The following is a 57,671-nucleotide window of genomic DNA, read 5'->3' on the forward strand; positions in this document are numbered from 1 at the left end:
CTCTCAAGTTTGATGTTCCACCACATAGCCGCCGGAATGTGCGACCATGCAGCAGCTCATTTCTAGGAGCCGTTCCTGCACATCTTTAAGAAACCATCCGGTCAGGCGAACCCAACCAAACAGCTTCCACGTATGGAAACGTGTAAGGACATGTATGAAACGGCTTGGCTTTTACCGAGCACCTTGCACCTAGAAGCTGCAAGACCCGGAGCCGCCGCCCACATGTCCCTTCATCTAAACCAACAATGTCAAAGAGCGACAAAAATCGACGCTGCGCCTTTCCCCTTTTTCCGGGGCGGCCGCTGCGCCTGAATTTCGGTGACCGCCGCTGCCTCAGTGAAGAGCACCGCGTCGGTGGAGTGGCTTCTATGCGCCGTTCCCAACACCGTCAACGAGAAAATGAAACTTTCTGTCGTTTTCGTGACAGGCGTGCTCGAAACCCGCAGAAATCTGCGGTTTACGGCTTCTCAATGGAGGCGTGCGATATGCCGCTGGTGACCGAATCAACGCTCGAATCGCCGACTCAGGCCCCGGAATCGCTCCGGAATCAGGTGCGAAAGGCCGTGATCTGGCGTTCGGGCACGCAGATTCTGGGGCAGCTGATCACCTGGTCGTCGACCTTCCTCGTCATCCGGATCCTCGCGCCCGCCGATTACGGGCTGTTCGCGATGACCCAGGTGGTGCTGGTGCTGCTCAACATGCTCAACGGCTATGGGCTGGCGAGCGCGCTGATCCAGCGTGCGGATGCCGGGCACCGCGCGCAGCGGCAGCTATTCGGAATGCTGCTGCTGCTCAATGGCGGGCTGGCGCTGCTCCAGGTTACGGCCGCGCCGCTTGCCGCTGCCTATTATCGCCAGCCGATGGTCGCCGAGCTGCTGCGGGTGCAGGCGCTGCTCTATCTCTGCACGCCCTTTATCGCGCTCCCCTATGCGCTGCTTGCGCGCAGCATGGATTTCGCCAAGCAGGCGCAGGTGAATTTCGTCTCGGCGCTCGCCGGGGCGATCACGGCGCTGACCGGCGCCTATGCCGGGTGGGGCGTGTGGACGCTGGTCGCCGCCCCGATCGTGCTGTTCGCCACCCGCGCGATCGGGATGACGGTGGCGGCCCGCGCGATGGTCTGGCCGAGCTTCGACTTTCGCGGCGCAGGCGACATGGCGCGCTATGGCGGGGTGATGGCGGCGGGGCAGGTCTTCTGGTTCCTGCAGAGCCAGGCCGACGTGTTCATCGCCGGGCGCATGTTCGACCCGCATCTGCTCGGCATCTATACGACCAGCCTGTTCCTCACCCAGATCTTCGTCGCGAAGTTCGTGCCGCCGCTCAACGAGGTCGCCTTCTCCGCCTATGCACGAATGCGCGACGATCCGGAGGCCGTGGCGGCGGCGTTCGTGCGTGGCGCGCAGTTGATCCTGCTCGCCGCCATGCCCTTCTATATCGGGCTGGCTGCGACCGCCGAGCCGCTGGTCGCCGTGGTGCTCGGGCCGAAATGGGCCGAAGCCGCGCCGGTGGTCCATGGCCTGGCGCTGGTGATGCCGCTGATGACGCTGCAGATATTGTTCGCGCCCGCCAGCGATGCGCGCGGGCGACCCGGCATCAGCGCGCGCAACGGGGCGACCGGTGCGCTGTGCCTGCCGATCGCCTTTCTGGTCGGCGTGCATTGGGGGATCCTGGGCCTCGTCGCCGCCTGGTACGTCGCCTACCCGCTGTACCTGGCCTTCTCGGCACACCGGACGCTGCCGGCGATCGGCGTTTCCTATGCGCGTCTCGGACGGGCGATCGCGCCGCCGGTGTTCGCGGCGCTGGCAATGGGGCTGATCGTCACGCTGGTCGACCGCGAACTGCCGCCGCTCGCCCCCCTGCCTCGGCTGGCGCTGCTCACGAGCATCGGCGCCGCGAGCTATGCCGCGCTGCTGTTCGCCTTTGCGCGGGAGACGCTCGCCGGGGCGATCGCGCTGGTGCGCAACCGCGCCGGCTGAGCCGCGTCAGGCCGCCTGGATATAGGCGCGCATCGCCTCGGCTTCGGACTCGATCCGATCGATCCGATACTTCACCAGGTCGCCGATCGAGATGAACCCCACCACCGCCTGGCCGTCGAGCACCGGCAGATGGCGGATGCGCCGCCGCGTCATCAGCGCCAGCGCGCCGAGCACCGTCTCTTCCGGACCGACGGTGATCGCCGGCGCGGTCATCACCCGGCTGACCGGCAGCTCGAGCCCGATCGCGCCTTCGCGTTCGATGCAATGGATCACGTCGCGCTCGGAAAAGATGCCGACGACTTGCCCGTTTTCGAGGACCGGCACCGCGCCGATCCGGCGTGCCGCGAGTAGTGCCACCGCCTCCGCGACGGTGCTGGTGGAGGCGATGGACACGATGTCTCGCCCCTTGCCTTCGAGGATTGCCGCGATGGTCATCGCCTTCTCTCCTTGGCTTTCATTTTTTAGGCGTTGTGTATCCCACGAATCGGCCCAACTTGCAAAGCGATGGAACAGCCCGACGGACTCGATGATCCAGGTTATGCCGCCTTTGCCTGGGGGCGGTTCCGCCGCATCCTGTGGGGGATGGCGGCGGTGGCGGTGCTGGCCGCAGGCGTGGCCGAATATTGGCTTTGGGCGACGATGGGCGAGCTCCATATCGTCACCGCGATCGCCACCTTTCTGGGGGTGTTCTTCACCATCATGATGGCGGCGGCGCTGATGGGGCTGATGTTCCTCAGCTCGGGCAGCGGCCATGACGCGCAGGTGGAAGACCCGCTCAAGGGCGAAGTCGACCTCGACTGACGACTCAGCGCGCGCGCTTGAGGGTGAGGTCGAGGCGCGCGGTGCCGTTGGCCGGCACGGTCACCCGCCAGGTGGGCACACCCTTGTGCGAGACGAGCGGCGCGCCGGCCTTGGCGTCGCGATAGGGAATCGGCAGCTCGAAGATAACGGGGGTGGCAAGTGCGTTGGTCACTTCGACCCGGTAGTTCGCGCGCCGCTTCGAGCCCGGCTCGCCGACGATGGTGTAGCGGACTTCGCTGCTGTCCCCCGGCCTCAGCTCGATCTCGTCGCCGATCGCGCGGTCCTGGAGCGCCGACTCGCCCAGCAGCACCGGCTGGTCGCCCCGCGCCGCGAACAGGGCGACCGATCCGGCCGGCAGCGGGAGCCCGAGCCCGGCGCTCGCCCGATTCTCGGCGCGCAGGAGGATCTGCGCCGGCTCGCTCTCGGCGTCGCGGTCCGGATCATAGGCGAAAGGCCGGAACGTCCCTGCATAGAGGCGCGCCATCTGCACGCGCTCGCGGTGGAGCAGCGCGACCTGCTTGGTGGCGTTCGCGGCGACACTCACCGGCTCGGGGACGCGGTAGAGCTTGAGGTCGCCCAACTCCTCCTGCTCGGCCATCATCACCGGCGCGGGGGCCATGCGCGATCCGGTGACGATGATTTCCGTCGAAGGCGCTGGCGGCGGCGGCGGTGGGGGCGCTGACGGTGCGCCCGGCGCGTTCAGAAACCGATATTGGGGATCGCCATCGCTGGTCGTCCCCATCGGCCAGCATTCCAGCCGCAACGCCGTCGCGGCGCCGCGCGGCAGCCGTGCCGCCTTCTCCTTGTTGGGCTGGCCCGCCACCGCGCTGGTGCGGGCGTCGGCAAAGCCCTGGCTGCCGCCGTTCACCACCGTCATCCAGCCGAACAGGTCGAGCGTGTCGCCCTCGCCCAGCTGCGCGACATAATTGGCCGACCAGTCCAGCCCCTGCGCCAGATAGGAAAGCTGCACCGTCACCGTCTGCGCGCGCGGGCTGTCGGTCGCCACCAAGAGCGTCGGCTTGGCGGCGAGATCGGCGGGCACGCCCGGATAGACCAGCGTCTCCGGCAGGCCCGAACAGCCCAGCGCCTCCACGCCCTGATCGGTGGTGAGCAGCACGCCGCCTTCGGGGCCCGCCTGGATCACCGCCTCGCTTTCGCGGACCTTGCCGGTCGCGCGATCGGTGCGCCGGACGGTGACGCGGCGCTTGAGATAGGCGTCGACCAGCGTCGCCGGGCCGAGCAGCCGGGCGTCGCGATTCTTCTCCCCTACCCCGCGCGGCAGGCCGGTGACGATCGCGGTCTCGGGCATCATTCCTTCGGACACGCCGACGAAGCGGATCACCGACGCGCCGGCGGGGAGCTGCAGCGTCCGCGTCTCGGTGACCAGCGCATAGCCGCCGGGCCAGCTCCGCCGGATCGCGCCTTCGCTGCGGTTCGGATCGCGATAGACGGTCACCGCGACCGCATCGGGCTTGTCCGAGACGACGAGCGTCTGCGCCGCCGCCGGCAGCGCGGCGAGCAGTGCGAGAAGGGCAAAGGCGATGCGCGCGAGCATCGGATCAGTAGCGGCTGTCGAACACCATGGTCACCGATGCCTTGCCATTGGCGGGCACCGGCACCTTCCACTCCATCCGATCGGCGGAGACGCGCTCGCCGGCGAGGGTCTGGTCGGTGACGCGAACGTCGCCCCACAGCCCGGTCTGGGCGAGGTCGACGGTGACGGGCTCGGCGCGGGCATTGGTAAAGTCGTAGCGCATCGTCGTTTTCCAGCGCCGCGCCGAGAGCTTCTTGCGCTCGACCACCACCGCCGCGCCCTTCACGTCGAACGCCTCGCCGGTGCGGATCGACATCGCCGAGCCCATCGGCGCGGCATCCACCCGGCTCTCGCCGATGAACTGCGGCTCGCCCTTGCGGTCGCGCATATAGACGCGGATCGTGCCGCTCGGCAGCTGGTCGCCCAGGCCGCCGGTCTTCGACGTCGAGAATTTGAGCACCGAAGAGGCGCTGCGCGGATCGGTGTCGGCGCCGAGCCAGCCATTGACCCACTCATAGGTCTTGCGGGCGGGCGCGGCCTTCACGTCGAGGAAGCTGACCTGCTTCTGCTGGGCGTTGGCGATCGTGGTGCGCTGGGCGAGCGGATAGAAGATATAGTCGCCCAGCCGCTCGCGCGGGCCGGTTTCGGTGCCGGGCGTGTCGATCGTCGTGTCGTCGCCCGCAAGCCGGCCGAAGGCGCGCGCGCCGCTGGGCGCACCGGCGACGAGGGTCACCTCGGCATTCTGGTAGGACGTGCCGGTATCGTTGGTCAGCGTGATCCACCCCTGCACGTCGATCGCGCTCTTCGCCTCGTCGAACAGCATCACATAGTCGCTGGTCCAGCCGAGGCCGGGCGTGAGATAGCTGAGCGTCGCCGGCACCCGGCCGCCGCTCGCCACCTGCAGCGCGACCGAGAGCGTCGGCCGGGCGCGGAGGTTCTCGGGTACCTTGTCGAAGATGACGCGGACCGGCAGGCCGTCGTCGCGCAGCACTTCGATACGCGGGCCGATCTGGAGCACGATGCCGCCATTGGCCGAGAGGACCCGCGCCTGCTCGCGCGTCTCCGCGCCGGTCGCGGGGTTGGTGCGCACGATGGTGACGACCGAGCCGACCGCCTTTTCCATCAGCTTGTACGGCGTGAGCAGGTCGTAATCGAAATTCTGCTCGACAATGCCGATGCCGGGGCCGGCGAGCGTCACCGTCTCCGGCCGGATCTTGGCGGAGACGTCCGCGAATTCCTGGCGGGTGCGGCCGGCGGCGAGGTCCAGCGTGCGGGCATCCTGCACCAGCGCCTGACCGTTTTGGTAGATGGTGATGGCGAGATCGCCCTGCGCGGTCTTGTCCGGTGCGGGGAGCTGCTGGGCCTGCGCGAGCGCCGGCCATGCCGCCGCCAAGAGCCACACCACACGCCGCATCCTCGTCCCCCCCCCTTGCTTGTAAGGATCGTAGCAGATGGCGCGACTTCGGCTAGTGTTTCCTCCCCCGCCAGGGGGAGGTGGCAGGCGCAGCCTGACGGAGGGGGAGGAAGCACGCAGGCGTGAGAGGGTCTGGCATCCTCCCCCTCCGTCGCCTTCGGCGCCACCTCCCCCTGGCGGGGGAGGATACGCTTTCTCTACAGGGTCACCACCACGCGCCGCCCGTCATACACCAGCTCGCGCCCGGCCGCCTCGGCGAGGCCGGTGCCGACGCCGGGCGCCACCGTCACCACCCGGAATCGGCGCGTCTTCGGCATGCCCGGATAGCGGCCAGCGCGCGCGCCGATCGTCAGCGTGCCCGCCTTGTCGTCCAGCGCCAGCTCGATCGTCGCGCGCTCGCCGCGGCGCCAGCCCTGGCCGTCGCCGGCATCGTCATAGAGGGTGAAGCGGCCATCGGCGCCGCGATAGACGCGCAGTTCGATCGGGCGGTCGGGCGACTGGTCGGCATATTGCACCGGCGAACCCAGCGGCAGGATCGTGCCCGCCGCGACGTGGACCGGGATCTGCCCGATCGGCGCGGCGACCTGGAGCTTCGCGCCGCCCTTGTGCCGCGCGCCCGTCCAGAAATCGGTCCACTCGGTACCGGCCGGGAGATACACCGACCGCGAGGTGGCGCCGGGCTCGATCACCGGACTGATCAGCAGGTTGCGCCCGAACAGATATTGGTCGCGCAGATCCTGGGCGGCGCGATCCTCCGGGAACACCATGCCCACCGGATAGAGGAACGAGGCGCCGCGATCGGCCACCTGCCAGCTCTGCGCATAGATAAAGGGCAGCAGCCGGTAGCGCAGCGCCACCGCATCGAGCAGCGGCTGGCGGACGTTCTCGGGGAAGCTGTAGACTTCCTTGCCCTCGCCGGTGCCGTGGATGCGGAACATCGGGTTGAACACCGCGAACTGCAGCCAGCGGGTGAACAGCTCCTGATAGGCCGGATCCTTGGGGCTGCCGCCGAAGAAGCCGCCGATATCCGCCGACCAGAAGGGATTGCCGGTCATCGAGAAATTGACGCCCGCGGGAATCTGCCTGGCGAACACGTCCCACCGCCCGCTGACGTCGCCCGACCAGGTGAAGGCGCCGTTGCGCTGCTGCCCCGCCCAGGCCGAGCGGGTGAGCAGCAGCGGGCGCTTGGCGGCATAGTCCGCAGCCATGCCGTCGTGCACCGCAGTGGTGTGCATCAAGGGATAGGCGTTGAAGACCTGCGCGCCGGGGCCGGCGGCGGTGTTCACCTCGGCCATCTCGCCCCAATGGCCGCCCAGCTCGGCCTCGCTGCCGTCGAGCCAGTAGCCGTCGAACCCAGCCTTGCCGAGCCGGCCGGAGATCTGCTTCCAGTAGAGCGCCCGCGCCTTGGGCGAAAAGGCATCGTACCAGCGACCTTCACCGGCCGGATACACGTTGGGATAGGTCTTGGGGTAGAGGCCGCCGATCGCATCGAGCGCCTTGGTGTTCTCCAGCTGCACATCGAGGCGCGGCCATACCGAGACGATGCTGTGGACATTCTCCCGGTGCAGCGTGTCGAGCATGGCCTTGGGATCGGGGTAGCGCGTCGGGTCCATCTCATGGCTGCCCCAGCGTCCGGCGGGCCAGTACTGCCAGTCCTGCACCACCGCATCGAGCGGGATTCCGAGCCGGCGATATTCGGCGGCGACGCCCAGCAGCTCGGCCTGCGAGCCATAGCGCTCCTTCGACTGCCACAGGCCCCAGGCCCAGCGCGGCAGCAGCGAGGCCGCGCCGGTGAGCTGGCGATAGGCGCCGATCACCTGGTCGACATCGGGCCCGGCGAACAGGAAATAGTCGACGCCCTCGCCGGCCGCCGAGCGGAACACGATCCGGTTGCCCGCCTGCGGCGTATCCACCGCCACTTCGGTGACCGAGGCATTGTTCCAGAACAGCCCGAAGCCGGCCGGCGACACCAGCACCGGCACGCCGACATCGGTGTTCGCCTGCTGCAGCCGGACGATATGACCCCGATAATCGAGCAGACCTGCCTGGTGCTGGCCCAGGCCATAGACCGCGCGGCCCTCGGGCGCGGTGAAGGCGGTGCGCACGGCGCCGTCCGCATCGGGCGTGCCGCCCAGCTTGCGGCGATAGAGATCGGTCTCGCCGACCAGCGGCTTGTCGTCGGCGCCGAGCAATGCCAGCGCGCCGGTCTTGCGGTCGACGCTCACGCGCATCGCCGGGGTGGCGAGCAGATAGCGATCGGGCTGCTGGTCCAGCGTCCAGGCGGTCTTGGCCGGCTGGCCGACCAAGGCGAGGTCGGGCGTCCGCTCGGCGCCGTCGCGCAGCAGCGAAACCCGGATGATCCGGTCGCCCCAGATGGTGAGCGCCAGCACCCCCTGCGCGGTACGGAAGGTGGCGCCGGTCTCGCTCTTCGCGAGCAGCGTCGCGCCCTCGCTGGCTGCCGCCTGGATCGGCACCGCCTGGGCGGCAAAACTCGGCGCAATGGTCGCAGCGAGCGCTGCCCCCAGCAGCAGAAGCGACTTGGCTTTCACGGACATTCCCTCCCCTGACGCGACGGTCTTGCCGCATTCTTGTCAGACTAGATCGGGAGCGACTAGTCCTTTTTGCGGGCCTTGCGCGGCGGCGCCCGGCGCCCGGCGCCGATCGCCAGAACCGACCATTCGCGCAGCGTGTCGGCATCGTCATAGGCGTCGGCGGGCGCGCGGCGATAGTTCATCACTATCGTGCGGCCCTTGGCGTCATAGGTGAAGCGGTCGGCGCCGGCCGCGTCCCAGGCGGCGTCGCTTTCCGCATCGGCCTTGAACCAGAGTTCGTCGAAGGCAAGGATCGCGAAGACTGTGCCGTCGCAATAGAGCGTCGCTCCGCCCATCATCCTGCGCATCGTCACCGTGCCGATCGGGGCGAGCGCCTCGCGCACCCACTCGACTAGGCCGGTGTCCAGCGCCATCAGTGGCCGCCGCCCGCCAGCCGCAGCCCGGCGATGCAGGCGACCAGGCCAAAAATGAGCAGGATGCGCACCGTGCTCACGGGCTCGCCAAACCACAGCATGCCGACGATCACCGTGCCCAGCGCGCCGATCCCGCCCCAGACCGCATAGGCGGTGCCCAGCGGCACGGTACGCGAGGCCATCTCCAGCAGTGCCATCGACACCGCGATGAAGGCGAGAAAGGCCAGCGTCCAGGGGATGTTCCGGAAGCCGTCGGTGAAGCGCATGCAGGTGGTGAAGCCGACTTCGCACAGTCCGCCGAGCAGCAAATAAATCCAGCCCATCAGCGTCCGGCCAGCGCGAGCAGTGCGTCGCCGGTCACCCGCTGCACCGTCCATTCGTCCATGCCCATAGCCCCCATCGCGCGGTAGAAATCGATCGCCGGTTGGTTCCAGTCGAGCACCGACCATTCGAACCTGGCATAGCCGCGCGTGACGGCGATATCGGCCAAATGGCGCAGAAGCGCCTTGCCGACGCCTGCGCCCCGGGCAGCGGGGGTGACGTAGAGGTCCTCCAGATACAAGCCGGGCAGCCCGGTCCAGGTCGAGAAGTTCTGGAAGAACAATGCGAAGCCGAGCGGCGTGCCGTCCGCGCTCTCGGCGATCACCGCCTCGGCCGCCGGGCGCGGGCCGAACAGCGCGGCCTCCAGCATCGGCTCGGTCGCGAGCACGGCGTCGGGCTCGCGCTCGAATTCCGCCAGTTCGCGGACGAAGGCGAGGATCTGGGGGACATCGGCGGGGGTGGCGAAACGGATCTGGGTCATGCGGCGGCCTCGGTCTGGGGAGCGGGGGCGACGCGACCGCGGATCGCGGCCAGGCACCCGAGGATGATGAGCAGCGCGCCCGCGACCGTCCAGGCCGAGACGCGCTCGTCGAACACGACATAGCCGAGCAATGCCGCCCACACGAAGGCGGTATATTCCACCGGCGCCAGCACCTGCGCCTCGGCATGGCCATAGGCCCAGGCGAGCAGCACGGCCGAGATCGACCCGACCAGCGCCGCGCCGAGGATCCACGGCCATAGCGCGAGCGACGGCATGGCCGAGAACCACGGCGCGCCCGGCAGCATCACCAATGCGAGGACAAGGCTGGTGAACAGCGCGACTTCGATCGGATCGGCGATCTGCGCCTGCTGGCGCAGCAGGATCAGGCTGCCGGCATAGAGGATCGAGGCGGCGAACACCGCGATCGAGCCGAGGACCACCTCGGTCGAGGCATGCGCCTGCGCCTGGCCGGCCGCGATGGTGAGCACGCCAAGGCTGGCGACGAGCGAGCCGCCGATCGCCGCACGGCGGATCCGCTCACCGAGGAACGCGGCTGCGAGGAACATCGCGATCAGCGGCGCGAGGAAGGTCAGCGCGATTCCCTGCGCCATGGTGACGCGAGCGAGCCCCCAGAAGAACAGCACCACCGAACTGCCGGCGAGCACACCGCGGGCGAAATGCAGCTTGAGCGCGCGAGGGCCCGGCCAGGGCGTCCGCCGCAGCAGGAAGATCGGCCCGAGCAGCACGATCGCGCCGACCGAGCGCCACAGCACCGCGCTATAGGCGCCGTGCGCGATCGACATGCCCTTCATCACCGCGTCCATCACCGAATAATTGGCGATGCCAAGCGCAGCGACGAAAAAGGCAAGGCGGGGCGAGCGGGACATGGGGGTGCGGGTAGCGGGAGCGATCGGGATTGGCGAGCCTAAACCCCTTGCAGCTCTTCACCTTCCGCGATGGTGCTCGTCCAGAACCAATACTTCGTCATCCCCGCGAAGGCGGGGATCCATTGGCGCTGATGCCGCAGTTCCTGCCCCAAGCGTCCTGGCAAATGGATTCCCGCCTTCGCGGGAATGACGATGGCGGGTGGAAACGGAAGTCCTGCCGACCAAGCGTTCCCCGCCCGTCAGCCCTTCCCCTCCGCATAAGCCTGCGTCCCTCGCGTAATCACCCCGTCCCCCGGCAGGATCGCCGCGATCGGGATGTCCGGCTGGGCCAAGATCTCGGCATAGAGCGGCGCGAAATCGGTCTCCACCGTCTCGCGGAGCAGCGCCTCGAAGCTGGGGATCACGAAATAATTCTGCTGGAAATCGTCGATGCGATAGTCCGTCCGCATCACCCGCTGCATGTCGAAGCGGATGCGGTTGGGGCTGTCGCTGTCGAGCGCGAACACGCTCTCGGCCGAGCTCGACACGATGCCCGAGCCATAGATGCGCAGCCCCTCGGCCTCCTCGATCAGCCCGAACTCCACCGTGTACCAGTAGAGCCGGCCGAGCTGTTTGAGTGCCCCCAGCTCCAGCGCGCGCATGCCGCCGCGGCCATAGGCCTCCAGATAATCGGCGAAGACCGGGTCCGCGAGCATCGGCACATGGCCGAACACGTCGTGGAACACGTCCGGCTCCTGGATATAGTCGAGCTGGTCGGGGCGGCGGATGAAGTTGCCCGCGACGAAGCGCCGGTTCGCCATATGGTCGAAGAACACGTCGTCGGGCACCAGCCCCGGCACCGCGACCACCTGCCAGCCGGTCAGCTGCATCAGCCGCTCGGACAATTCCTCGAAATTGGGAATGCCCGACTCGGAGAGCCGCAGCGCCTCCAGCCCCTTGAGATAGGCGGCCGAGGCCCGGCCCGGCAGCAGTTTCGCCTGGCGGGCGAACAGCTTGTCCCACGTAGCGTGTTCCTCCGCGGTATAGGCGCTCCAATCCTGCGGTATCGTCCAGTCCGCCGCCGCGTCTTCGGGCGGCCTCTCCAGCACATGCGTTTCTTTCTTCATGGACGGGATATAGCAGCCCGCCCGAAGGAGCGAAACGTCAGCCCAGCGCCTCGTCGAGCAGCTTGGCCAGCCGCAGCCCGCCGCGCACCACCTGCTCGCGGGCGACCGGCACCAGCTTGGCCAGCGTCGCCTCGTCGAGATGGGCAGGATGGTCGCCCGGCGTGCACACCGCCTCCCCCGCCGCACTCGGATAGACCACGTCGCGCGCGACCTGCCAGCTCTCGCGGCTCCAGTCCTCGACATTGCCGCCCCAAACCGCGTTCCGCTCGGCCGCCGAATAGGCGCGCACCGGCGAGGGCGGCTGCGAGATCGCGCGCTCGGCCAGATAGCCGTCCCACACCGAGTGCAGGTTGAGCTTGGCGCTGGTGAAGGCGCCGTAGTTGGTCTTCACCTTGTTGCCGCCGAGATCGCTGTGATCGCCCGCATGGAGCGGCTGGTGGAGGTCGCCGACGAAGTGGACGAGGAACACCAGCGCCATCACCCGCTCGCGCACCGGCACCTTGCGGTCCTTGAGCAGCTTCACGTCGCGCTCGATCTGCGCCGAGACGCAATTGCCGTCGCGGCACGGCGGCTTCAGGTCGAAGGGCTGGCAGATGTCGATATTCTGATAGTGCCAGGAATAGGCATAGCTGAAGCGCGGCCCCAGCGTCTTGACGCAGTCCGCCCACACCGCCGCCTGTTCGATCGTGTTGGCCGGGCAGGTCGGTGTCTCGAGCAGCGCCTGGCGCTTGAGCAGCGCATCGATCTGCGCGCGCACCGCGGGTGTCACGTTGCGATAGGCGATCGCGCCCACCGTCTCGTGGCCATATTCCCAATAGGCGGAAGCGGGCGAAGCGGCGCCGAAACCGAGCAACGCGGCGAGGATAAATAGGATACGACTCATGGGCGGAGCCCTAGGCCCGCCGCGCGCCCGCATCAACATGACAGCGCTTCCCCTCGCCTGCATTGCGGCGCGTCCCAAACCGGCCTAATAGCCGCGCCCAAATGGCACGTATCCAGACCCCCCAGCGCATCCGGGGCACCCAGGACATCTTCGGCGAAGACCAGCGGCGTTTCGCCGCGGTGCTCGAAACGTTCGATCGGGTGCGCAAGCTTTATTGCTTCCAGCGGCTCGAGATCCCGATCTTCGAGGCGACCGGCGTGTTCGCCCGCTCGATGGGCGAGACCTCGGACGTCGTCTCCAAGGAGATGTATACGTTCGAGGATCGCGGCGGCGATTCGATCACGCTGCGCCCGGAGTTCACCGCTGGCATCGCCCGCGCCTATATCAGCGAGGGCTGGCAGCAGTTCGCGCCGCTGAAGGTCGCGACCTCGGGCCCGGTGTTCCGCTACGAGCGCCCGCAAAAGGGCCGCTACCGCCAGTTCCACCAGATCGACGCCGAGATCCTCGGCGCGCCCGAACCCGCCGCCGATGTCGAGCTGCTGGTGCTGGCCGACCAGCTGCTCAAGGAGCTCGGCATCGCCGAGGGCGTGACGCTGCAGCTCAACACGCTGGGCGATGCCGCGACGCGCGACGCCTGGCGCACCGCGCTGGTCGCGCATTTCGAGGCGCACAAGGGCGAACTCTCCGAAGACAGCCTGGCGCGGCTCGAGAAGAACCCGCTGCGCATCCTCGATTCAAAGGACCCGCGCGACCGCCCGATCGCCGACAGCGCGCCGGACATCGACGCGTATCTGACCGACGAAGCTGCCGCCTTTTTCAAGGCGGTGACCGACGGGCTGGATGCCGCCGGCGTCGCTTGGACGCGCAATGCGCGGCTGGTGCGCGGGCTCGATTATTATCGCCACACCGCGTTCGAGTTCGTCACCGACCGGCTCGGCGCGCAGGGCACGGTGCTGGCCGGCGGCCGCTATGACGGGCTGATCGGCTCGCTCGGCGGCCCAGAGACGGCGGGTGTGGGCTGGGCGGCCGGCGTCGAGCGGCTGGCGATGCTGATCGAGGAGCCGGCGGAAGATCAGCCACTAGTCTCGGTGATCCCTTGGATGCCCGAAGCGGAGTTTACAGCAATTGGAGTCGCAGCTGAGCTGCGGCGCCAGGGCGTTTCTACGCACATTGCATTCAAGGGCAATGAGAAGCGTCGGTTCGAAGCGGCCTCCAAAGCCAAGGTTCGCGCGCGAGTTGTTGTTGCTCCGGAGTCAGGCGAAGGCGCTATTTCTTCGCGCCAAGGCATTCCGGTGCGTATCAACGAAGTAGGTTCATTCGCACGAGCGGGCGAAAATCTTCGCGAGCAAATCTTGGATGCGCTTTCGCGTTCATATGATGTGGTGAGGATGGAGCCGACAGAAGGCGCGTTCAATCCAGATGCGCTTCTGCGACCGCTAGCGAAATGACCCGAATCCCCCCGGATCGCATCGCGGCGATCGAGGCGCGGCGCGACGAGTTGCAGGCGCTGATGGCGTCGGGCGAACTCGGCGGCGATCGCTTCGTCCAGGTCTCGAAGGAATATGCCGAGATCGAGCCGGTCGCGGTCGCGGCAGGCAAGGTCCGGCAGCTGCGTGCCGAGGGCCAGTCGCTCCAGCAGATGACGCAGGACGCCGATGACGAGCTGCGCGCGATGGCGGTGGAGGAACTCCGCGCCAACGAAGGCACGCTCGCCGAGGCCGAACGCAAGCTGGCGCTGGCGCTGCTACCCAGGGACTCGGCGGACGAGCGCCCGGCGCTGCTCGAAATCCGCGCGGGCGTGGGCGGTGACGAAGCCGCGCTGTTCGCCGGCGATCTGCTCCGCATGTACCAGCGCTATGCCGATCGCGTGGGCTGGCGGACCGAGCTGATCTCGGCCAGCAGCTCCGAAGCGGGCGGCTACAAGGAAGTGGTGATCGGCATCACCGGCACCGGCGTGTTCGCCAAGCTCAAGTTCGAGAGCGGCGTGCACCGGGTGCAGCGCGTGCCGGCCACCGAGGCGGGCGGGCGCATCCACACCTCCGCCGCCACCGTCGCGGTGCTGCCCGAGGCCGAGGAAGCCGATGTGCAGATCGACGACAAGGACCTGCGCATCGACATCTACCGCGCCTCCGGCCCCGGCGGCCAGGGCGTCAACACCACCGACAGCGCGGTGCGGATCACCCACTTGCCTACCGGCATCGTCGTGATCCAGCAGGACGAGCGCTCGCAGCACAAGAACAAGGCCAAGGCGATGAAGGTGCTCCGCACCCGCCTGTACGAGGCCGAGCGCGAGCGGCTGGCGGCCGAGCGCGTCGGGGCGCGGCGCTCGATGGTCGGCTCGGGCGATCGCTCGGAGCGGATCCGGACGTACAACTTCCCACAGGGTCGGGTGACCGACCACCGGATCAACCTGACGCTGCACCGCCTGCCCGAAATCCTGGAAGGCGAGCTCGACGAACTCATCGGCGCGCTGGTCTCGCAGGACGAGGCCGACCGGCTTGCGCAGCTGGATGGCTAAAGCTCCTCCCCGGTACGGGGAGGGGGACCGCGCGGCAACGCCGCGGGGTGGAGGGGCCGCGCCGCAGGCGCGGTACGCCTTCCGCACGCAGGAACTCCGCCGCTGGCGCGGCGGCCCCTCCACCATTCGCTCTGCGAATGGTCCCCCTCCCCGTGCCGGGGAGGAATTGCGATGCGCCAAGCCGTGAGCGTCCGCGCCGCCCTCGCCGATGCCGCCCGCCAGCTCCAATCCGTCTCCGACACCCCGCGGCTCGATGCCGAGCTGCTGATGGCGCACGCCCTCGGCACCAGCCGTGACAGGCTGCTGCTCGGCCGGCTGGACGATCCCGCGCCCGAAGCCTTCGCCGCGCTCGTCGCTCGCCGGCTTACCCACGAGCCGATCGCCTATATCACCGGCACGCGCGCTTTCTGGACGATCGACCTCGCGGTCGGTCCCGGCGTGCTGATCCCGCGCCCCGACAGCGAGACGCTGCTCGAGGCGGCGCTGGCCTGGTTCGGCACGCGCGCGCCGACGCGCATCCTCGACCTGGGTACCGGTCCCGGTACGCTACTCCTCGCCGCGCTCGCCGAATGGCCGGATGCGCAGGGGCTCGGCATCGACGCGTCCGAAACCGCGCTCGACTATGCCCGCCGCAATGCCGAGGCGCTGGGCATGGCGAACCGAACCCAGTTCCGCCTCGGCGACTGGACCAAGGATATCGAAGGCAAGTTCGACCTGATCCTCGCCAATCCGCCCTATATCGGGACAGACGAACCCCTGCCGCCGCAGGTACTCAACCATGAACCCGCGGAGGCGCTGTTCGCAGGCAGCGACGGGCTCGACGATTATCGCCGCATCGTCCCCGCCCTCCCTGCCCTGCTCGCACCGGGCGGCGCTGCAGTGCTGGAGATCGGATGGACGCAGGGCGACGCAGTTTCTTTGCTGGGACAGGAACACGGCCTGTCTTCAAGCGTCTATAAAGACATGGGTGGACGGCCGCGCGTGGTCCGGCTGACTTGAAACTACGCGCAAACGTCACATATTTCTGCTTGGAGATTGGTACGCCAGCGGCTAGAAGAAGGCCGGGGCGAGGCACCTTCAACCAAGTTGTTGAGATAAAGGGCTGAGGCCCGACTCCATGGTCATGTGTGCCGCTGCAGTCCGGCGGCCGTGGCAAGCGGATGGTTCTGGGTACGCCCGGAACCCCCCGCGAATGTAACCCTGCATCCGGAACCTCGATGAATCGACGGACGGCTTTGTAAAGACAGGACAACGAGACCTTGATGAACAATCGTCAGGCCGGCCGCCGTCGCGGTCGGGGCGGCCAGCAACAGCGCCAGGGCGGAAGCTCGAACAATCAGGGCAATGGTAGTCGGATCGATAACCGCGCCCGTGGTAATGCCGCCCAGTTGCTTGAGAAATACAAGAACCTGGCGCGCGATGCGCAGATGCAGGGTGACCGCGTCAACGCCGAATATTATCTGCAGTTTGCCGATCATTATTTCCGCGTATTGAACGAGAACCGCTCGCGCTTCGAAGAGCAGAACCAGCAGCGCCGCCAGCGCGAGGATTTCGACGGCGACGAGGAAGAGTTCGAGATGGAAGGCGAAGCCGGCCGCGAGGACGAGGGCGACGCCCCTCGCCAGCAGCAGCAGCCCCGTCGCGAGCGTGAGCCCCGCTATGAGCGCGAAGCCCGTGAACCGCGCGGCGACCGCGAGCAGCGCGCCGAGCGTGAACCCCGTGGCGACCGTGAAGCCCGCGAGCCCCGCGCCGAGCGCGAGCCGCGCAGCTATCGCGAAGATCGTCGCGAGCGCAGCAACGGCGCCGCCAACGGCCACGCCAACGGCAATGTCGCCGAGGCAGCGCCGGTCCAGCCGAGCGCACCGATCGAAGCGCCGGTGAGCGAGGACGTCGCCGAGGCACCCCGCCGTCGCGGTCGCCCGCGTCGCGAAACCCCGGTCGAGGCCGAAGCGTCGCACGGCATCGACGCCGCGATCCTCCCGCCCGCGATCGGTGCCGATGCCGCACCGGCTGCGGACGAGGAAGCGCCGAAGAAGCCCCGCCGCCGTCGCACCGTGAAGAGCGACGAGGCCGAGGCACCCGCCGCCTGAGGCGACAGCCAACCGGCAAAGAAAAAGGCCCGCTTCCGACGAGGAGGCGGGCCTTTTTCGTTTCCGCTACCGGGCGGGCACTTACGGAATCAGCCGAGCCGCGCGCAGCCGCTCGAACAGCGCGAAGAAAGCGTCGTCGGTCGGCTGGTAGGCGGTGAAGCCAAGTCTGCGGCTCTTCGACATGTCGGTGACCACTTCGATCGGGCGACCCAGATCGGCATCGGTGTGCCAGGGCGAGGCCAGCCGCGCGAGGTTCGGCTCGGCGAGCCCTTCCCGCTCGGCGATCGTGCGCCACAGGTCGGCGTCGTCCGCCATCTGCTGCTCGAGCGGCTGCACGCTGCCGTCGAACGGCGCCGGCTCCAGCCCGAACCATTCGGCGATGCGCGCCCACATCCATTGCCAACGGAAGACATCGCCATTGACGACGTTGAACGCCTCGTTCGCCGCCGCCGGCGTTTCCGCCGCCCAGAGCAGATGCCGGGCGAGCTGGCCCGCATCGGTCATGTCGGTGAGCCCGCTCCACTGCGCCGCCGAGCCGGGGAAGCGGAACGGGCGGCCGGTCTTGCGACACAGCGTGGCATAGACGGCGAGCGTGGTGCCCATGTTCATCGCGTTGCCGACCGCCTTGCCGATCACCGTGTGCGGACGGTGCACGCTCCAGCTGAAGCCGTCGCGCTCGGCGGCGGCGAAGACCTCGTCTTCCTGGGCATAATAGAAATTGTCGACGTCGAGCCGGCCCTGCTCCTCGCGGAACGGCGTCTGGGGCAGGCTGCCCTTCCCATAGGCCTCGAACGGCCCGAGATAGTGCTTGAGCCCGGTGACCAGCGCGACATGGCGCGGACCGGTCGGCTTGGGCAGCCCGTCGAGCAGGTTGCGCACCATCGCCGAATTGACGCGGATATTCTCCGCCTCGCTGTCCTGGCGCAGCCAGGTGGTGATGAACACCGCATCGGGGTTCACGCCCGCCAGCGCCTGCGCGGTCGCGGCCGCATCGGTGAGGTCCGCGGCGACCGGCGCCATACCTGCCTGTTCCACCGGGCGACGGGCCAGCCCGTGCACCGTCCAGCCCTGCGCCACCAGCAGGTCCGCCGTTGCGCTGCCGACGATGCCGCTTGCGCCTACCACCAAAGCCGTCTTGGCCATCTTCACCTCCATAAAGCGTTGGAGAGCGAGCTAGGCAGCCGCACGCGCGGCTTCTAGACGGCACCAAATCGGAACCTAGGCACCAGAAGGTACCCACATATGCAGCCAGGCACGGCGGATTCGGAATGGCGGGAGAATTGCGCGCCGCGGCGCGTGCTGGCGCTGTTCGCCACCAAATGGACGAGCATGGTGCTCCACACGCTCCACGCCCGCCATGGCGGCGCGGCCCGCAGCGGCGTGCTGCTGCGCAGCCTGCCCGGCATCTCCAAGAAGATGCTCACCCAGACGCTGCGCGAGATGGAAGAGGCCGGCCTGGTCGACCGGATCGTGCAGAACGCGGTGCCGCCGGCGGTGGAGTACCGGCTGACACCGCTAGGCGACCGCTTCGTCGAACCGGTCGAACTGCTCTATGCCTGGGGGCGCGACAATGCCGATGCGCTCGACCAGCTCGGCAGCCGGCCCACCGCCCGTCGCGCCTGATTCCCCCTTAATGGCTGTCGCGCGGCAGGCCCTTGGTCTGGGCGATGCGCTGATACTTCACCGCATTTTCGAACACCGCGCCGCCGTCGAACTGGCCGACCAGCCCGCGATGGATTTCCTGCCACGGCGTCTGCGATTCCGGCACATAGTCGATGCCGAGCTCGGCGCGGCGCTGCGCCAGTTCCGCGTCGCTGACCAGCATGTTGGCCGAGCGCGTGTTGAGATCGATGCGGATGCGGTCTCCCGTGCGGACCAGCGCGAGGCCCCCGCCCACCGCCGCTTCGGGTGCCGCGTTGAGGATCGAGGGACTGCCGCTGGTGCCCGACTGGCGACCATCGCCCAGGCACGGCAGCGCATGGACGCCCGCCTGGATCAGCGCCACCGGCGGGCGCATGTTGACCACCTCGGCGCCGCCCGGATAGCCCACCGGCCCGGCCCCGCGCATGATCAGGATGCAATTCTCGTCGATGCCGAGCGCGGGATCGTCGATGCGGTGGTGATAGTCCTCGGGCCCGTCGAACACGATCGCGCGGCCCTCGAAGGCGCCGAGATCGTCGGGGTTCGACAGATAGCGCGCGCGGAACTCGTCCGAGATCACGCTGAGCTTCATCACCGCATTGTCGAACAAATTGCCCGAGAGCACGGTCAGCCCCGCCGCCGGCCGCAGCGGCGTGGCGAGCGGGCGGATCACGTCGTCATCCTCGATCTCCGCCGTGCCGATATTCTCGGCGATGGTGCGGCCGTTGACGGTCAGCGCGTCGCCATGGAGCATGCCCGCGCGGTACAGCTCGCCCATCACCGCGGGGACACCGCCGGCGCGGTAGAAATCCTCGCCGAGATAGGTGCCTGCGGGCTGCAAGTTGACCAGCAGCGGCACGTCGGCGCCGTGCGATTCCCAATCCGCCAGCGTCAGCTCGACGCCGATGTGGCGGGCGATGGCGTTGAGATGGATCGGCGCGTTGGTCGAACCGCCGACCGCCGAGTTGACGCGGATCGCGTTGAGGAACGCCTCGCGGGTCAGCACGTCGCTCGGCTTGCGATCGGCCAGCGTCATCTCGACGATCTGCAGGCCGGTGCGATAGGCGCATTCGGCGCGGTCGCGGTACGGCGCCGGAATCGCCGCCGAGCCCGGCAGCGACATGCCGAGCGCCTCGGCCATCGAGTTCATCGTCGTCGCGGTGCCCATGGTGTTGCACCAGCCGGTCGATGGCGCGGACGAGGCGACGAGCTGGATGAAGCCCTTGTAATCGATCTCGCCCGCCGCGAGCATCTCGCGCGCCTTCCACACGATCGTGCCAGAGCCCGTGCGCTCGCCCTTGAACCAGCCGTTGAGCATCGGCCCGACCGACAGCGCGATCGCCGGGATGTTCACGGTCGCCGCCGCCATCAGGCAGGCCGGGGTCGTCTTGTCGCAGCCGATCGTCAGCACCACGCCGTCGATCGGATAGCCGTACAGCGTCTCGACCAGGCTGAGATAGGCGAGGTTGCGGTCCAGCCCCGCGGTCGGGCGCTTGCCGGTCTCCTGGATCGGGTGGGTCGGAAACTCGATGGCGATGCCGCCCGCCTCGCGGATGCCCTCGCGCACCCGCTTGGCGAGTTCGAGATGGTGGCGATTACACGGGGAAAGATCGCTGCCGGTCTGCGCGATGCCGATGATCGGCTTGCCCGATTGCAGCTCCTCCAGGCTTAGCCCGAAGTTGAGATAGCGTTCGACGTACAGCGCCGTCATGTCGGGGTTATCGGGATTGTCGAACCAGGCGCGGGAGCGCAGCGGCGCGCGACGAGTTCCAGCTTCTTCGGTCATGATTCCTCCGCTACGGCGCGACTTGGCGCGTATCTGCGGCTCTTGATAACCGCCGGCTACGCCCATAGGAAGCATATATATCTTATAAAAGGATGGCCTGATATGTCGGAGCGGATTCGTCTGGGGTTGGTGGGGATCGGCAAGATCGCGCGCGATCAGCATCTGCCGGCGCTGGAAGGCGATGGCCGTTTCGAACTGGTCGCCACCGCGAGCCGCAACGCCTCGGTCGACGGCGTCGCCGCGCACAAGGACATCGAGTCCCTTATTGCCGGCGGGCACGATCTTACCGCCGTGTCGCTCTGCACCCCGCCCGAGGGCCGCTACGATCAGGCGCGGATCGCGATAGATGCCGGGCTGGACGTGATGCTGGAAAAGCCGCCGGCCGCGACGCTGACCGAAATCGCCGACCTTGCCGAGCGCGCGCGCGCCAAGGGCGTGACGCTGTTCACTACCTGGCATTCGCGCGAGGCCGCAGGCGTGGAGCCCGCCAAGGCCTGGCTGGACGGCAAGCAGATCAAGGCCGCGCGCATCACTTGGCGCGAGGACATCCGCCGCTGGCACCCGGGGCAGGAATGGATCCTGGCGGCGGGCGGCTTCGGCGTGTTCGATCCGGGCATCAACGCGCTGTCGATCGCGACCAAGATCCTGCCGGAGGCGCTGCTGCTCGATTCCGCCTGGATGGAAGTGCCCGAAGGCCGCGCCTCGCCGCTGCGCGCCAAGCTGCACATGCGCAGCGGCGCCGCGACGGTGACCGCCGATTTCGACTTCCTCCAGACCGGCCCGCAGACCTGGGACATCGAAGTCGATACCGATGCCGGCACGCTACGCCTGGGCATGGGCGGCAGCATCCTCCAGCTGCCGGGCGCCGACGAGCAGAAGGCGCCCGACCGCGAATATGCCCGGCTCTACGCCCGCTTCGCCGAGCTGGTCGCGGCGAAGCAGAGCGACGTGGACGTCCGTCCGCTCCAGCTGGTGGCCGATGCCTTCCTCCTCGGCGAGCGTGCGATCGGCGAGTCGTTCGCCTTCTGACGCGCCAGGCACCCGCGCTGCCGGCGCGCGGGTGCCTGGCCTTTGGGGCATCCGCTCCTCGTCGCTACGCCGTTCGACATATTTTGCGACAACCTTTTTGTGGCACCACGGAAACGTGCCATCTAATGGCGAGTTTGGCAGTGACCGGTGGTCCGGCATTCCTCGGGCCACCCCTAAGCGGGTTCTGAAATTTGAACGCTCCGACCAGCTATGGCCGTTCGGGCCTGATCGTCTTTGCATCGGCCCTGCTTCTCGCCTCGTGCAGTTCCGGCGACGGCGCCGGCAAGCAGCAGGCCGGTGGCCGCCGTGGCCCCTCGGGACCGCCGCAGGTCGGCTATGTCGTGGTGCAGCCGGGCAGCGTGCCGATGACGACCGAGCTCGCGGGGCGCGTCACCGCCTACCAGTCGTCGGAGGTCCGCCCGCAGGTCGCCGGCATCGTCCAGCGGCGCTTCTTCACCGAGGGCACGATCGTCCACCAGGGCCAGACGCTCTACCAGATCGACCCCAGCCTCTATCAGGCCAGCACCGCGCAGGCGCAGGCGAACCTGCAGAACGCCCAGGCGAATCTCGAGGCCGCGCGGATCAAGGCCGATCGCTACAAGCCGCTCGCCGCGATGCAGGCGGTGAGCCAGCAGGATTATACCGACGCCGTCGCCGCGTCGCGCCAGGCCGCCGCACAGGTTGCCCAGCAGCGCGCCGCGCTGCAGACCGCGCAGATCAACCTGCGCTTCACCAAGGTCCCTGCCCCGATCACCGGACGGATCGGCCGCAGCCTCGTCACCGAAGGCGCGCTGGTCACGACCAACCAGACCGATCCGCTCACCACCATTCAGCGGCTGGACCCCATCTATGTGGACATCCAGCAGTCGAGCGCCGACATGCTGGCGCTGCGCAAGGCGCTCGCCAAGGGCGGGATCACGCCGGCCAGCGCCGCGGTGCGGCTGAAACTGGAAGACGGCAGCGATTACGAGATGGCCGGCACGGTCGAATTCTCCGAAGTCGTGGTCAACGAAAGCACCGGCACGGTCACGCTGCGCGCGCGCTTCGCCAACCCGCAGAACATCCTGCTGCCTGGCATGTTCGTGCGCGCGGTGTTCGCGCAGGCGATCGATACCCAGGCCTATCTGGTGCCGCAGGCCGGCGTGTCGCGCGATCCCAAGGGCAATGCGACCGTCTATGTCGTCGGGCCGGGCAACAAGGCGGTGGCGCGCACCGTCGTCGCCGATCGCACGATCGGGCAGAATTGGGTGATTACGCAGGGGCTTGCACCGGGCGACAAGGTGATCGTGCAGGGCACGGCCAACCTCAAGCCGGACATCGACATCAAGCCGGTGCCCGCCAACACGCCGCAGAAGATCGAGCCGCCCAAAAAGGGCCAGGGGCAAGGCGGCGCCCAGACCAAGGGCGGCAGCCAGGCCAAGGCGGGCTGAGCCCCCATGTCGCGCATCTTCATCGACCGGCCGATCTTCGCCTGGGTGCTCGCCATCATCGTGATGCTGATGGGGCTGGCGGCGATCTTCTCGCTGCCCATCGCGCAATATCCGGACATCGCGCCGCCGCAGGTCAATATCCGCGCCACCTACCCCGGCGCCTCGGCCGAGACGGTGCAGAACAGCGTCACCCAGGTGATCGAGCAGCAGCTGAGCGGCATCGACGGCCTGCTCTATTTCAGCAGCTCGTCCACTTCGCGCGGCCAGGTGACGATCTCGGCGACCTTCGAGAAGGGGACCAACCCGGACATCGCCCAGGTCCAGGTGCAGAACAAGGTGCAGCAAGCGCTGTCCCGCCTGCCCAGCCAGGTGCAGCAGCAGGGCCTGACCGTCACCAAGTCGAACCCCGACTTCCTGATGATCGTCGGCGTCTATGATTCGACCGACCAGAAGACCAATCTCGACGTCTCGGACTGGCTCGCCTCGAACTTGCAGGATCCGCTGTCGCGCATCGAGGGCGTGGGCGACACCAACGTGTTCGGCGCGCCCTATGCGATGCGCATCTGGCTCAACCCGGCGCGGCTCGCCAGCTACGGGCTGATCCCCAACGACATCATCACCGCGATCCAGGCGCAGAACACCGAAATCGCCGCCGGCGAGCTCGGCGGCCAGCCGATGCCGGACGAGCAGATGCTCAACGCGACGGTGACCTCGCAGTCGCGGCTGCAGACGCCCGAGCAGTTCGCCAACATCATCGTGAAGACCGATTCGACCGGTGCCGCGGTGAAGCTGCGCGACGTCGCGCGGGTCGAGCTCGGTTCGGACAATTACAACTCGTCGAGCCGGATCAACGGCCATCCGGGCGCCGGTCTCGCCATCTCGCTGTCGCCGGGCGCCGACGCGCTCAAGACCGCCGAATTGGTGAAGGCGCAGGTCGAGGCCGCCTCGAAGGGCTTCCCGCCCGGCTTCAAATACGCCTATGCCAACGACACCACCGGCTTCATCAAGCTCTCGATCGAGGAAGTGGTGAAGACGCTGGTCGAGGCGATCATCCTCGTCGTCATCGTGATGTTCGTGTTCCTGCAGAGCTGGCGCGCGACGCTGATCCCGGCGATCGCGGTGCCGGTGGTGCTGCTCGGTACCTTCGGCGTGTTCTACGCGCTCGGCTTCTCGATCAACACGCTGACGCTGTTCGGGCTCGTCCTCGCCATCGGCCTGCTCGTCGACGACGCGATCGTCGTCGTCGAGAATGTCGAGCGGCTGATGGAAGAAAATCCGGACATGACGCCGCGCGAGGCGACGATCCGGTCGATGGACGAAATCCAGGTTGCGCTGGTCGCGATCGCGCTGGTGCTCTCCGCGGTGTTCCTGCCGATGGCGTTCTTCGGCGGATCGACCGGCGTGATCTACCGCCAGTTCTCGGTGACGATCGTCTCGGCGATGGTGCTCTCCGTGCTGGTCGCGCTCGTGCTGAGCCCGGCGCTGACCGCGACGCTGCTCAAGCAGAAGAGCGAGGAAAAGGACATCGAGGAGACCTGGTTCGCCCGGAAATTTCCCTGGGTGGGACGCGGGCTGACCACGGCCAAGACCAAGTTCAACAACGGCTTCGACCGCGGCGTCGAGCGCTACACCGGCTGGGTGCAGGCGGTGATCGACCGCAAGTGGATCTTCCTGCTGGTCTATGTCGCGGTGTGCGCGGTCCTGGTGCTGATGTTCGTTCGCCTGCCCACCGGCTTCCTGCCGACCGAGGACCAGGGCGCCGCTTCGGTGCAGTTCCGCCTGCCCGCGGGCGCGACCATGTCGCGCACCAAGGAAATTCAGCTCGCGGTGGAAAAGTATTTCCTGACCAAGGAAGCCAAGAACGTCTCGGTGATGTTCTCGGTCGCCGGCGGCGGGGGCGGCGGCGTGAACGGCCAGAATACCGGCCAGGGCTTCATCAATCTCACCGACTGGTCGGATCGCAAGGGCAAGGACAACAGCGCCGACGGCATCGTCAATCGCGCGGCCGGCGCCTTCCGCAACTTCCGCGACGCGCAGGTCTTCGCGCTGGTGCCCCCGGCGATCCGCGGCCTCGGCCAGTCGACGGGCTTCACCATGGAGCTGCTCAACACCAGCGGCATGAGCCGCGACCAGTTCGTCGCCGCGCGCGACAAGCTGCTCGCCGCCGCCAATAGCGACCCGGAGCTGGCGCAGGTCCGCCTGACCGACCTGCCCGACGTCGCGACGCTCAAGGTCGATCTCGACCAGCAGAAGCTCGCCACGCTGGGCCTCGCCCAAGCCGACGTGAACTCGACGCTGTCGACCGCCTGGGGCGGCCGCTACGTCAACGACTTCATCGATCGCGGCCGGGTGAAGCGCGTCTATGTCCAGGGCGACGCGCCCTATCGCTCGGAGCCGAGCGACCTCGCCCAGTGGTTCGTGCGCAGCAGCAACGGCCAGATGGCGCCGTTCACCTCCTTCTCGTCGACCAGCTGGGCGACGGCGCCGACCTCGATGGCGCGGTTCAACGGCGTCCAGTCGTTCGAGTTCAGCGGCCAGGCAGCACCGGGCAAGAGCTCGGGCGAAGCGATGAAGCGCATCGCCGAGCTCGCCGCGCAGATCCCCGGCACCAGCGTCGCCTGGGCAGGGCTCTCCTATCAGGAGCGGCTCTCCTCGGGCCAGGCGCCGCTCCTGTACGGCGTGTCGCTGCTCGTCGTGTTCCTGTGCCTTGCGGCGCTGTACGAGAGCTGGTCGATCCCGATCGCGGTGCTGCTCGTCATCCCGCTCGGCCTGGTCGGCGCGATCTTCGCGGTGACGCTGCGCGGGCTCCAGAACGACGTGTACCTGCAGATCGGCCTGCTGACGACGATGGGCCTGGCCGCCAAGAACGCGATCCTGATGATCGAGTTCGCCGAGCAGGCCGAGAAGCAGGGCAAGCGGGTGATCGAAGCGGCGCTGGATGCGGCCCGCATCCGTCTCCGCCCGATCCTGATGACCAGCCTCGCCTTCATCTTCGGCGTGCTGCCGCTGGCGATCTCCACGGGTGCCGGTGCCAACAGCCGCATCGCGATCGGCACCTCGGTGATCGGCGGCATGCTGACCGCAACGATCCTTGCCATCTTCTACATCCCGCTGTTCTTCGTGCTCGTCCGCCGCGGCGTGCGCGACGGGCTGGCCGCGCTGCGCAACCGCCGCCATCGCAACACCCCGGAGGCCCAGGCATGAAGCGCGCGCTGACGCTCCTCACCACCGCCGCGCTCGCCGGCTGCTCGATGGCGCCGAAGGACGTGCGCCCGGCCGCCCCGGTGCCGCCGAGCTGGCCGGTGGGCGATTCCTACCTGCGCACGAGCGAGGCGACCCTGCCCGCGCTCACCTGGCGCGAGGTGTTCCGCGATGCGCGGCTGCAGAAGCTGATCGAGCAGGCGCTCGCCAACAATCGCGACCTGCGCGTGGCGGCGGCGAACATCGCGGCGGCGCGGGCGCAGTACCGCATCCAGCGCGGCGCGCAGTTCCCCGAGGTCGACGCCAGCCTCGGCATCACCGAGCGGCGCGGCAATGCGACGACGAACGGCACCGGGCTGGGCAATACCGGCACGGGAACCGGGACCGGGACCGGCACGGGAACAGGCACGAACACGGGCGGCACCGGCACGGTGGTCAACACCGGCGCCAACGGCACCGCGCTACGCACCAACTATTCCACCCAAGTGGGCATCACCGGGTTCGAGCTGGACCTGTTCGGCCGCCTTGCGTCGCTCACCCGCGTCCAGCAGGACAATTATTTCGCCACCGAAGCCGGCGCGCGCGCAACCCGGCTGACATTGGTCGGCGACATCGCCACGGCGTGGCTCAACTATGCCTCGGACGCGAGCCTGCTCGAGGTCGCCCGGCAGACCGCCAAGAGCGCCGAGGACAGCGTCCGCCTCACCCGCGCCCGGCTGGAGGGCGGCGTCGCGCCCCGCACCGATCTGCGCCAGGCCGAGCAGACGCTCGCCACCGCACAGAACGACGTTGCCCGCCAGACCAGCGCGCTCGCCCAGGACGTCAACGCGCTGCGCCTGCTCGCCGGGTCGGAGGTCGACCCCGCACTGCTCCCCGCCTCGATCGAGCAGGCGGCCCCCACCATCGCGGCGGTGCCGGCCGGGCTCGATTCGAGCATCCTGCTGCGCCGCCCGGACGTGGTGCAGGCCGAATATCAGCTGCGCGCCGCCAACGCCCAGATCGGGGCGGCGCGCGCGGCGCTGTTCCCACGGATCAGCCTGACCAGCGTGCTCGGCTTCGCCAGCACTGCGCTGTCCAGCCTGTTCGACGGCGACGCGTTCAACTGGCAGGCGGGCGGCACTGCCAGCTACGCGATCTTCCGCGGCGGCGCGGGCCGCGCCAACGTCCAGCTGAGCGAAGCGCAGCAGCAGGCGCAGCTCGCCAATTACGAGCGCGCGATCCAGACCGCGTTCCGCGACGTCGCCAATGCGCTCGCGGTGCGTGGCACGATCGACGCGCAGATCCGCGCGACCCAGCTGCAGGAAGAGGCCGCGGCCGACACCTACCGGCTGAGCGAGGCGCGCTATCGCGGCGGCATCGACACCTTCCTGCAAAGCCTCGTCTCGCAGCGCTCGCTCTATGCGGCGCAGCAGCAGCTGGTGACGGTGCAACTCACCGCGGCGACCAACCGCGTGAACCTGTACCGCGCACTCGGCGGCGATTCGCAGCTCGAGGTGACGCGCGACGGGCCGCAGCCGGTGGACGGCTCGGCGCCCACCGCTAATCCGGGCGGTTGACCGCACGCCCCTGCTTGTGGCAGGCGCATGCGCAGCGGGCGGGTATAGCACAATGGTAGTGCAGCAGCCTTCCAAGCTGAATACGCGGGTTCGATTCCCGCTACCCGCTCCATTTTACACCCCATGACACATGATCTCGCCCCGCTCGCACTCTATGTGCATTGGCCGTTCTGCGTGTCCAAATGCCCCTATTGCGACTTCAACAGCCATGTCCGCGAGAGCGTCGACCAGGCGCGGTGGCGCGATGCGCTGCTGGCGGACCTCGCCCATGAGGCGGCGGCGCTGCCCGGGCGGCGGCTGGGCTCGATCTTCTTCGGTGGCGGCACGCCCTCGCTGATGCCACCGGAGACGGTCGCCGCGATCATCGATGCGGCCGCCAAGGCCTGGACGTTCGAGGACGGTGTCGAGATCACGCTGGAGGCGAACCCCTCCTCGGTCGAGGCCGCACGCTTTGCCGACATCGCAAGGGCCGGGGTCAATCGCGTGTCGCTGGGGCTGCAGGCGCTCGACGACGAGGCACTGGTCTTCCTCGGCCGCGCACACGGCGTCGACGAAGGGCTGGCGGCGCTGGCGACGGCACAGGCCGCATTCCAGCGGGTTAGCTTCGACCTGATCTATGCGCGACCCGGCCAGTCGCTGGAGGCGTGGGAAGCCGAGTTGCGCCGCGCGATCGGCTTCGGCACCGAGCATCTCTCGCTCTACCAGCTCACCATCGAGCCGGGCACGCGCTTCGCGACGCTGGCGGCCAAGGGCCAGCTGACGATTCCCGATGCCGACATGGGCGCCGACCTGTTCGAGATGACGCGGGCGATCACCGCGGCGGCGGGGCTGCCCGCCTATGAAATCTCCAACCACGCCCGCCCCGGCGCGGAGAGCCGGCACAACCTCACCTATTGGCGCTACCGCGACTATGCTGGGGTCGGGCCGGGCGCGCATGGCCGGCGCGGCGGGCTGGCGACGCTGCGCCACAAGAAGCCCGAGAACTGGCTGGCCGCGCTGGCCCGCAACGGCCATGGGATGGAGCGCGAAGACCAGCTCGACCCCGCCGATCGCGCGATCGAGGCGCTGCTGATGGGGCTCCGCATCGGCGAAGGCGTGGACCTGGAGCGCATTGCCGTGCTGGCGGACGGGACGCCGCCGATCGACGCGAGGGCGCTCGACCGTATCGTGCAGCAAGGGCTGGCCGAGCGCGAGGGCAACCGGCTCCGGGTCACCGAGGCCGGCATGCCCGTGCTCGAAGCGATCCTCCGCGAAATCGTGGCCTAGGCGCCTGCCACCCTTACCCTTTCGGCGCTTCGCGCCTCCCTCCCTCTCCCAGAGGGAGAGGGAATAAGCGCCCTCTCCCTCTGGGAGAGGAGCATCGGGTGAACAGCGCACCGCGCTGTTCAGGCCCTGCCGGGGGCAGGGCCGACCCGATGCTGACCCGCCGCCGGAGGCGGTGGGGAGGGTGAGGGTGAATGCCTTACTGCGCGCTGGCCGGCGCCGCCGACACGGTGACGATCGACCCGTCGCGCACTTCCTGCACCTCCAGCGCGCGGGCGGCGACGCCGTCGCGGCCGAAGCGGAAGGCGCCGTCGACGCCGCCGAAATCATGGTCGACCAGCATCGAGGCCGGGAAGTCGGTGTTGTTCTTCCAGTCGCGGGCGATGCGCACCGTCAGCAGCACCGCATCATAGCCCAGCGCCGAGAGGCGGTAGGGCGCCGCGCCGAAGCGGTTGCGGTACTTCACTGCATATTGGCGATAGACGCCGTCGGGCACGCTCGCGAACCAGGAGCCGTTGAGCACCGGACGGCTGGCGATGGCCGAATCGGTGTTCCACAGCTCGGTGCCGAGCACGCGCGCCGCCTTGCCCGCCCCCGAGCGGCGGATCGCCGGCACCGCCAGCGTCGCCGAACCGGCGCTGCCCGCGATCAGGATCGCCTGATAGGGCACGCCCGACAGCCTGGCGATCGCGGCGTTCATCGACCCCGGCCTTGCGTCGTAATTCTGCATCGACAGCACCTTGCCGCCGGCACTCTCCACAGCGCGGAGGAAGGCGGTCGAGCTGCGCTGGCCATAGACGCCCGAGGGAATCAGCCCGGCGAACTGGGTGATGCCGTTGCCCTTGGCATAGTCGACCACGCGCTCGATCGACTGGGTCGGCGAATAGCCGAGCAGGTAGACGCCGTTGCCGGCGGCACTCGCGTCGTTCGAGAAGCTGAGCACCGGCACCCGCGCCTTGCGGGCGATCGGCGCGACCGCCCGGGCATCCTCGCCGAGCAGGGGGCCGAGGATCAGCTTGTTGCCTTCCGCCACCGCACGCTCGGCCGCGGCGATTGCCCCGCCCGGACCGGCGGTATCGTAGCTGGTGATGCGGATCGCATCGGTGTTGGTGTCGAGGATCGCCAGCTGGGTCGCGTTCTGCAGCGAGCGGCCGAGCCCGGCATTGGTGCCGGTCAGCGGCACCAGAAGTGCTACGCGGTGGCGCGCGACATCCTGCGGCAGTCCCTGCTGAATCGGGGTGCTGGGCCGCTCGGCCGGGCGCTCGGCGGGCGCGGTCGGCGCGGTCGGCGGACCGCCGCGCGGCGCAACGCAGGCGCTGGCCAGCAGGGCGAGACCGGTCACGGCCAAACGAAGGGACGCGATGCGTCCCGGTTGCGATCTGCCGCTGCCCTCTGCCATGACACTCCCCGATGGAAAACACGCTTGCGCCCGGCCTCTATATCGTCGCCACCCCGATCGGCAATCTCGGTGACCTGTCGCCGCGCGCCAGCATGATACTCTCACAAGCCCATGTGGTTGCAGTGGAAGACAGTCGCGTGACCGCCGGGCTGCTTCGCCACATCGGGGTGAAGCGGCCGATGCAGCCTTATCACGACCATAATGCCGATGCCGTCCGCCCCGGCCTGATCGCGCGCATGGGCAGCGAGGCGGTGGCGTTGGTGTCGGACGCGGGGACGCCGCTGATCTCCGATCCCGGCTACAAGCTGGTCCGCGACGCCCGCGCGGCGGGCCACACCGTGGTGACGATCCCCGGCCCCTGCGCCGCGATCGCCGCGCTGACCCTGGCGGGCTTGCCCACCGACCGCTTCTTCTTCCTCGGCTTCCTGCCGAGCAAGGCGCATGCGCGGTCGGAAGCGATCGCCGAGGTCGCGGCGATCAAGGCGACGCTGGTGCTGTACGAATCGGGCCCGCGCCTCTCCGCCTGCCTGTCGGCGCTCGCCGAGGGGCTGGGCGACCGCGAGGCCGGCGTCGCGCGCGAGATCACCAAGAAGTTCGAGGAGTGCGTGACCGGCACGCTTTCCACGCTCGCCGCGCGCTATGCCGAGGCGCCGCCCAAGGGCGAGATCGTCATCATCGTAGGCCCGCCCGGCGAAGCCCCGCCCGCGACGCTGGAAGACGGCGAGGCGGCGCTGGTCGAGGCGCTCACCCGCCTGCCCGCCTCCAAGGCGGCGGGCGAAGTCGCCAAGAAGCTGGGGCTGGACCGCAAGGCGCTCTACGCCCGCGCGATGGAACTAAAGGGGTGATCTCCCGGCTTCCCCTCCTCAACGTCATCCCCGCGAAGGCGCGGATCCATTGGCGCTGGTGCCGCGGCTCTTTCCCCCAGCGTCACGGCGAATGGATTCCCGCCTTCGCGGGAATGACGACTGGTTGTGCGTCGACGTGCGGGACCAGATGAAGAGCCCCAAGCGCCAGGCCGCCGAGCTGCGCGGCCGCGACGGCGAGCGTCGCGCCGCCTGGTGGCTGTGGCTGCGCGGCTGGCGAATTCTCGACCAGCGCGTGCGCACCCCCGCCGGCGAAGTCGACATCGTCGCACGGCGCGGCAGCCTCGTCGCGTTCGTCGAGGTGAAGACCCGCAAGACCGCCGCCGAACTCGATTTCGCCATCGACGAACGCCGCCTCGCCCGCGTCGCCGCCGCCGCCGAGCTGCTGATGCCGCGCTATGCCGGGCCGGGCGACGATATCCGCGTCGACGTGATCCTCATTGCCCCGCGCACGCTGCCTCGCCATATCGAGAACGCCTGGATCGGGTGACCTAGCCCGGCAAGACACCCAAGGAGGCCGCATGCTTACCGTCGCCGTGCAGATGGACCCGCTCGATTCGATCAACATCGCAGGCGATTCGACCTTCGCGCTGATGCTCTCCGCCCAGGCGCGCGGCCACCGGCTGTTTCATTATGCCCCCGAGGACCTGAACTACAGCGCGGGCCGCGTGTGGACCAAGGCCCATTCGGTGACGGTGCAGCGCGTCGCAGGCAACCACTTCAGCTTCGGCGATTCGGTCAGCCTCGATCTCGGCGACGAGGCGGACGTGGTGCTGATGCGCCAGGACCCGCCCTTCGACCTCGGCTATATCACCGCCACCCACCTGCTCGAGCGCATCGCCGACCGCACGCTGGTGGTGAACGACCCCGCGCAGGTCCGCAACGCGCCGGAAAAAGTGTGGGTGCTCGATTTCGCGCAGTTCATGCCGCCGACGCTGGTCACCCGCTCGGTCGACGAGGCCCAGGCCTTCCTTGCCGAGCATGGCGAGATCGTCGTCAAGCCGCTGCACGGCAATGGCGGCAAGGCGATCTTCAAGATCGGCCGCGACGGCGCCAACCTCTCCTCGCTGATCGAGGTGTTCAACACCGCCTATCGCGAACCGCACATGGTGCAGGCCTTCCTCCCCGACATCGCCAAGGGCGACAAGCGCATCGTGCTGGTCGACGGCGAAGTGGCCGGCGCGATCAACCGGCTGCCCGGCGAGGGCGAGATCCGCTCCAACCTCGCGGTCGGCGGATCGGCGGCGAAGACCGAGCTGACCGACAAGGAGCAGGAAATCTGCGCCGTACTGGGGCCCGAACTCAAGAAGCGCGGGCTCCTTTTCGTCGGCATCGACGTTATCGGCGGGCAATGGCTGACCGAAATCAACGTCACTTCGCCCACGGGTATCGTCGCGATCGACCGGTTCAACGGCACCGACACGGCGGGCATGATCTGGGATGCGATCGAGCGCCGGGTCGCCGCACGCGGCTGATCGGGGCCTGACGCGATGGCGGTGATCCTCGGCTGGGGCTATTGGGGCATCTTCCTGCTGATGGTGCTGGAGAACGTCATCCCCCCGGTCCCCTCCGAGGCGATCATGGGGATGGCGGGCATCGGCGCGGCGCGCGGGCATTTCGATCCCGTGCTGCTGGTGCTGGTCGGCACGCTCGGCACCGTGGTCGGCAATCTCTTCTGGTGGGAGATCGGGCGGCGGCTCGGCTATGAGCGGCTGCAGCCCTTCGTCGCGCGCTGGGGGCGCTGGCTGACCGTCGAGTGGCACGATGTCGAGCGGTTCAAGGGCTATTTCGATCGCTGGGGCGGCCCCACCATCTTCGTGTTCCGCTTCATGCCCTTCGGGCGCACGATCATCTCGCTGCCCGCCGGGCTGATGCACATGCCCTTCTGGAAATTCTGCCTCTACACCGCCGCCGGGAGCGCGCTGTGGAACGCCGCGCTGGTCGGTGTCGGCTACGGCCTGGGCTCGGCCATCGCCGAGATCGATCGCTTCGTAACGCCCGCAATCGTGATCGGCGTGGTTGCGATGCTGATCTTCTATATTTGGCGTGTACTTACCTGGAAGCCGCGCGCGGCCTAGCCGCTGGCGAGGCACCGCCGCGACTGCCCCACCGAACGTCGCCAGGACCCACGCAAATCCGCGCAAATCGCGCACTATTGCTCTTGCGAACGAATTGCAAAGATATTCCTGCCCCTAAGCCGAATCCCGGGTTGCAGCCTCGCTATTATAGGCCTATCCCGCCCTCGCTTTCGCGGCGCATGTTCACGCGACCGCTTTGCTTGGAACCAACCAAGGAGATTCCATGGCCCGCAAGAAGATCGCGCTGATCGGCTCCGGCATGATCGGTGGCACGCTCGCGCACCTCGCCGCCATCAAGGAACTGGGCGACATCGTCCTTTTCGACATCGCTGAAGGCACCCCGCAGGGCAAGGCGCTCGACATCGCGCAGTCCGGCCCCGTCGAAGGCTTCGACGCCAACCTCAAGGGCGCCAACAGCTACGAGGATATTGCGGGCGCCGACGTCTGCATCGTCACCGCCGGCATCCCGCGCAAGCCGGGCATGAGCCGCGACGACCTGCTCAAGACCAACCTGGGCGTGATGAAGGCCGTGGGCGAAGGCATCGCCGCGCACGCGCCCGATGCCTTCGTGATCTGCATCACCAACCCGCTCGACGCGATGGTGTGGGCGCTCCGCGAGTTCTCGGGCCTGCCGCACCAGAAGGTCGTCGGCATGGCCGGCGTGCTGGACTCGGCGCGCTTCCGCCACTTCCTCGCCGAAGAGTTCAACGTCTCGGTCGAGGACGTCACCGCCTTCGTGCTCGGCGGCCACGGCGACACCATGGTTCCGGTGATCGAGTATTCGACCGTCGCCGGCATCCCGGTGCCCGACCTGATCAAGATGGGCTGGTCCACCCAGGAGCGCATCGACGCCATCGTCGCCCGCACCCGTTCGGGCGGCGGCGAGATCGTCGCGCTGCTCAAGACCGGCTCGGCCTTCTATGCCCCGGCGACCAGCGCGATCGCGATGGCCGAGAGCTATCTGAAGGACAAGAAGCGCCTGCTTCCCTGCGCCGCGCACCTCACCGGCCAGTACGGCGTCGACAACATGTATGTCGGCGTGCCGATCGTGATCGGCAAGGACGGCGTCGAGCGCATCGTCGAGATCGAGCTGAACCCCACGGCGAAGCAGAATTTCGACGTCTCGGTCGACGCGGTCAAGGAACTGGTCGCGGCATGCAAGTCGATCGACTCCTCGCTCGCCTGATCCTGCCCGCGCTCGTCGCGGTGCCGGGCGTCGCTTCCGCACAGGAAGCGGTCGCCACGGCACCGACCGAGCCGGTGGCGCTGTTCCGTGCGGTGTGCATGGGCGGCAGCGCCCGGTTGACTCGTGGCATGGCGGAGCCGGCGACCTATGCGACGCTGCCGCTGCCCGCGCAGCGCGCGATCGGCATCGGCGCCGCCGCGACCGCCAATGCCGCCGATGCGCTTAAGGCGCCCGCCCCCGAGCCGGCCAAGGTGCCCAACAGCATCTACCGCATCGCCGGCGGCAACACCTATCTGTTCGTCCCCAAGGCCGGCACCGGCACGGGCACCCTCGCCGAAAGCTGCATGGTCCTGTGGATCGGCGGCGGCGACGATTATCTCGCGGCCCGCAGGATCGTGCTGCCGAGCGAGGAAAAGGTGCCGCTCTATGCGCGCCCCGAATCCAAGCCCGACCGCGCGACCTTCACGGCCGCTTCGTTCGGAACGACGCAATATTCGCTCGCCACGTTCGGCGGCTGGATTGCGCTGCGCTCCTTTACCCCTCCTCCCAGCGACCCGGAAAAGGCGAACTGAATGAGCATCCTCGTCGACAAGAACACCAAGGTCATCGTCCAGGGGATGACCGGTGCCACCGGCACGTTCCACACCGAGCAGGCGCTTGCCTATGGCACGCAGATGGTCGGCGGCGTCACCCCCGGCAAGGGCGGTAGCACGCATATCGGCCTGCCCGTGTACGACACGGTCGCCGAAGCCAAGGAAAAGACCGGCGCCGATGCCAGCGTGATCTACGTGCCGCCCCCCTTCGCGGCGGACTCGATCCTCGAGGCGATCGACGCCGAGATCCCGCTGATCGTCGCGATCACCGAAGGCATTCCGGTGCTGGACATGGTGAAGGTGAAGCGTGCGCTTTCCGGCTCCAAGTCGCGCCTGATCGGCCCGAACTGCCCGGGCGTGCTGACGCCGGGCGAGTGCAAGATCGGCATCATGCCGGGCTCGATCTTCTCCAAGGGCTCGGTGGGCGTCGTGTCGCGCTCGGGCACCCTCACCTATGAGGCGGTGTTCCAGACCACCAATGCGGGCCTGGGCCAGACCACCGCGGTGGGTATCGGCGGTGATCCGGTCAACGGCACCAACTTCATCGACGTGCTGGAGCTGTTCCTGGCCGACGAAGCCACCCAGTCGATCATCATGATCGGCGAGATCGGCGGCTCGGCGGAAGAAGAAGCCGCCCAGTTCCTGATCGACGAGGCCAAGCGTGGCCGCAAGAAGCCGATGGCCGGCTTCATCGCGGGCCGCACCGCGCCTCCGGGCCGCCGCATGGGCCATGCCGGCGCGATCGTCTCGGGCGGCCAGGGCGGTGCCGAAGACAAGATCGCGGCGATGGAAGCCGCCGGCATCCGCGTCTCCCCCAGCCCCTCGCTGCTCGGCGAGACGCTGCTGGAAGCGCTGAAGGGCTAAACTGCAACGGTAGCGCTCCTATATAGGTGGGTATGGGAGCGCTAACACGAACGGAAGCATGATCATGGGCTATGAAGGCCTCGACTTCGACGACATCGCCGGCGGTGTGAGCCCCGGCTTCGTCGAGACTTTGTACCGGCGCTACAAGAGCGATCCGGCTTCGGTGGAACCCAGCTGGCGGACCTGGTTCGAGGGTCTCGAATCGACCGCCTCGGGACCCAGCTGGCAGCGGACCAACTGGCCGCTGACCGAAACCGACGCGCTCACGGCCGGGCTCGACCCCACCCAGATGGAGCCCGCGCCGAAGCCCGCCAAGGGCGGCGCGCCGGCCAAGCCGGCCGCCCCCGCCGCCTCGACCGCGGACGTGACCAAGGCCGCGGAGGATTCGATCCGCGCGATGATGCTGATCCGCACCTACCGGGTACGCGGCCATCTCGCTGCCAATCTCGATCCGCTGGGCCTCGCCCGGCAGAATCTGCCCGCCGACCTGACGCCGGAATATCACGGCTTCTCGGGCGCCGATCTCGATCGTCCGATCTATCTCGGCGGCGCGCTCGGCCTGCAGCATGCCACGGTGCGCGAAATCGTCGCGATCCTCCAGGCCAATTACTGCGGTAATGTCGGCCTCGAGTACATGCACATCGCCGATGTCGAGGAGCGCCGCTTCCTCCAGGAGCGGATGGAAGGCAAGGACAAGGAGATCAACTTCACGCCGGACGGCAAGAAGGCGATCCTGTCCAAGGTGATCGAAGCCGAGCAGTGGGAAAAATTCCTCGGCAAGAAATATGTCGGCACCAAGCGGTTCGGCCTCGACGGCGGTGAATCGATGATCCCGGCGATGGAAGCGATCATCAAATATGGCGGCCAGCAGGGCGTCCGCGAGATCGTGTACGGCATGGCCCATCGCGGCCGCCTCAACATGCTCGCCAACGTCATGGAAAAGCCGTTCCGGATCATCTTCCATGAATTCGGCGGCGGTTCGGCCAACCCGGACGACGTCGCCGGTTCGGGCGACGTGAAGTATCACCTCGGCACCTCCACCGATCGCCAGTTCGACGGCATCAGCGTCCACATGTCGCTGGTCGCCAACCCGTCGCACCTCGAGGCGGCCGATCCGGTCGTGCTCGGCAAGGCGCGCGCGCTGCAGACGATCCGCGGCGACCTGGAAAAGCACGAGCAGGTGCTGCCGGTGCTGATCCACGGTGACGCGGCGTTCGCCGGCCAGGGCATCGTGTGGGAGACGCTCGGCTTCTCCGGCATCCGCGGCTACAACACCGGCGGCTGCATCCACTTCGTCATCAACAACCAGGTCGGCTTCACGACGAGCCCGCAGTTCGCGCGCTCCTCGCCCTATCCGTCGGATGTCGCCAAGGGCGTCCAGGCGCCGATCCTGCACGTCAACGGCGACGATCCCGAAGCCGTGACCTTCGCCTGCAAGGTGGCGATCGAGTTCCGCCAGGAATTCCACCGCGACATCGTGATCGACATGTGGTGCTATCGCCGCTTCGGCCACAATGAAGGCGACGAGCCCGGCTTCACCCAGCCGCTGATGTACCAGAAGATCCGCCAGCACCCCGGTGTGAGCAGCATCTATGGCCAGAAGCTGATCGCCGAGGGCGTGGTCGACCAGGGCTTCATCGACGAGAAGACCCACCAGTTCACCACGCTGCTCGAAGGCGAGTTCGAGGCGGGCAAGACCTATCTGCCGAACAAGGCGGACTGGTTCGCCGGCCGCTGGTCGGGCCTCGGCGCGCCGTCGGACGGTGAAGGCTCGCGGCGCAACGTCGAGACCGGCATCGAGAAGAAGCTGTTCGACAGCCTCGGCCGCACGCTGACCACGGTCCCCGAGGATCTCGAGATCCACAAGACCCTCGGCCGCGTGCTCGACGCCAAGCGCGAGATGTTCAAGACGGGCGCGAACTTCGACTGGGCGACCGGCGAGGCGCTGGCCTTCGGCTCGCTGCTCTCGGAAGGCTATACCGTCCGCCTGTCCGGCCAGGATTCGGGCCGCGGCACCTTCTCGCAGCGCCACGCCGTCTGGGTCGACCAGAAGACCGAGGCCAAGTACGTGCCGCTCACCACGGTGCCGCATGGCAGCTTCGAGGTGCTCGATTCGCCGCTGAGCGAATATGGCGTGCTCGGCTTCGAATATGGCTATGCGCTGGCGGATCCGAAGGCGCTGGTGCTGTGGGAAGCGCAGTTCGGCGACTTCGTGAACGGCGCGCAGATCATGATCGACCAGTTCATCGCGTCGGGCGAGTCCAAGTGGCTCCGCGCCAACGGCCTGGTGATGCTGCTGCCGCACGGCTATGAAGGCCAGGGCCCCGAGCACAGCTCGGCGCGTCCGGAGCGCTTCCTCCAGCTCTGCGCGCAGGACAACATGCAGGTGGTGAACATCACCACGCCGGCCAACTATTTCCACCTGCTGCGCCGGCAGATGCACCGCAACTTCCGCAAGCCGCTGATCCAGATGACGCCCAAGTCGCTGCTCCGCCACAAGATGGCGGTGTCGAGCGCCGAGGAGTTCCTGGGCGACAGTCACTTCAAGCGGATCCTGTCGGACCCCAAGGCGCCGGCGGACGCGCAGGTTAAGCGCCTCGTGCTCTGCACCGGCAAGGTGGCGTACGACCTGATGGAAGCGCGCGATGCGGCCGGCGACCAGAACACCGCGATCGTCCGGATCGAGCAGCTCTACCCGTTCCCGGGCGAGCCGCTGACCGAGCGGCTGAAGCGCATGCCCAACCTCGAAGAGGTGGTGTGGGCGCAGGAAGAGCCGAAGAACAACGGCTACTGGTTCTTCGTCGAGCCGCTGATCGAGCAATGCCTCATCGACGCGGGCACCCGCGTCCAGCGTCCGCGCTATGCGGGCCGCTCGGCGGCGGCATCGCCCGCCACCGGCCTGATGAAGCGCCACACCGCAGAGCAGGGCGCGCTCGTTGCCGACGCGCTCGGCCATAATGTCCGCGATGAAATCCGCCGCACCCGGAAAGGTTGAGAATGGCCACCGAAGTCAAAGTCCCCGTACTGGGCGAATCGATCACCGAAGCTACCGTCGGTGAATGGCTGAAGAACCCGGGCGACCCCGTCCGCGCCGACGAGCCGATCGCCAGCCTCGAGACCGACAAGGTCTCGGTCGAAGTCCCGTCGCCGGTCGCCGGCGTGATGGGCGAGCAGATCGTCAAGGTCGGCGATACCGTCGAAGTGGGTGCGGTGATCGCGATCATCGCGGGTGAAGGCGCGGCGGCCGCTCCGGCTGCTGCCCCCGCCGCTGCGGCGCCGGCTGCTACCCCGGCCCCGGCGCCTGCCGCTGCGCCGGCCCCCTCGGCCGATGCCGCGGCGCTGTCGCCGTCGGTGCGCCGTGCGGTGCTCGAAACGGGTGTCGATCCCTCGACCGTGCAGGGCACCGGCAAGGACGGCCGCCTGACCAAGGACGACGTGATCGCCGCCGCCAGCAGCAAGCCTGCTGCGCCGGCTCCGGCTGCCGCGCCGGCACCTGCCGCTGCCCCGGCTTCGACCGGCGGTCGCAAGGAAGAGCGCGTGCGGATGACCCGCCTGCGCCAGACCGTCGCCAAGCGCCTCAAGGAAGCGCAGAACACCGCTGCCATGCTCACCACGTTCAACGACGTGGACATGACCGCGGTGATCGAGGCGCGCGCCAAGTACAAGGACCTGTTCGAGAAGAAGCACGGCGTCCGCCTCGGCTTCATGGGCTTCTTCGTGAAGGCCGCGTGCATGGCGCTGAAGGACATCCCCGGCGTCAACGGCTCGATCGAAGGCGACGAGATCGTCTATCACGATTATTGCGACGTCTCGGTCGCGGTCTCGGCCCCGCAGGGCCTGGTCGTCCCGGTGATCCGCGATGCGCAGGACCTGTCGGTCGCGGGCATCGAGCGCACGATCGGCGATTTCGGCAAGCGCGCCAAGGACGGCACGCTGAAGATGGACGAGATGAAGGGCGGTACCTTCACCATCTCCAACGGCGGCGTGTTCGGCTCGCTGATGTCGACTCCGATCATCAACCCGCCGCAGTCGGCCGTGCTCGGCCTGCACCGCATCGAGGATCGTCCGGTGGTGCACAACGGCCAGGTCGTCGTCCGCCCGATGATGTACCTCGCGCTCAGCTACGACCACCGCCTGGTCGACGGCCGCGAGGCGGTGACCTTCCTCGTCGCGATCAAGAACGCGATCGAGGATCCGACCCGCCTGCTGATCGACCTCTAATCGTGCCCCTGCGAAAGCAGGGGCCCAGGGTCGCGGCGTACTGCGCTCGCCTTGGGTCTCCGCTTCCGCAGGTGCGCAAAGACCAAGGAGAAGCCCTACGAAATCCGGCTGCGTGTACATCATGGCCAACAAGCGCAACGGCACGATCTATGTCGGATCGACCAGCGACTTGCCCGCCCGAGCGTACCAGCATCGCACCGGCATGATCGAGGGCTTCACCAAGGACAAAGGCTGCACGCTCCTCGTCTGGTACGAGGCGCATGAGGATCTGGACGGAGCGCGGCTTCGCGAACGCCAGATGAAGAAATGGAAGCGGGCGTGGAAGATCGAGCTGATCGAACGCGACAACCCGCAGTGGAAGGATTTGTACGGGACGCTCTTCGGCTGAGTCGCGCGATGGTGCCGGATCGAAGAACGTCCTTCGCAACCCTGGGCTCCTGCGTTCGCAGGAGCACGGCAAGGCGCCTGACGCGGCGCACGCATGGAGCGGAAAATGGCTGAATATGATTTCGACGTCCTGATCATCGGTTCCGGCCCCGGCGGCTATGTCGCGGCGATCCGCGCGGCGCAGCTGGGCCTCAAGACCGGCTGCGTCGAGAGCCGCGAGACGCTGGGCGGCACCTGCCTCAACGTCGGCTGCATCCCCTCCAAGACGCTGCTCAACGCGTCCGAGCTGTTCTACGAAGCCGCCTCGGGCGCGCTCGCCAAGCATGGCGTGAAGCTGGGCTCGGTCGAGCTCGACCTGCCGGCGATGATGGCCGACAAGGACAAGGCCGTGAAGGGCCTGACCGGCGGCATCGAATTCCTGTTCAAGAAGAACAAGATCGAGTGGGTGAAGGGCCTCGGCACCTTCATCGATGCGCACACCGTGCAGGTGGGCGAGCGCACCGTCACCGCCAAGAATATCGTGATCGCCACCGGCTCGTCGGTGACCCCGCTGCCGGGCGTGACGATCGACCAGAAGGTCGTCGTCGACTCCACCGGCGCGATCGCGCTGGAGAAGGTGCCGGCGAACATGGTCGTGATCGGCGGCGGCGTGATCGGGCTCGAGCTCGGCTCGGTCTGGCAGCGCCTCGGCGCCAAGGTGACCGTGGTCGAGTATCTCGACCAGCTGCTCCCGGGCATGGACGGTGAAGTCCGCAAGGAAGCCGCCAAGATCTTCAAGAAGCAGGGCATGGAGATCAAGCTCTCCACCAAGGTGACCGGCGTCGTCGTCAATGGCGACAAGGCCACCGTCACGATCGAGCCCGCCGCCGGCGGCACGCCTGAGACGCTGGAAGCCGATGCCGTGCTCGTCGCGATCGGCCGCCGTCCGAACACCGAGGGCCTGGGCCTCGACAAGATCGGCATCACGCCGAACCAGCGCGGCCAGATCGAGACCGACCACAGCTTCCGCACCGCCGTCGACGGCGTGTGGGCGATCGGCGACGTGATCCCGGGCCCGATGCTCGCGCACAAGGCCGAGGACGAAGGCATCGCGGTCGCCGAGAACATCGCGGGCCTGACCGGCATCGTGAACCATGCGGTGATCCCGAGCGTCGTCTACACCCACCCCGAAATCGCCGGCGTCGGCCTCACCGAGGAGCAGGCGCGCGAAAAGGGCGAAGTGAAGGTCGGCAAGTTCCCGATGGCGGGCAACAGCCGCGCCAAGGCGATCGACGACACCACCGGCTGGGTGAAGGTGATTGCCGACGCCAAGACCGATCGCGTACTCGGCGCCTGGATCATCACCGCGCCGGCCGGCACGATGATCGCCCAGGTGGCCCAAGCGATGGAGTTCGGCGCGACGTCGGAGGACATCGCCTACACCTGCCATGCCCACCCGACGCATAGCGAAGCGATCAAGGAAGCGGCGATGGGCGTGCTCGGCAAGCCGATCCACATCTGATCCCGGTTTAGGCCACCCTCACCCTCCCATCGCTGGCGCGATGGGCCCCTCCCTCTCCCAAGGGGAGAGGGGTAAAAGTCCCTCTCCCCTTGGGAGAGGGAAGGAGCCGCGAAGCGGCGGAAGGGTGAGGGTGATCCAGCCCACCAAGATCCAAAGCAAAACGCCGCCGGCCCCTCGGCGGCGTTTTGCTGTTCCGGCTTCTCGAACCGCGCTAACGCCCCCGCATGACCAACTCCCTCGGCACCCATGACGCAATCCTCCTCGGCGCTGGCGCCGCGGGGATGTTCTGCGCCGCGATGGCGGGACAGCGGGGTCGCCGCGTGCTGCTGCTCGATCATGCCGAGGCGCCGGGGAAGAAGATCCTGATCTCCGGCGGCGGGCGGTGCAATTTCACCAATCTCGGAACCGCGCCCGATCGCTACCTCTCCGCCAACCCGCATTTCGCCAAGTCGGCGCTGGGCCGCTACACCGCGCAGGACTTCCTCGCGCTGGTCGAGCGCCACGGCATCGCCTGGCACGAGAAGACGCTGGGCCAGCTGTTCTGCGACGGCTCCGCGCGCCAGATCGTCGACATGCTGCTCGGCGAATGCTCGATGGGCGGCGTGACGATCGAACTCGGCGCGAGCATCACCGCGATCGACCACGCCGATGGCCGCTTCCGCGTGACCACCAGCAAGGGCGTGGCCGAGGCCCCTGCCCTGGTCATCGCCACCGGCGGCCCGGCGATCCCCAAGCTCGGCGCGACCGGCTTCGCCTATGACCTTGCCCGCCGCTTCGGCCTCAAGGTGGTCGAGCCGCGGCCCGCGCTCGTCCCCCTCACCCTCGGCCCGGACCAGGCGCTGTTCCGCGATCTTTCGGGCGTCTCCACCCCGGTTGCCGCAAGCGCCGGCAAGGCGGCGTTTCGGGAGGCGGCACTGTTCACCCATCGCGGCCTGTCCGGCCCGGCGATCCTGCAGGTCTCCTCCTACTGGAAGCATGGCGAATCGATCGCGATCGACTTCCTGCCCGAGCATCCCAAGGGCTGGCTGCGCGAGGCCAAGCGCGCCGAGCCCCGTCTGGGCCTCCGCACGCTGCTCAACCGCCAGCTGCCTGACCGGCTCGCCACCACGCTCGCCGAACGCATCGCGCTTCCCAGCGAACTCGGCAATTGCCGCGACGCGCTGCTGGACCAGGCCGAGGCACAGCTGGCGGGCTGGCGCTTCACCCCCAACGGCACCGAAGGCTTCGCCAAGGCCGAAGTGACCGTCGGCGGGATCAGCACCGCCGACCTTTCCTCGCAGACGATGGAAGCGCGGAAAGTGCCCGGCCTCTACGCGATCGGCGAAGCGGTGGACGTCACCGGCTGGCTCGGCGGTTACAATTTTCAATGGGCCTGGGCGAGCGGCTGGGCCGCAGCGCAAGCGGTATAAGATAGCCTTTCTGTTGCGCGAACAGCACGTCAGACTCCGGAAAGTTGCTTAACACCCGGTTTTCATTTGCAAAGCTTGCGCCGCTTCGGCCAGACTTGCGGGAAGGGGCAGCTATCTTGTTGGTCCTGGGGGGACATTTCGAGTCGGATGAAAGTCAGGTGCGTTTTGGCGGCCGCCGCATTGGCCTGCCCTGTCACCGCGTTCGCACAGCAACAGCCTGAACCGGCTTCAGGCGCCCCCGGCGCGCCGCCTGCCGCAGGGGTGCTGGTCTATGGCCCCGACTTCTTCGCCAACACCGCCCTGCCCACCGCGCTCGACATGGTCCAGCGTCTGCCCGGTTTCACGCTGGACGTGGGCAACGGCGACGCGCGCGGCATCGCCGGCAATACCGGCAACGTGCTGATCGACGGCAAGCCGCCTGCCTCCAAGACCGACGGGCTGGGCGAGATCCTCCGCCGGATCAGCGCCGGCAGCGTCGCGCGGATCGAGCTGATCCGCGGCGGGGCACCGGGCATCGACATGCAGGGCCGCGCCGTGATCGCCAATGTCGTGCTCAAGCGCACCGCCGCGACCGAGAAGCTGATCAACTACCAGAGCTATGTCTATCGCGACGGCTATGTCGGCCCGGACGTGACGCTGCAATATGCCCGGCGCGACGGCGATCGCCGCGACGAAGTGTCGCTGGAGGTGATCAGCGACCGCACCAGCGGCACCGCGCAGGGCAACCGCGTCCGCCGGGATGCCGCGGGCAATCTGCTCGTCCGACAGACGCTCGACCTGTGGGACCGCGACCGCACCGCGATCCTGCGCTCGACGATCCAGCGCACCGCCGGCGGCGGGCTGCTCACCGTCAACGGCCGCTTCGACTATCTCGATTACCCGACCAGCTTCACCGCCACATCGGTGGAAGGCAGCGGCGACAACACGCGCGCCACCGACATCACGCACCAGTGGAAGGGCGAACTCGGCGCCAACTGGACGCGGGCGCTCGGCCAGAAGAGCGAAGTGGAAGTAATCGGGCTGCAGCGGCTGGGCCATCTCGGCTATGATTCGGACACGCTGGTCGGCGATTTCGCCTCCACCTTCGGCCAGCAGTCGCGCACCGGCGAATCGATCCTGCGCACGATCCTGCGCCACAAGACGAACCCCAAGCTGTCGTTCGAAGGCGGCGGCGAGATCGCCTATAACTTCCTCGACAATCGCACGACCTATACCGAGGAAGGCGCCCCCGTGGCGCTGCCCGACGAGAAGGTGTTCGTCAGCGAAGTGCGCGGCGAGCTGTTCTGGCTGGCGCGCTGGCAGCCCTCTGCGCCGGTGACGCTGGAGGCGGGGCTGCGCACCGAGATGTCGCGCATCCGCTCCGATGGCGATACCCAGCGCAGCCGCTCCTTCTTCTATCCCAAGCCGCGCGTGCAATTGACGCTGCGCCCCAACGCGCGCGACCAGATCCGGCTGCGGGCGGAGCAGAGCGTCAGCCAGCTCGACTTCACCAATTTCGTCGCGGCGACCGAGATCAACCTCGGCACCGTCCGGGCCGGCAATGGCGATCTGCGGCCCGAGCAGACGCTCACGCTGGAGGCCGTGGTCGAACACCGCTTCTGGGGCAAGGGCGCGCTGGAGCTGGGTGCCAAGCACGAAGCGACGCGGCACGTGATCGACTATATCCCGCTGGAGGGTGGGTTCGACGCGATCGGCAATATCGGCACCGGCACCCGCGACACGCTGTCGAGCACGCTGACGCTGCCGTTCGACAAGCTGGGCATCAAGGATGCACGCTTCCGCGGCAATGCCGAGGTGGTGCGCAGCCACGTCACCGATCCGCTGACCGGCGCACGGCGGCGCTACACCAACGAAGTGCCGTTCACCTGTTCGGGCAGCTTCAGCCAGGACCTGTTCGGCGGCCGCTTCACCTATGGCGTGTACGGCAGCTGCGGCCAGCCCGCGACCAGCCTCTATCGCATCGCCGAGTATCGCTCGACCGCGATCGAACCGAGTTTCGAGGTCTATGGCATCTGGAAACCAAGCAAGCGGCTGACGATCCGGCTCGACGCCAGCAGCCTCAACAACCCCGCGCGCATCTACGACCGCGACGTGTACACCGGCGAGCGCAACGCCGCGCCGCTGGCCTATCGCGAGCGGCGCGTTCAGCGGCGCGGGCAGTATCTCTACGTGCAGATCCGCCGGGCGCTGTAGGGCTGCCCGCCGCACCACACCACACCCGTCATTCCCGCGAAGGCGGGAATCCATTCGCCTGTGCGGGCGCAGATGGAGCCGAAACACCTGCGCCAATGGATCCCCGCCTTCGCGGGGATGACGATAAGCGTTTTTAGTCCAGGTTCGGCCGCAGATAACGGGTCGCCAGTTCCTCGCTGATCCCGCGGCGGACCGCGTAATCCTTGAGCTGGTCCTGCCCCACGCGTGCCACGCCGAAATATTCGGCCTGCGGGTGCCCGAAATAGAAGCCCGACACCGCCGCTGTGGGCAGCATCGCGAAGCTCTCGGTGAGGCTGATGCCGGTGCGCTTGTGCGCATCGAGCAGGTCGAACAGGATCGGCTTGAGGCTGTGCTCGGGGCAGGCAGGATAGCCCGGCGCCGGGCGAATGCCGCGATACTGCTCGCGGACGAGTGCCTCGTTGTCGAGCTGCTCGCCCTCGGCATAGCCCCACAGCGCGGTTCGGACGAACTTGTGGAGACGTTCCGCAAAGGCTTCGGCGAGACGGTCGGCCAGCGCCTTCAGCAGGATGTCCGAATAGTCGTCGATCGCCGCCTTGAAGCGGGCGAGGTGCGGCTCGATGCCGTGGATCGAGACCGCGAAGCCGCCGATCCAGTCGCCGTCATGGTCGATGAAGTCGGCCAGGCACATATTGGCGCGGCCCTCGCGCTTGGCGATCTGCTGGCGCAGGAACGGCAGGCGGACATGGTTCTCGTTCTCGAGATGCACGATCACGTCGTCGCCCTCACGCCGGCACGGCCACAGCCCCGCCACGCCGCGTGCGGTAAGCCAGCGCTCGTCGATGATCCTGTCGAGCATCTTCTGCGCATCGGCGAACAGCGAGGTCGCGCTTTCGCCGACCACTTCGTCGGTCAGGATCGCCGGGTAGTTGCCGGCCAGCTCCCAGGCGCGGAAGAAGGGGGTCCAGTCGATATAGTCGCACAGGTCCTTGAGGTCCCAGTCGTCGAAGCTATGGACGCCGGGCAGGCGCGGCTTGCCCGGCTTGAGGCTCATGTCCGCCTCGAAAGCGTTGGCACGGGCGTCCTCCAGCGGCAGCAGCTCGCTCTGGCCCTTGCCGGCGCGGGTGACGCGGACATGCTCATATTCGTCCGCCACCTTGGTGACATACGGATCGCGCTGCGTGTCCGATACGAGCGCCGTCGCCACGCCGACCGCGCGGCTTGCGTCGAGCACGTGCACGACCGGGCCGGTATAGGCCGGATCGATGCGCAGCGCGGTGTGGACGCGGCTGGTGGTCGCGCCGCCGATGAGCAGCGGCATCGTCATCTGCGCGCGCTGCATTTCCTCGGCGACGGTCACCATCTCGTCCAGGCTCGGGGTGATCAGGCCGGACAGGCCGATCATGTCCGCATCATGCTCCACGGCCGCCTGGAGGATGTTCGACCAGGGCACCATCACGCCCAGATCCACCACCTCGAAGCCGTTGCACTGGAGCACCACGCCGACGATATTCTTGCCGATATCGTGCACATCGCCCTTCACCGTGGCGAGCACGATCTTGCCCTTGCCCTTGGCACCGGGCTCCTTCATCGCCTCGATATAGGGGAGGAGGTGGGCCACCGCCTTCTTCATCACGCGGGCGGATTTCACCACCTGCGGCAGGAACATCTTGCCCGAGCCGAACAGGTCGCCGACGACGTTCATGCCGTCCATCAGCGGGCCTTCGATCACTTCGATCGGGCGGGCGAAGGCGAGGCGGCATTCCTCGGTATCCTCGACGACATACATGTCGATGCCCTTGACCAGCGCATGCTCGAGCCGCTTGGTCACCGGCCAGCTGCGCCATTCCGCCGCCTGCTTTTCCGCCACCGCATCGGTGCCGCGATACTTCTCGGCCAGCGCGACCAGCCGCTCGCCCGCCTCGGGATCGCGGTTGAGCACCACGTCCTCGCAGGCGACGCGCAGCTCGGGATCGATCGCGTCATAGACGTCGAGCTGGCCGGCATTGACGATCGCCATGTCCATGCCCGCGGGGATGGCGTGGTAGAGGAACACGCTGTGCATCGCCCGGCGCACCGGCTCGTTGCCGCGGAAGCTGAACGACAGGTTCGACAGGCCGCCCGAGATATGGACGTGCGGGCAGCGCTTCTTGATCTCGCGACACGCCTCGATGAAGTCGACGCCGTAGTTGTTGTGCTCCTCGATGCCCGTCGCCACCGCGAACACATTGGGATCGAAGATGATGTCCTCAGGGGGAAAGCCGATGCCGGTGAGCAGCTTGTAGGCGCGCTCGCAGATCTCGACCTTGCGGGCTTGCGTGTCGGCCTGCCCGACCTCGTCGAACGCCATGACGACCACGGCGGCGCCGTATGCCATGCACTTGCGGGCGTGCGCGAGGAACGCCGCCTCGCCTTCCTTCATGCTGATCGAATTGACGATCGGCTTGCCCGAGACGCACTTCAGCCCCGCCTCGATCACGTCCCACTTGGAGCTGTCGATCATCACCGGCACGCGGGCGATGTCCGGCTCGGCGGCGATCAGCTTGAGGAAGGTGGTCATCGCCTCGTGCGCGTCGAGCAGACCCTCGTCCATGTTGACGTCGATCACCTGTGCGCCGTTCTCGACCTGCTGGCGCGCGACTTCGACCGCGGCGGGATAGTCGCCGGCCATCACCAGCTTCTTGAAGCGGGCCGATCCGGTGACGTTGGTGCGCTCGCCGATATTGACGAAGTTGGTGGAGGAAGGCGTGGTCATCGGGTTTCTTCTTCTTCGATCCTCCCCCGGAGGGGGAGGGGGACCATGCGAAGCATGGTGGAGGGGTATCGCGCTATCGGGAGGGGGACACCCCTCCGTCAGGCCTTCGGCCTGCCACCTCCCCTTGCAGGGGAGGATCTGAACGTCAGGCCGCCATGGTGAACGGTTCGAGGCCGGCGAGCCGCGTCCGCACTTCCGGCGTCGGGATGGCACGCGGGGTGAGCCCCTGCACCGCCTTGGCGATCGCGCCGATATGCGCGGGCGTCGAGCCGCAGCAGCCGCCGAGGATGTTCACCTGCCCCGCATCGGCCCATTCCTTGACGAGGCCGGCCGTCGTCGCCGGCATCTCGTCATAGGCGCCGAGCTCGTTGGGCAGGCCCGCATTCGGGTAGACCATGATCAGCGTGTCGCAAAGCGCCGACAGCGTCTTCACGTGCGGGCGGAGCTGCTCGGCGCCGAACGAGCAATTGAGCCCGATCGTCACCGGCCGCGCATGGCGCACCGCCGCCCAGAATGCCTCGACCGTGTGGCCGGAAAGGTTGCGGCCGGACAGGTCGGTCAGCGTCATCGAGAGCATGATCGGCAGGTCGCGGCCCAGCGCCTCGCCCGCCTCGATCGCCGCCATGATGCCGGCCTTGGCGTTGAGCGTGTCGAACACCGTCTCGATCAGCACGAAGTCGATGCCGCCTTCGACCAGCGCATCGATCTGCTCGCGGTACACGTCCTTGAGGTAATCGAAGTCGATCTCGCGATAGCCGGGATCGTTGACGTCCGGCGAGAGCGACAGCGTCTTGTTGGTCGGGCCCAGCGCGCCGGCGACGAAGCGCGGGCGGCCATCCTTCGCTTCATATTCGTCGGCGATTTGGCGGGCGAGCTTGGCGCTCTCGATGTTGATCGCGCGCACCAGATGCTCGGCGCCGTAATCGGCCTGGCTGATCCGGTTGGCGGAAAAGGTGTTGGTCTCGGCGATGTCCGCCCCGGCCTCGAAATAGGCGCGGTGGATCGAGCCGGGCACCTCGGGCTTGGTCAGCGCGAGGATGTCGTTGTTGCCCTTCTGATCGTGGCTGAGGCCGAGAGTACCGGCATAGGCGGCCTCGTCGAGCTTCCAGTTCTGGATCTCGGTGCCGAACGCGCCGTCGGTGATCAGGATGCGCTTGGCGGCTTCGGCCAGCAGTTTCTCGCGTGCAGTCATGTCAAATTCCTACTTTAGCCCCTCCCCTTCAGGGGAGGGGTTGGGGTGGGGGACACCGCTGCAAGCCCGGGGACTCACTTCTCGGTCATGCCCCACCCCCAACCCCTCCCCTGAAGGGGAGGGGCTTAGGTTGGGTTACGCCGCTGCCACCGCCGGCTGTTGCCGCGGGCGGAGCCCCAGCAGGTGGCAGATCGCGTAGCTCAGCTCGGCGCGGTTGAGCGTGTAGAAGTGGAACTGCCGAACGCCGCCCGCATAGAGCTTGCGGCAAAGTTCCGCCGTCAGCGTCGCCGTCACCAGCTGGCGCGCCGAGGGATGCTCGTCGAGCCCCTCGAACAGCTTCTCCATCCAGGCCGGCACGTCGGTGCCGCACATCGCGGACATCTTCACCACGCTGGCATAGTTCATCACCGGCATGATGCCCGGCACGATCTCGGCATGGATCCCCGCCGCCGCCGCGCGGTCGCGGAAGCGCAGGAAGGTCTCGGCCTCGAAGAAGAACTGGGTGATCGCGCGGTTGGCGCCGGCATCGATCTTGCGCTTCAGATTGTCGAGATCGGCCTCGGGGCTCGGCGAATCCGGATGGCATTCGGGATAGGCGCTCACCGAAATCTCGAACGGGTGCAGCCGGCGCAGGCCCGCGACCAGATCGGCCGCATTCTCATAGCCGCCGGGATGGGTGCGATACTTCTCGCCGGCGCGGGGCGGATCGCCGCGCAGGGCGACGATGTGGCGCACGCCCGCCGCCCAATATTCCTCGGCGATCTGGTCGATCTCCTCGCGCGTCGCCTCGACGCAGGTAAGGTGCGCGGCGGCCGCCAGCGGCGTTTCGCGCGCGATCTTCGAGACCGTGGCATGGGTGCGCTCGCGGGTGGTCCCGCCCGCGCCATAGGTGACGCTGACAAAGCGCGGTCCGAGCGGCGACAGCGTCTCGATCGACGACCACAGCGTCTCTTCCATCTTCTCGGTCTTGGGCGGGAAGAATTCGAAGCTCACTGCCACGTCGCCCGCCACATCGGCGAACAGGGGCGGTGCCATGGGGTCTACGATGCTCATGCCGCCTTCACCTTTTCCACGCTCTCCCCGGTCTTGCGACCGAGCCACAATTTCACCGTCAGCGCACCGCCTTCCAGCGTCTGCACCTGCACCGGGGCGAGCCCGGCGCGATCGAACCAGCCGAGCATCTGCTCGTCCGAAAACCCCAGCCGGGCATGCGCATCGCGGGTGCGCAGCTCCTCGCGCTCATGCGGCGCGAAATCGACGATCAGCAGCCGCCCGCCGGGGCCGAGCACGCGGGCCGCCTCGCCGATCGCCGCCGCCGGTTGCTGCGCGAAGTGGAGCACATGATGCAATATAGCAGTATCCGCAGCCCCATCCTGCAGCGGCAGCGCATAGAGATCGGCCTGGCGCAGCTCGGCATGGCCGAGATCGGCGAGCTTGGCGCGCGCCAGCCGCAGCATTTCGGACGAGCGATCGATTCCCACCGCCTGCGCGGCGCGTGGGCCGAACAGCTCGAGCATCCGGCCCGTGCCGGTGCCGATATCGACCAGCGTGCCGAGCGAGCCCTCGCCGAGCGCGGTGCCCATCGCGGCCTCGACTTCGCTCTCCGCGACATGCAGCGATCGGATCGCATCCCATTGACCGGCATTGCTCTCGAACCAGCTCTCCGCCGCGCTGGCCCGGTCGGCGCGCACGGCCGAGAGCCGCGCCTGGTCGGCGACCACCCAAGGGTCGCCTGCCAGTTCCCAGGCGTCCAGTGCGGCGAGCACGGGTAAAGTGACCGCCTGCCGGCCGAGCGCCACGAACACCCAGCTGCCTTCCTTGCGTCGTTCGGCCACGCCCGCGTCGCACAGGATCTTGACGTGGCGAGAGACGCGCGGCTGGCTCTGCCCCAGCACCTGCGCCAGTTCGCCGACGCTCAGCTCCATCGCACGCAGCAATGCTACGATCCGCAACCGGGTCGAATCCGCGAGCGCGCGGAAGATGGCGAGGGGCTCTGTCATGGGCGGAATAGAGATATAAAGATATCTTTATATCAGGTCAACGCATCGCTGTGCGGTTGCATGCGTTTGCGCCTCTGGCTAGCCCGGCCCCGAACCCCGTGAAGGAACCCATTCCCATGCGCAAGCTTCTCCTCCTCCCCGTAGCCGCGCTGGCGCTCACCGGCCTTGCCGCCTGCGGCAACAAGGCGAAGAACGAAGCCGCCGAGGCCAATGAGGCGATGGCCGGCGACAGCAACACGATGGGCGACGCCGTCGCCGATGTGAACGCCGCCGAGGATGCTGCCTTCGCCAATGCCGAGAGCGCCTATTCGAACGACACCGGGCCGGCCGGCAACGAGATCACCGACTGACGCGTTCCTCGCCCTCCTCTTCCCTTCGGAGACCAGCCATGCCGCATCTTCGCCACCTCGGCGCCTCGGGCCTCGAGATTTCGCCGCTCGTGCTGGGCGGCAACGTGTTCGGCTGGACCGCCGACAAGGCCGCCAGCTTCCGCATCCTCGATCGCTTCGCCGAGCGCGGCGGGGTAATGATCGACACCGCCGATGTCTATTCGGCCTGGGTTTCGGGCCACAAGGGCGGCGAGTCCGAGACGGTGATCGGCGAATGGCTGCGCAGCTCCGGCAAGCGCGACCAGGTGCTGATCGCCACCAAGGTCGGCATGCTGCCAGGCGAGGGCGGCGAGAAACTGGCACCCGCGCGCATCGCCGCAGCGGCCGAGGCGTCGCTCCAGCGGCTGGGTATCGAGACGATCGACCTCTATTTCGCGCACCAGGACGATGAGAGCGTGCCGCAGGAGGACTATCTCGCGGCGTTCGGCGCGCTGATCGATGCAGGCAAGGTCCGTGCGCTGGGCGCGTCCAACTTCCACGCGATGCGGCTGAAGTCGGCGCTCGATATCGCCGCCAAGGAAGGGCTGCCGCACTTCCGGGTGCTGGAGCCCGAATACAACCTCGTCAGCCGCCGCAAGTTCGAGGGCGAGCTGCAGGATCTGTGCATCACCCACAATCTCGGCGTGATCCCCTATTACGGCCTCGCCTCGGGCTTCCTCACCGGCAAGTATCGCAGCGAAGCCGATCTCTCGAAGAGCGTGCGCGGCGGAGGCATGGCCAAGCTGCTCGCGGGCAAGGGCGGGAAGGTGCTGGCGGCGATGGACGAGGTCGCGGCCGAGACCGGCGCCAGTCTCGCCCAGATTGCGCTCGCCTGGCTGGCCGCGCAGGACGGCGTCACCGCGCCGATCGCCAGCGCGACGAGCATCGAGCAGCTCGACGAACTGATCGGCGCCTGGGACGTGGAACTCAGCCACGATCAGCGCGACCGCCTGACCGCCGCCGGGGCCTGATGACCGAAGCCGACCTGATCGACCGCATCGTCGCGCAACTGGTCCGCCGCCACGGCGGCACCGTGCGCCGCTGGAAGACCGTGCTGGGCAAGGTTCGCCTCTACGACGCGGAGACGCACCCGCATTGCAACTGGTCGCTGGCACCCAGCGGCGCTCCGGGCGATGTCGCGGCGGTGGAGAAGCTGCTCGACGAGCTGCGGATCACCTATCCGATCGTCAACGGCTGAACGAAAAAGGGCGGAGCACCTGGTGCCCCGCCCCTCTTCATCCTCTCCCGGCAGCTTTTAGATCCCGACCTTCAGCGTCAGGAAGAACTGCTGCGGTGCGCCGACCATCAGCGTCTGGTTGTCGCCGCTGTTGCCGAAGCCGTTGGTGCCGATCGTCGAGATGTACTTCTTGTCGAACAGGTTGGTCACATTGCCCTGCAGTTCCAGCTTCCGCCCGCCCAGGTCGAACTTGTAGCCGAGCGTGGCATCCACCACCACGCGGCCGTCGACATACTGGTCGTTGGTGTAAGTGAAGTAGCGCTTGCTCATGTAGTTGGCGCCGACGCGGGCATTGAAGCCCTGGCCGGACCAGGTGACTTCGCCCTTCAGCATGTGCTTGGGCGAATCGACCACCGTCTTGCCCTTGGTCGGGATCACTGCCGTCGCCGTGACGACGTCGTCCCGATAGGTCGAGTCGTTGTAGCTGTACGAGGCGAACAGCCCGAAGCCCATCGGCAGGCGCACGTCGCCGGTCGCCTCGACGCCCACCGAGCGCGCGTCGCCGACATTCTGCAGGATCGCCGGGTTGCCGACGATGCCGGCGCTGGTCGTCACGGCCAGCAGGCGGTTGCGGAAGTTGACATAATAGCCGGCCAGCGAGCCGGTGAAGATGCCGTTGCGATAGCGACCGCCCACTTCATAGGTGTCGGACGCTTCGGGCTTGAGCTTGGTCGCGCCGCTGTTGAGCGCATCGAAGCCCGCCTGGGTCGTCGCGAACGGGCCGCTGGTGGCGGCCGACACGAAGGCGCGGGTCACCTGGGTGAAGCCGGCGAACAGCTCGGCATTGTCGGTCACCCGGTAGTTGAGGCCGGCGTGCGGCTGGAACCAGTCGGTCACCTTGATGCGGCCGCCGGCGAGCCCGCCCGCGACGATCGGCGTGGCATGGTTGGTGACGGCGAAGCCCTTCCAGCCCAGGTTCGCGGTCAGCGCACCCAGCTCGATCTTGTCCTGCACATAATATTGGAAGGTGTCGGTCTGGTACTTCCAGTACCACTGGGTGGCGAACGGGTTGCTCTGGAAGCTCAGGCTGTCGCGGCCCGGGTTGGTGCGGCTGTCGAGCGCGTAGAAGCGGCGCGCCTGGCGGAAATCGTTGCGCTCGTACCAGCCGCCGACGGTCACGTCGTTGAAGCCGAGCTTGGTGCCGATATTGCCGAACACGCCGCCACGACGGACGTCATATTCGGTGGTGCGCAGCGACATCGGTACGCCATTGGGCGAGGCGACATAGGGCGTGTACCACAGGCCCTGGCCATGGTTGTTGTGGAAATAGCCCTTGAGTACGCCGTGGACCGTCGCGCTGCCGGTCGTCTCCAGGCCCGCCGAGGCGAGATAGTCGCGGCGCAGGCCCGCGGCGTTGTAATAGGCATCGTCGGGGTTGAGGAACGGCGCCGGATAGACCTTGCCGGCTCCCGGATTGGTCGGCGTCACCCCGGTATAGCCGGTATTCGCGCCGATGTCCGAGACGAGGATCGCCTTGGCGTAATCGTTCGAGATATTGTCCCAGTTGTAGCCGAGGCGCTTGATCATATCGAGCGACATGTCCTGATAGTCGTTCTCGCGACGATCGGAGAAGTCGAACGTGCCCACCGCACGCAGCTCCGGCGTGATCGGGGTGACGACCTTGCCGTTGACCTGGTTGATGCGCTGCGCCCCCCAGCCCTTCCACTTGTCGGTATCCGAGTGGAGGTAGGAGAGATAGGCGCGGGTGCCGCCCGGGGTCAGCTCGCCGAAATCGAGCCGGCCGAACACGCGCCAGAAATTGTCGCTGCCGCCGGTGGCGTTGAGGTCGATGCCCAGCTTCTCCTTGGGATCGCTCGACAGGAATTCTAGCGTGCCGCCGAGATTGTTGGTCGCCTGGGTGTCGATCCCGCCCGAGCCCTGGGAGACGCGGGTCTCGGCGATGTTCTCGCTGATGATCGCGCGGCTGATGTGCAGGCCGTTGACGTTGCCGTAGCTGGCGTCGCCGAGCGGGATGCCGTCCAGGGTGAAGCCCAGCTGGTTCTGGTTGAAGCCGCGGATCGACACGCGCTGCGCCCATTCATAAGCGCCGAACGGATCGGCGCCCTGGAAGTTGACGCCGGGCAGCTTCTCGATCGCCTTGAGCGGGCTGGTGCCCGGCGCGAGCAGCGCGATGTCGGCCTGGGTCAGCGTCTGGATCTGGCGGGTCTCGCCCTTGCCGATCACGACGATGTCGTCGGCGCCGCTCTGCGGCTGGGTGTCGTCGATCAGCGTGGCGGTGGGCGCAGTCTGCGCGAGGGCCGCGCCGGCAGTGAACAGCGACGTACCGGCGAGCAGGCCGGCGGCAAGCATACGGATGCGCATGCGCATGATCCCCTTGGGAAAGCACCAGGCCCCTCGCCCCGTGCTGCGCCGCCGCTACGCGTGTCGCGTTGCAACATTCGATAGTTAACGCTTCACTACCGGGACTCCTGGGTGACAGCCCCGTGACAATTGGATTACGCTGCGGAAAAGACCGGATTTCCCGTTGTCGAGACCATCGGCACTACGATACCCACAACCTACGTCGCCCCTCTTGTGTTGCCCATTTGCAACACTATCTGCTGGTCAACGTCGAACAGGGATCAGGCATGAACCTCGAAAAATTCACCGACCGCGCCAAGGGCTTCCTGCAATCAGCGCAGACCGTGGCGATCCGCATGAACCACCAGCGGATCAGCCCGGAACATCTTCTGAAGGCGCTGCTCGAGGACGAGCAGGGCATGGCCAGCGGCCTGATCCAGGCGGCGGGCGGCGACGCCAAGCGCGCGCTGAGCGAAACCGACCTGGCGCTGTCCAAGATCCCGGCCGTCAGCGGCTCGGGCGCGCAGTCGACGCCGGGTCTCGACAACGACCTCGTCCGCGTGCTCGACCAGGCCGAGACGATCGCGCAGAAATCGGGCGACAGCTACGTCACCGTCGAGCGGCTGCTCGTCGCGCTGGCGCTGAGCCTCAACACCGCGGCCGGAAAGGCGCTGCAGGCGGCGAATGCCAAGCCCGAGGCGCTCAACACCGCGATCAACAGCATGCGCGGCGGCCGCACCGCCGATACGTCCTCGGCCGAGGACCGCTATGACGCGCTCAAGAAGTTCGCCCGCGACCTGACTGAGGCGGCGCGCGCCGGCAAGCTCGACCCCGTCATCGGCCGCGACGAGGAAATCCGCCGCACCATCCAGATCCTCGCCCGCCGCACCAAGAACAATCCGGTGCTGATCGGCGAGCCCGGCGTCGGCAAGACCGCGATCGCCGAAGGCCTCGCGCTGCGCATCGCCAATGGCGACGTGCCCGACACGCTGAAGGACCGCACGCTGATGGCGCTCGACATGGGCAGCCTGATCGCGGGCGCCAAATATCGCGGCGAGTTCGAGGAGCGCCTCAAGGGCGTGCTCGACGAAGTGAAGGGCGCCGAGGGCCAGATCGTGCTGTTCATCGACGAGATGCACACGCTGATCGGCGCCGGCAAGGCCGAGGGCGCGATGGACGCCGGCAATCTGCTCAAGCCCGCGCTTGCCCGCGGCGAGCTGCACTGCATCGGCGCGACCACGCTCGACGAATATCAGAAGCATGTCGAGAAGGACCCCGCGCTCCAGCGGCGCTTCCAGCCGGTGTTCGTCGGTGAGCCGACGGTCGAGGACACCATCTCGATCCTGCGCGGCCTCAAGGAGAAGTACGAGCTGCACCACGGCGTGCGGATCACCGACGCGGCGATCGTCGCGGCGGCGACGCTCTCCAACCGCTACATCGCCGACCGCTTCCTGCCCGACAAGGCGATCGACCTGATGGACGAGGCGGCGAGCCGCATCCGCATGGAAGTGGAGAGCAAGCCCGAGGAAATCGAGACGCTCGATCGGCGGATCATCCAGCTCAAGATCGAGCGCGAGGCGCTGAAGCGCGAGACCGACGAAGCCTCGCGCGACCGGCTCGCCACGCTGGAGGAGGACCTCGCCAATCTCGAGCAGCAATCGGCCGAGCTGACCACCCGCTGGCAGGCGGAAAAGGACAAGATCAACGCCGAGGCGACGATCAAGGCCCAGCTCGACCAGGCGCGGATCGAGCTCGACCAGGCCCAGCGTGCGGGTGACCTCGCGCGTGCCGGCGAGCTGTCCTACGGCGTGATCCCCCAGCTCACCCGCCAGCTCGACGAAGCGCAGAACGTCACCAAGGGCGCGATGCTGCGCGAGGAAGTGACCGCCGACGACATCGCCGGCGTGGTCGCGCGCTGGACCGGCATCCCGATGGAGCGGATGCTGGAGGGCGAGCGCGAGAAGCTGCTCCAGATGGAGCAGCAGCTCGGCAAGCGGGTGATCGGCCAGGCCGATGCGGTGAAGGCGGTCTCCACCGCCGTGCGCCGCAGCCGCGCGGGGCTGCAGGATCCGAACCGCCCGCTGGGCAGCTTCCTGTTCCTCGGGCCGACGGGCGTGGGCAAGACCGAGCTGACCAAGGCGCTCGCCGAATTCCTGTTCGACGATCCCAACGCGATGGTGCGCATCGACATGAGCGAATTCATGGAGAAGCACGCGGTCGCGCGACTGATCGGCGCCCCTCCGGGTTATGTCGGCTATGAGGAAGG

At 67.8% G+C, this 57,671-nt stretch carries 47 protein-coding genes and 1 tRNA gene (1 of these 48 running past the window's edge); 30 read left to right on the plus strand and 18 right to left on the minus strand.

Annotation, left to right across the window (positions count from 1 at the left end; all coding sequences use genetic code 11):
• Positions 1 to 485: 485 nt before the first annotated feature.
• A complete protein-coding gene (locus tag BM009_RS17695; protein ID WP_093298234.1) occupies positions 486 to 1,973 on the plus strand; it encodes a lipopolysaccharide biosynthesis protein in 1,488 nt (495 codons plus the stop codon).
• 6 nt (positions 1,974 to 1,979) lie between these two features.
• On the opposite strand, the gene BM009_RS17700 is transcribed toward BM009_RS17695, so the two are convergent.
• Entirely contained in the window at positions 1,980 to 2,408 is a 429-nt protein-coding gene (locus BM009_RS17700; protein WP_093298236.1) for a CBS domain-containing protein, read from the minus strand.
• Between the two features lie 69 nt (positions 2,409 to 2,477).
• On the opposite strand from BM009_RS17700, the gene BM009_RS17705 reads away from it, so the two are divergent.
• A complete protein-coding gene (locus tag BM009_RS17705) occupies positions 2,478 to 2,774 on the plus strand; it encodes a hypothetical protein (protein ID WP_093298237.1) in 297 nt (98 codons plus the stop codon).
• A 4-nt stretch (positions 2,775 to 2,778) separates the two neighbouring features.
• Here the strand turns inward: BM009_RS17705 and BM009_RS17710 are convergent, their stop codons facing one another.
• The 9 genes from BM009_RS17710 to BM009_RS17750 all read right to left on the minus strand — a co-directional run bounded on the left by BM009_RS17710 (position 2,779) and on the right by BM009_RS17750 (position 12,365).
• Positions 2,779 to 4,329, minus strand: coding sequence for a DUF4139 domain-containing protein (locus BM009_RS17710; protein WP_093298239.1), 1,551 nt, complete (start codon positions 4,327 to 4,329; stop codon positions 2,779 to 2,781).
• A gap of 4 nt (positions 4,330 to 4,333) precedes the next feature.
• On the minus strand, positions 4,334 to 5,722 hold the full coding sequence (locus tag BM009_RS17715; protein WP_093298240.1) for a DUF4139 domain-containing protein: 1,389 nt from the start codon (positions 5,720 to 5,722) through the stop codon (positions 4,334 to 4,336).
• A 197-nt stretch (positions 5,723 to 5,919) separates the two neighbouring features.
• Positions 5,920 to 8,277: a glycoside hydrolase family 31 protein gene (locus BM009_RS17720; protein WP_093298242.1), complete on the minus strand. Its 2,358-nt coding sequence runs from the start codon at positions 8,275 to 8,277 to the stop codon at positions 5,920 to 5,922.
• A gap of 56 nt (positions 8,278 to 8,333) precedes the next feature.
• Positions 8,334 to 8,687: a TfoX/Sxy family protein gene (locus BM009_RS17725; protein WP_093298243.1), complete on the minus strand. Its 354-nt coding sequence runs from the start codon at positions 8,685 to 8,687 to the stop codon at positions 8,334 to 8,336.
• Entirely contained in the window at positions 8,687 to 9,010 is a 324-nt protein-coding gene (locus BM009_RS17730; RefSeq protein WP_093298245.1) for a DMT family transporter, read from the minus strand. Before BM009_RS17730 ends, BM009_RS17725 begins: the two co-directional genes overlap by 1 nt.
• Positions 9,010 to 9,489, minus strand: coding sequence for a GNAT family N-acetyltransferase (locus tag BM009_RS17735; protein ID WP_093298246.1), 480 nt, complete (start codon positions 9,487 to 9,489; stop codon positions 9,010 to 9,012). The genes BM009_RS17730 and BM009_RS17735 overlap by 1 nt, the downstream gene beginning before the upstream one ends.
• Positions 9,486 to 10,376 (minus strand): DMT family transporter, encoded by an 891-nt coding sequence (locus tag BM009_RS17740; protein WP_093298247.1) that lies wholly within the window; start codon positions 10,374 to 10,376, stop codon positions 9,486 to 9,488. Before BM009_RS17740 ends, BM009_RS17735 begins: the two co-directional genes overlap by 4 nt.
• Before the next feature lie 239 nt (positions 10,377 to 10,615).
• Entirely contained in the window at positions 10,616 to 11,482 is an 867-nt protein-coding gene (gene phhA / locus BM009_RS17745) for a phenylalanine 4-monooxygenase (RefSeq protein ID WP_093298248.1), read from the minus strand.
• Positions 11,483 to 11,519: 37 nt separating this feature from the next.
• A complete protein-coding gene (locus tag BM009_RS17750) occupies positions 11,520 to 12,365 on the minus strand; it encodes a S1/P1 nuclease (RefSeq protein ID WP_093298250.1) in 846 nt (281 codons plus the stop codon).
• A 101-nt stretch (positions 12,366 to 12,466) separates the two neighbouring features.
• Between BM009_RS17750 and hisS the strand changes: the two genes are divergently transcribed.
• The 4 genes from hisS to BM009_RS17770 all read left to right on the plus strand — a co-directional run bounded on the left by hisS (position 12,467) and on the right by BM009_RS17770 (position 16,973).
• Complete coding sequence (hisS, locus tag BM009_RS17755) at positions 12,467 to 13,813, plus strand: histidine--tRNA ligase (RefSeq protein WP_093298251.1); 1,347 nt, start codon at positions 12,467 to 12,469, stop codon at positions 13,811 to 13,813.
• The gene (gene prfA, locus BM009_RS17760; RefSeq protein WP_093298253.1) at positions 13,810 to 14,883 is read left to right on the plus strand and encodes a peptide chain release factor 1; all 1,074 of its coding nucleotides are present in this window, start codon (positions 13,810 to 13,812) and stop codon (positions 14,881 to 14,883) included. Before hisS ends, prfA begins: the two co-directional genes overlap by 4 nt.
• Positions 14,884 to 15,054: 171 nt before the next feature.
• Positions 15,055 to 15,882, plus strand: coding sequence for a peptide chain release factor N(5)-glutamine methyltransferase (gene prmC, locus BM009_RS17765; RefSeq protein WP_093298254.1), 828 nt, complete (start codon positions 15,055 to 15,057; stop codon positions 15,880 to 15,882).
• 263 nt (positions 15,883 to 16,145) lie between these two features.
• A complete protein-coding gene (locus BM009_RS17770; RefSeq protein WP_175488107.1) occupies positions 16,146 to 16,973 on the plus strand; it encodes a DUF4167 domain-containing protein in 828 nt (275 codons plus the stop codon).
• Positions 16,974 to 17,054: 81 nt separating this feature from the next.
• Here BM009_RS17770 and BM009_RS17775 read toward each other — a convergent pair whose 3' ends face one another.
• Positions 17,055 to 18,116 (minus strand): SDR family oxidoreductase, encoded by a 1,062-nt coding sequence (locus BM009_RS17775; RefSeq protein WP_093298560.1) that lies wholly within the window; start codon positions 18,114 to 18,116, stop codon positions 17,055 to 17,057.
• A gap of 99 nt (positions 18,117 to 18,215) precedes the next feature.
• Here BM009_RS17775 and BM009_RS17780 point away from each other — a divergent pair, with 99 nt between their 5' ends.
• A complete protein-coding gene (locus BM009_RS17780; RefSeq protein WP_093298257.1) occupies positions 18,216 to 18,596 on the plus strand; it encodes a winged helix-turn-helix transcriptional regulator in 381 nt (126 codons plus the stop codon).
• Between the two features lie 7 nt (positions 18,597 to 18,603).
• Here the strand turns inward: BM009_RS17780 and BM009_RS17785 are convergent, their stop codons facing one another.
• Positions 18,604 to 20,400, minus strand: a complete 1,797-nt coding sequence (locus BM009_RS17785) for an IlvD/Edd family dehydratase (RefSeq protein ID WP_093298259.1) — start codon at positions 20,398 to 20,400, stop codon at positions 18,604 to 18,606.
• A gap of 102 nt (positions 20,401 to 20,502) precedes the next feature.
• Here BM009_RS17785 and BM009_RS17790 point away from each other — a divergent pair, with 102 nt between their 5' ends.
• The 6 genes from BM009_RS17790 (at position 20,503) to hemW (ending at position 28,882) form a co-directional block, all read left to right on the plus strand.
• The gene (locus BM009_RS17790; RefSeq protein ID WP_093298260.1) at positions 20,503 to 21,429 is read left to right on the plus strand and encodes a Gfo/Idh/MocA family protein; all 927 of its coding nucleotides are present in this window, start codon (positions 20,503 to 20,505) and stop codon (positions 21,427 to 21,429) included.
• 191 nt (positions 21,430 to 21,620) lie between these two features.
• Positions 21,621 to 22,859 carry an efflux RND transporter periplasmic adaptor subunit gene (locus tag BM009_RS17795; RefSeq protein WP_093298262.1) on the plus strand — a complete coding sequence of 413 codons (1,239 nt, stop codon included), beginning with the start codon at positions 21,621 to 21,623 and terminating at the stop codon, positions 22,857 to 22,859.
• A gap of 6 nt (positions 22,860 to 22,865) precedes the next feature.
• Positions 22,866 to 26,063: an efflux RND transporter permease subunit gene (locus BM009_RS17800; protein ID WP_093298263.1), complete on the plus strand. Its 3,198-nt coding sequence runs from the start codon at positions 22,866 to 22,868 to the stop codon at positions 26,061 to 26,063.
• Positions 26,060 to 27,616, plus strand: coding sequence for an efflux transporter outer membrane subunit (locus BM009_RS17805; protein ID WP_093298264.1), 1,557 nt, complete (start codon positions 26,060 to 26,062; stop codon positions 27,614 to 27,616). Before BM009_RS17800 ends, BM009_RS17805 begins: the two co-directional genes overlap by 4 nt.
• 38 nt (positions 27,617 to 27,654) lie before the next feature.
• Positions 27,655 to 27,728: transfer RNA gene (locus BM009_RS17810), tRNA-Gly, on the plus strand.
• 11 nt (positions 27,729 to 27,739) lie between these two features.
• A complete protein-coding gene (hemW, locus tag BM009_RS17815; RefSeq protein ID WP_093298266.1) occupies positions 27,740 to 28,882 on the plus strand; it encodes a radical SAM family heme chaperone HemW in 1,143 nt (380 codons plus the stop codon).
• A 196-nt stretch (positions 28,883 to 29,078) separates the two neighbouring features.
• Here hemW and BM009_RS17820 read toward each other — a convergent pair whose 3' ends face one another.
• Positions 29,079 to 30,278, minus strand: a complete 1,200-nt coding sequence (locus tag BM009_RS17820; protein WP_093298267.1) for a penicillin-binding protein activator — start codon at positions 30,276 to 30,278, stop codon at positions 29,079 to 29,081.
• Positions 30,279 to 30,289: 11 nt separating this feature from the next.
• Here BM009_RS17820 and rsmI point away from each other — a divergent pair, with 11 nt between their 5' ends.
• The 13 genes from rsmI to BM009_RS17885 all read left to right on the plus strand — a co-directional run bounded on the left by rsmI (position 30,290) and on the right by BM009_RS17885 (position 45,573).
• Positions 30,290 to 31,123, plus strand: coding sequence for a 16S rRNA (cytidine(1402)-2'-O)-methyltransferase (rsmI, locus tag BM009_RS17825; RefSeq protein ID WP_093298268.1), 834 nt, complete (start codon positions 30,290 to 30,292; stop codon positions 31,121 to 31,123).
• A gap of 148 nt (positions 31,124 to 31,271) precedes the next feature.
• Positions 31,272 to 31,631, plus strand: a complete 360-nt coding sequence (locus BM009_RS17830; protein ID WP_093298270.1) for a YraN family protein — start codon at positions 31,272 to 31,274, stop codon at positions 31,629 to 31,631.
• Positions 31,632 to 31,662: 31 nt separating this feature from the next.
• On the plus strand, positions 31,663 to 32,616 hold the full coding sequence (gene gshB, locus BM009_RS17835; protein WP_093298271.1) for a glutathione synthase: 954 nt from the start codon (positions 31,663 to 31,665) through the stop codon (positions 32,614 to 32,616).
• Between the two features lie 15 nt (positions 32,617 to 32,631).
• Positions 32,632 to 33,219 carry a DedA family protein gene (locus tag BM009_RS17840; RefSeq protein ID WP_093298273.1) on the plus strand — a complete coding sequence of 196 codons (588 nt, stop codon included), beginning with the start codon at positions 32,632 to 32,634 and terminating at the stop codon, positions 33,217 to 33,219.
• A gap of 223 nt (positions 33,220 to 33,442) precedes the next feature.
• Positions 33,443 to 34,405 carry a malate dehydrogenase gene (mdh, locus tag BM009_RS17845; RefSeq protein ID WP_093298274.1) on the plus strand — a complete coding sequence of 321 codons (963 nt, stop codon included), beginning with the start codon at positions 33,443 to 33,445 and terminating at the stop codon, positions 34,403 to 34,405.
• A complete protein-coding gene (locus BM009_RS17850) occupies positions 34,375 to 34,977 on the plus strand; it encodes a hypothetical protein (protein WP_093298276.1) in 603 nt (200 codons plus the stop codon). Before mdh ends, BM009_RS17850 begins: the two co-directional genes overlap by 31 nt.
• Entirely contained in the window at positions 34,978 to 35,862 is an 885-nt protein-coding gene (gene sucD / locus BM009_RS17855; RefSeq protein WP_093298277.1) for a succinate--CoA ligase subunit alpha, read from the plus strand.
• A gap of 64 nt (positions 35,863 to 35,926) precedes the next feature.
• Entirely contained in the window at positions 35,927 to 38,857 is a 2,931-nt protein-coding gene (locus tag BM009_RS17860) for a 2-oxoglutarate dehydrogenase E1 component (protein ID WP_175488124.1), read from the plus strand.
• 2 nt (positions 38,858 to 38,859) lie between these two features.
• Positions 38,860 to 40,083: a 2-oxoglutarate dehydrogenase complex dihydrolipoyllysine-residue succinyltransferase gene (gene odhB / locus BM009_RS17865; RefSeq protein WP_093298280.1), complete on the plus strand. Its 1,224-nt coding sequence runs from the start codon at positions 38,860 to 38,862 to the stop codon at positions 40,081 to 40,083.
• Positions 40,084 to 40,195: 112 nt separating this feature from the next.
• Entirely contained in the window at positions 40,196 to 40,471 is a 276-nt protein-coding gene (locus tag BM009_RS17870; protein ID WP_302847372.1) for a GIY-YIG nuclease family protein, read from the plus strand.
• Between the two features lie 105 nt (positions 40,472 to 40,576).
• Positions 40,577 to 41,971: a dihydrolipoyl dehydrogenase gene (gene lpdA / locus BM009_RS17875; RefSeq protein WP_093298283.1), complete on the plus strand. Its 1,395-nt coding sequence runs from the start codon at positions 40,577 to 40,579 to the stop codon at positions 41,969 to 41,971.
• A 224-nt stretch (positions 41,972 to 42,195) separates the two neighbouring features.
• Positions 42,196 to 43,380 (plus strand): BaiN/RdsA family NAD(P)/FAD-dependent oxidoreductase, encoded by a 1,185-nt coding sequence (locus tag BM009_RS17880; protein ID WP_093298285.1) that lies wholly within the window; start codon positions 42,196 to 42,198, stop codon positions 43,378 to 43,380.
• 261 nt (positions 43,381 to 43,641) lie between these two features.
• The gene (locus BM009_RS17885; protein WP_093298286.1) at positions 43,642 to 45,573 is read left to right on the plus strand and encodes a TonB-dependent receptor plug domain-containing protein; all 1,932 of its coding nucleotides are present in this window, start codon (positions 43,642 to 43,644) and stop codon (positions 45,571 to 45,573) included.
• Positions 45,574 to 45,706: 133 nt separating this feature from the next.
• On the opposite strand, the gene metH is transcribed toward BM009_RS17885, so the two are convergent.
• The 4 genes from metH to BM009_RS17910 form a co-directional block, all read right to left on the minus strand.
• Positions 45,707 to 48,307 (minus strand): methionine synthase, encoded by a 2,601-nt coding sequence (gene metH / locus BM009_RS17890; protein ID WP_093298287.1) that lies wholly within the window; start codon positions 48,305 to 48,307, stop codon positions 45,707 to 45,709.
• A 145-nt stretch (positions 48,308 to 48,452) separates the two neighbouring features.
• Positions 48,453 to 49,499 carry a homocysteine S-methyltransferase family protein gene (locus tag BM009_RS17895; protein ID WP_093298289.1) on the minus strand — a complete coding sequence of 349 codons (1,047 nt, stop codon included), beginning with the start codon at positions 49,497 to 49,499 and terminating at the stop codon, positions 48,453 to 48,455.
• Positions 49,500 to 49,634: 135 nt separating this feature from the next.
• Positions 49,635 to 50,534 (minus strand): methylenetetrahydrofolate reductase, encoded by a 900-nt coding sequence (metF, locus tag BM009_RS17905; protein WP_093298292.1) that lies wholly within the window; start codon positions 50,532 to 50,534, stop codon positions 49,635 to 49,637.
• A 14-nt stretch (positions 50,535 to 50,548) separates the two neighbouring features.
• Positions 50,549 to 51,499: an ArsR/SmtB family transcription factor gene (locus tag BM009_RS17910; protein WP_093298293.1), complete on the minus strand. Its 951-nt coding sequence runs from the start codon at positions 51,497 to 51,499 to the stop codon at positions 50,549 to 50,551.
• Positions 51,500 to 51,615: 116 nt separating this feature from the next.
• Between BM009_RS17910 and BM009_RS17915 the strand changes: the two genes are divergently transcribed.
• The 3 genes from BM009_RS17915 to BM009_RS17925 are packed head-to-tail and all read left to right on the plus strand — an operon-like array spanning position 51,616 to position 53,065.
• On the plus strand, positions 51,616 to 51,849 hold the full coding sequence (locus BM009_RS17915) for a hypothetical protein (protein ID WP_093298295.1): 234 nt from the start codon (positions 51,616 to 51,618) through the stop codon (positions 51,847 to 51,849).
• Between the two features lie 38 nt (positions 51,850 to 51,887).
• Entirely contained in the window at positions 51,888 to 52,838 is a 951-nt protein-coding gene (locus BM009_RS17920) for an aldo/keto reductase (protein WP_093298296.1), read from the plus strand.
• Positions 52,838 to 53,065, plus strand: a complete 228-nt coding sequence (locus BM009_RS17925) for a hypothetical protein (RefSeq protein WP_093298298.1) — start codon at positions 52,838 to 52,840, stop codon at positions 53,063 to 53,065. The genes BM009_RS17920 and BM009_RS17925 overlap by 1 nt, the downstream gene beginning before the upstream one ends.
• 57 nt (positions 53,066 to 53,122) lie before the next feature.
• Here the strand turns inward: BM009_RS17925 and BM009_RS17930 are convergent, their stop codons facing one another.
• Entirely contained in the window at positions 53,123 to 55,426 is a 2,304-nt protein-coding gene (locus BM009_RS17930; protein ID WP_175488108.1) for a TonB-dependent receptor domain-containing protein, read from the minus strand.
• A 266-nt stretch (positions 55,427 to 55,692) separates the two neighbouring features.
• On the opposite strand from BM009_RS17930, the gene clpB reads away from it, so the two are divergent.
• Positions 55,693 to 57,671: the 5' portion of an ATP-dependent chaperone ClpB gene (gene clpB, locus BM009_RS17935; RefSeq protein ID WP_093298301.1), read on the plus strand. Its footprint extends 601 nt past the window's final position; 1,979 of the gene's 2,580 nt are visible here — the first part of the coding sequence; the start codon lies at positions 55,693 to 55,695; its stop codon lies beyond the right edge, outside the window.

Source organism: Sphingomonas sp. NFR04 (genome assembly GCF_900114095.1).
GTDB lineage: Bacteria > Pseudomonadota > Alphaproteobacteria > Sphingomonadales > Sphingomonadaceae > Sphingomonas.

Bases quoted from the DNA above. Each gene is read 5' to 3' on its own strand.
- rsmI (WP_093298268.1), top strand. From the start codon at position 30,290: ATGGAAAACACGCTTGCGCCCGGCCTCTATATCGTCGCCACCCCGATC.
- prmC (WP_093298254.1), top strand. From the start codon at position 15,055: ATGCGCCAAGCCGTGAGCGTCCGCGCCGCCCTCGCCGATGCCGCCCGC.
- BM009_RS17805 (WP_093298264.1), top strand. From the start codon at position 26,060: ATGAAGCGCGCGCTGACGCTCCTCACCACCGCCGCGCTCGCCGGCTGC.
- lpdA (WP_093298283.1), top strand. From the start codon at position 40,577: ATGGCTGAATATGATTTCGACGTCCTGATCATCGGTTCCGGCCCCGGC.
- BM009_RS17730 (WP_093298245.1), bottom strand. From the start codon at position 9,010: ATGGGCTGGATTTATTTGCTGCTCGGCGGACTGTGCGAAGTCGGCTTC.
- BM009_RS17720 (WP_093298242.1), bottom strand. From the start codon at position 8,277: ATGTCCGTGAAAGCCAAGTCGCTTCTGCTGCTGGGGGCAGCGCTCGCT.
- BM009_RS17850 (WP_093298276.1), top strand. From the start codon at position 34,375: ATGCAAGTCGATCGACTCCTCGCTCGCCTGATCCTGCCCGCGCTCGTC.
- phhA (WP_093298248.1), bottom strand. From the start codon at position 11,482: ATGAAGAAAGAAACGCATGTGCTGGAGAGGCCGCCCGAAGACGCGGCG.
- BM009_RS17860 (WP_175488124.1), top strand. From the start codon at position 35,927: ATGGGCTATGAAGGCCTCGACTTCGACGACATCGCCGGCGGTGTGAGC.
- BM009_RS17715 (WP_093298240.1), bottom strand. From the start codon at position 5,722: ATGCGGCGTGTGGTGTGGCTCTTGGCGGCGGCATGGCCGGCGCTCGCG.
- BM009_RS17770 (WP_175488107.1), top strand. From the start codon at position 16,146: ATGAACAATCGTCAGGCCGGCCGCCGTCGCGGTCGGGGCGGCCAGCAA.
- hemW (WP_093298266.1), top strand. From the start codon at position 27,740: ATGACACATGATCTCGCCCCGCTCGCACTCTATGTGCATTGGCCGTTC.
- BM009_RS17800 (WP_093298263.1), top strand. From the start codon at position 22,866: ATGTCGCGCATCTTCATCGACCGGCCGATCTTCGCCTGGGTGCTCGCC.
- BM009_RS17830 (WP_093298270.1), top strand. From the start codon at position 31,272: ATGAAGAGCCCCAAGCGCCAGGCCGCCGAGCTGCGCGGCCGCGACGGC.
- BM009_RS17740 (WP_093298247.1), bottom strand. From the start codon at position 10,376: ATGTCCCGCTCGCCCCGCCTTGCCTTTTTCGTCGCTGCGCTTGGCATC.
- BM009_RS17785 (WP_093298259.1), bottom strand. From the start codon at position 20,400: ATGACCGAAGAAGCTGGAACTCGTCGCGCGCCGCTGCGCTCCCGCGCC.
- odhB (WP_093298280.1), top strand. From the start codon at position 38,860: ATGGCCACCGAAGTCAAAGTCCCCGTACTGGGCGAATCGATCACCGAA.
- prfA (WP_093298253.1), top strand. From the start codon at position 13,810: ATGACCCGAATCCCCCCGGATCGCATCGCGGCGATCGAGGCGCGGCGC.
- BM009_RS17695 (WP_093298234.1), top strand. From the start codon at position 486: ATGCCGCTGGTGACCGAATCAACGCTCGAATCGCCGACTCAGGCCCCG.
- metH (WP_093298287.1), bottom strand. From the start codon at position 48,307: ATGACCACGCCTTCCTCCACCAACTTCGTCAATATCGGCGAGCGCACC.
- BM009_RS17725 (WP_093298243.1), bottom strand. From the start codon at position 8,687: ATGGCGCTGGACACCGGCCTAGTCGAGTGGGTGCGCGAGGCGCTCGCC.
- hisS (WP_093298251.1), top strand. From the start codon at position 12,467: ATGGCACGTATCCAGACCCCCCAGCGCATCCGGGGCACCCAGGACATC.
- BM009_RS17820 (WP_093298267.1), bottom strand. From the start codon at position 30,278: ATGGCAGAGGGCAGCGGCAGATCGCAACCGGGACGCATCGCGTCCCTT.
- BM009_RS17895 (WP_093298289.1), bottom strand. From the start codon at position 49,499: ATGACTGCACGCGAGAAACTGCTGGCCGAAGCCGCCAAGCGCATCCTG.
- BM009_RS17840 (WP_093298273.1), top strand. From the start codon at position 32,632: ATGGCGGTGATCCTCGGCTGGGGCTATTGGGGCATCTTCCTGCTGATG.
- mdh (WP_093298274.1), top strand. From the start codon at position 33,443: ATGGCCCGCAAGAAGATCGCGCTGATCGGCTCCGGCATGATCGGTGGC.
- BM009_RS17700 (WP_093298236.1), bottom strand. From the start codon at position 2,408: ATGACCATCGCGGCAATCCTCGAAGGCAAGGGGCGAGACATCGTGTCC.
- BM009_RS17750 (WP_093298250.1), bottom strand. From the start codon at position 12,365: ATGAGTCGTATCCTATTTATCCTCGCCGCGTTGCTCGGTTTCGGCGCC.
- BM009_RS17710 (WP_093298239.1), bottom strand. From the start codon at position 4,329: ATGCTCGCGCGCATCGCCTTTGCCCTTCTCGCACTGCTCGCCGCGCTG.
- gshB (WP_093298271.1), top strand. From the start codon at position 31,663: ATGCTTACCGTCGCCGTGCAGATGGACCCGCTCGATTCGATCAACATC.
- BM009_RS17705 (WP_093298237.1), top strand. From the start codon at position 2,478: ATGGAACAGCCCGACGGACTCGATGATCCAGGTTATGCCGCCTTTGCC.
- BM009_RS17915 (WP_093298295.1), top strand. From the start codon at position 51,616: ATGCGCAAGCTTCTCCTCCTCCCCGTAGCCGCGCTGGCGCTCACCGGC.
- BM009_RS17910 (WP_093298293.1), bottom strand. From the start codon at position 51,499: ATGACAGAGCCCCTCGCCATCTTCCGCGCGCTCGCGGATTCGACCCGG.
- BM009_RS17880 (WP_093298285.1), top strand. From the start codon at position 42,196: ATGACCAACTCCCTCGGCACCCATGACGCAATCCTCCTCGGCGCTGGC.
- BM009_RS17925 (WP_093298298.1), top strand. From the start codon at position 52,838: ATGACCGAAGCCGACCTGATCGACCGCATCGTCGCGCAACTGGTCCGC.
- sucD (WP_093298277.1), top strand. From the start codon at position 34,978: ATGAGCATCCTCGTCGACAAGAACACCAAGGTCATCGTCCAGGGGATG.
- BM009_RS17790 (WP_093298260.1), top strand. From the start codon at position 20,503: ATGTCGGAGCGGATTCGTCTGGGGTTGGTGGGGATCGGCAAGATCGCG.
- BM009_RS17780 (WP_093298257.1), top strand. From the start codon at position 18,216: ATGCAGCCAGGCACGGCGGATTCGGAATGGCGGGAGAATTGCGCGCCG.
- BM009_RS17775 (WP_093298560.1), bottom strand. From the start codon at position 18,116: ATGGCCAAGACGGCTTTGGTGGTAGGCGCAAGCGGCATCGTCGGCAGC.
- BM009_RS17930 (WP_175488108.1), bottom strand. From the start codon at position 55,426: ATGCGCATCCGTATGCTTGCCGCCGGCCTGCTCGCCGGTACGTCGCTG.
- metF (WP_093298292.1), bottom strand. From the start codon at position 50,534: ATGGCACCGCCCCTGTTCGCCGATGTGGCGGGCGACGTGGCAGTGAGC.
- BM009_RS17920 (WP_093298296.1), top strand. From the start codon at position 51,888: ATGCCGCATCTTCGCCACCTCGGCGCCTCGGGCCTCGAGATTTCGCCG.
- BM009_RS17735 (WP_093298246.1), bottom strand. From the start codon at position 9,489: ATGACCCAGATCCGTTTCGCCACCCCCGCCGATGTCCCCCAGATCCTC.